Consider the following 57,671-nt stretch of genomic DNA (forward strand, 5'->3'; position numbering starts at 1 on the left):
GCGGCGACGCTCGTCAAGGCTTTCTACCAATTGGTGGTCAAAACCGTCGTTCCGGTTTCCAGCACGGCGACCGCCGAGGCAGTCAAGCTGACGGAAAACATCTTCCGCTCAGTCAACATAGCCCTCGTCAACGAATTAAAGGTCGTGCTCGGCGCCATGGGTATCGACATCTGGGAGGTGGTCGAGGCGGCCAAGAGCAAGCCCTTCGGCTACATGCCTTTTTATCCTGGCCCCGGATTGGGCGGGCACTGCGTTCCAATCGATCCCTTCTACCTGACGTGGAAGGCGCGCGAATACGAACTGCCGACCCGCTTCATCGAGCTAGCGGCAGAGATCAACACTGCCATGCCGCGTCACGTGGTCGATGAACTTGCCAAAGCGCTGGACCGGCGCCGCGGCAAGGCGCTCAGCCGCTCGCGCATTCTCATCATCGGGCTCGCCTACAAGAAGAATGTGCCCGACATCCGCGAAAGCCCCTCATTGCGACTCATTGAACTCATCGAGGAACGCGGCGGCAAGGCGGAATTTCACGATCCGCACGTTCCCGAGATCCCTACCACACGGGAGCATATGGCCATCAGGGGGCGCCGCTCGCTCGAGTTGACCGAGGCGGCGTTGAAGGATTTCGATGCTGTCGTCGTTGCAACCGACCATGACGCGATCGACTATCAGGCAATCGCTGATCACGCCATTCTGATCGTCGACACACGCAATGTTTTTGGCCGTCTCGGGCTGCTCCGAGAGACGGTGGTGAAGGCCTGACGGCGCCCCAGCCGGCCACTTTCGCCCGATGTCAGGATCGTGATTTCACTCCGGCCGCAGCTTCGCCACATAACGCAGGGCATGAATGCAGTTAAGCCTGTTCCTTGGTTGCAAGGACAGTCATTCGGAAGTTTCCTTTCGCCGTCGCGGCCGCACCCAACCGTTGACTTCGGGGTATCTTTGGGTCGCTGGCGGACTGTGTTATGGCGGATCGAAGGATAATGGTTCCGTCTTCGACGGGTTTCGAGGTGGCATGAGCACGACGCGAGCAGAAATTTCCACAATTCTCATGGATAAGGTTGCCGACTGGCTTACTCAGTCGGCGTTGGCGGGCGACGAGCTGGAAACATTGGTAAAGGGGTTTTGCGAGCGGCTGGCTGCTGCCGGCCTGCCGCTGAAGCGGGTGCATTTGAGCTTTTCGATGCTTCATCCGCTTTATGACGCGCTTGGCTTCACCTGGCTCCGCGGCCAAGGCATGGAAGTGGAAGGCTTCCGCAAAAAGGACGGCGTTCATTCCGACAGGTTCCTGACCAGCCCCTACTACCATCTGCTCAGCAACAAGCTCGACCATCTGCGGCGTCGGCTCGACCCGTCGGTCCCCTCGGAGTTTCCTGTTTTCGATGAACTCAGGCTGATGGGCGTGACCGATTACATGGCTTTCGTCCACCCCTTCAACGGCAATACCAGTCAGGGAATGATCGGCTCCTGGTCCACCGACAGTGCTTCAGGTTTCAGCGACAGCATGATTTCGGCGCTGCTGCGTATCCAAAACCATCTCGCCATCGCAACCAAGATGGCGGTGCTCACGAAGCTGGCCGACAACATGATGACCACTTATCTCGGCGGCGACGCCGGCAGACGCGTGCTGGACGGCCAGATCAAGCGCGGCGAGGGCGACACAATCCGGGCCGCACTGGTCATGGCCGATATGCGCGGGTCGACACGGCTTGCCGAAACCTCCGGCCGCGAAATCTACATCGATACGCTGAACCAGTTTTTCGACGCCATTGCTGCACCTTTCAATCGCAAGGGCGGGCAGATCATGAGTTTCATAGGTGATGGCTTCATTGCCGTCTACCCTTGCGAAAGGCATCGCTCGCAGTCCGAGATCGCCTGCCAGTCTGCTCTGGCGGCAGCGCACAAGGCCACTGCGCGCATGATCGATCTCAATCTGCGGAGAAAGGAAAAGGGGTTGCCCGATATAAAATTTGGCATCGGCCTGCATGTCGGCAACGTGATGTTCGGCAATGTCGGGCTTACCGATCGGCTCACCTTCTCTGTGTTTGGCTCGGCTGTAAACGAGGTCCAGCGTCTCCAGACCCTGACCAAGAAATATCCGCACCGCGTTCTCGCCAGCAAGGAGTTCGCCAGCTATTGCGGCGCCAACAGCTGGCTGACGCTCGGCACCGAGGAATTGGCGGGGCTCAAGCAGAAGCTGACGGTGCTTTCACCCGATCTGTCGGGCGCTCTCGCACTCGATGAAGATGGTGCGCTGGAGCCGATTTACGACCGGAGATCGGAGGCCGAGCAGGTCATGCTGCTTCATCGCGATGCAGCACGGCTGTCGCCGGGCGACCCCAGGAAGCTCCAGTAGCCCGCCTCAATCTGATCCGAATGCCTTTGGTATGCTGTCCTGTCGCCGGATAGCGCCACTGGCGCCCGTTTCGAATCCAAGTTGCTCTAGGCTGGCAATGCGCTAGTCTCGCTTTCTGGGTCTGCCGCCCGGCAGGGTCGGCAGCAGTAGGGCTGGGGTGAAAATGAATTCGGGCGTTGATCTACTGCGGATCGAGGATGTTGGCATCTCTTTTGCCATCATCGGGGGACCGTTGCATGCCGTCAGGCGCGCAAATCTTCGCGTCCTGCCCGGCAAGGTGACCGCGCTTGTGGGCGAGTCCGGTTCCGGGAAATCGGTTCTCAGCCAGGCAGTGATGGGCATTTTGCCGAAGACAGCCCATGTTCGCGGCCGTATCCTGTTTTCGGATCCTGAAAAGCCCGGCACGACGCAGGATATCCTGCAGATGCCGCGCGATGGACCCGAGATCCGGGCGCTGAGAGGCAGCCGCATCGGCAAGATCTTTCAGGAGCCGATGACATCGCTGTCGCCGCTGCACACGATCGGCAACCAGGTCAGCGAATCCCTGCAGATTCATACGCCCATGGCTCGGGCAGAGCGCAAAGCGCGGACCGAGGAAATGCTCAGCCTCGTCGGCTTTCCTAATCCCAAGCGCGCCTATGACATGTATCCTTTTGAACTTTCAGGAGGATTGCGTCAGCGCGCCATGATCGCCATGGCGCTTATCTGCCGGCCCGCCCTGTTGATCGCCGACGAACCGACGACTGCGTTGGACGTCACCATCCAGGCGCAAATCTTGCAATTGCTGCGCGAGCTGCAGAGCAAGCTGAATATGGCGATGCTGCTGATCACCCACGATCTCGGCGTGGTCGCCAATGTCGCCGACGAGGTGGTCGTCATCTACCATGGCGAGATCATGGAAGCGGGACCTGTCGAGGCGATATTCCGCCGGCCAGGTCACCCTTACCTGAAGGGCCTGATGGCAGCTGTTCCGCATTTCGACCTGAAACCTGGCGAACGGCTAAAGGCGCTTCGCGAGGTGCCGGTGAATGTCGAGAACCTGCTCGGCAAGCAGACGGCGCCGGGATCGAAAGGGGCGGACGACATCCTGCTCTCGGTCAGGGATCTGGAAAAGGTCTACACCACCCGCAAGTCCGGATGGTTCGGCGGGAATCAGCAAACCTCTATTCGCGCCGTGGACGGCGTGAGCTTCGATATCAGGCGGGGCGAGTGCCTGGGTCTGGTCGGCGAAAGCGGCTGCGGCAAAACCACTGTCAGCAAGATCCTCATGCGGGCTGTCACCCCCAGCGGTGGCTCTGTGATCTTCAATGGCCGCGATGGGCCGATCGACGTCTTGGAAGGCGAGAGAGAGGCCCTGCGCCTGCTGCGCGCGAAGATCCAGATGGTTTTTCAGGATCCGGTTTCGTCGCTTTCGCCTCGCATGACGGTGGAAAACATCCTGAGCGAACCGCTGGAAATCCATCAACGTGGCAATGCCGCGTCCCGGCTCGCCACGGTCAAGAGCCTGATGCAGGCAATCGGGCTCGATCCGCGCTTCATCAAGCGGTATCCGCACAGTTTCTCCGGCGGGCAACGTCAGCGTATCGGCATCGCGCGCGCGCTGGCCCTGGGACCCGAACTCCTGATCTGCGACGAGCCGGTTTCGGCGCTCGACGTCTCTGTCCAGGCGCAGATCCTGAACCTCCTCAAGGACCTGCAGAAGGAACTGGGCCTGACCTACCTGTTCATATCCCACAACCTGGCTGTGGTGGACTATATGGCGGATCGCATCGCGGTGATGTGCGGCGGGCGTATCGTCGAGCTTGCGCCGCGCGAAATTCTGCTCAGGAAACCGATCCACCCCTACACGCGCTCGCTGGTCGCCGCAGTACCTTTCCCCGATCTCGACAGGCCGATGGATTTCAAGACGCTGAAGCTCAGCGGCGCTTCCGACAGCAGCGCATGGGGACCGCAATTCCGTGACGAGGGCAACGAGGATGTGCTGTCGCCGCTCGATCTTGGCGGCGGCCACCTCGTGCTGGCCCGACGTTCGGCCAATGTCAGCGAGTTACGCCCTTGATCAGCCGGCGCACCGTCCTTGGGCTCATAGCTTCGGCATTTCTGCCGGGCACGGTGCGCGCAGGCGATCTGGAGCCGGAATTTCTTCAGCCGCTGTTGAAGGCCAGGGCACTGCCGGTCCTCGCCGAACGCTTGCCCAAGAACCCGCGCGCGATAAATCTCGCTGCGATGGGCCGGCAGCCCGGCCAATATGGCGGCACGCTGCGCACCATCATCGGCAGCCAGAAAGATATTCGGCTGATGACGATCTATGGGTATTCTCGCCTGGTCGGGTATGATGAAAAGCTCAATTTGCAACCCGACATTCTCGAGCGCTTCGACGTTGCGGATGATCGGGTCTTCACGTTCAAGATACGGGAAGGGCATAAATGGTCCGACGGTAGCCTGCTGACGTCGGAGGATTTTCGCTATTGCTGGGAAGATGTCTGGCTGAACGATGAGCTTTCGCAAGGCGGGCTCGCCCCCGCCCTGATGGCGGACGGCAAGCCGCCACGTTTCGAGATCGTCGATCCGTTGACGGTCCGCTATAGTTGGGATGCGCCCAATCCCGACTTCCTGCCTAAGCTCGCTGCCGCTTCGCCGCTATCGCTTGTCCTGCCGGCCGCCTATCTCAAGCAGTTCCACAAGAAGTACCAGGATCCATTCCGGCTCGCCGGCCTGATGAAGGAGAACCGGGCCCAGAAATGGACGCTCCTGCATATCCGCATGTCGCGGCAATACCGCCCGGAGAATCCGGAGTTGCCGACGCTCGATCCCTGGCAGAACCGCACCAAGCCGCCGGCCGAGCAGTTCGTCTTCGAGCGGAACCCTTTCTTTCATCGAACAGACGAAAATGGCAGGCAACTGCCCTATGTCGACCGGATCGTTATGAATGTCAGCTCCTCGGCGATCATTTCCGCCAAGACCGGTGCGGGCGAGAGCGACTTGCAATGCATGGGAATTGACTTCAGCGATTACTCCTTCCTGAAGGATGCCGAAAAGCGTTACCCGGTGAAGATGCACCTTTGGAAACGCACACAGGGTTCGCGGCTGGCGCTGTTGCCCAATCTGAATTGCTCCGACAAGGTGTGGCGCGGCCTTTTTCGTGACGTGCGCGTGCGCCGCGCACTTTCGCTCGCTGTGGACAGGCGCGAGATCAATTTGGCCGTGTTCTACGGGTTGGCGCAGGAAAGTGCCGATACGGTGCTGCCGGAGAGCCCTCTCTATCGGCCGGAATTCGCGAAAGCCTGGATCGCCCATGATCCCGACCAGGCCAATGCCCTGCTCGACGAGGTCGGGCTTAAGACGCGTGACGATGACGGGCTGCGGATACTTCCCGACGGACGCTCGGCGCAAATCATCGTGGAAACGGCCGGCGAAAGCACACTGGAAACCGACGCGCTCGAACTCATCACCGATCACTGGCGCAAGATCGGCATTGCTTTGTTCATCCGAACTTCACAGCGCGACATCTTCCGCAGCCGCGCACTTGGCGGACAGATAATGATGTCGATGTGGTCGGGCATCGACAATGGCGTGCCGACCGCCGACATGAACCCGAACCAGTTGGCCCCCACCATCGACGACCAGCTCCAATGGCCGCTCTGGGGTGCTCACTATTTGTCTCATGGCACGATGGGAGAGGCGCCCGATCTTCCTGAAGTGGTCGAGTTGATGGCTTTGCTCAAGCGGTGGAACGCATCGACCGGAGCCACCGAGCGCGCCGAAATCTGGAATTCGATGCTGTCGATTTACACCGATCAGGTGTTTTCGATCGGCACTGTGAACGGAACGCATCAGCCGGTACTTGTATCCTCGCGGCTGCGCAATCTGCCTGACAAGGCACTCTACGGCTATGACCCGACCGCCTATTTCGGTGTCTATATGCTGGATACATTCTGGCTTGGAGAGTCCTGAGCGTGCTTCGATATATTGTCTGGCGCATCGCCGTGATGGTTCCAACCCTGCTGATCATATCGGCGCTGGTGTTCACTATCATCGAACTTCCCCCAGGCGACTATTTCGATAGCTACGTTTCCGAGCTTCGGGCTCAGGGCGAGGCGGTGGATTCCGATCGCATCGAGATGATGCGGAAGGAATATGGTTTCGACAAGCCGCCGGTCATTCGCTACTTCTACTGGGTCGGAGGAATGCTGCATGGCGATTTCGGCTATTCCTTCGAGTATGAGCTGCCGGTTCGCGACGTCATCGGCGACCGAATGTGGCTGACCGTGCTGGTTTCCTTCGTCACGATCATCTTCACCTGGCTCATCGCCTTTCCGATCGGCATGTATTCCGCCACACATCAATACAGCTGGGGCGACTACGGCCTGACTCTCTTCGGCCTTCTCGGCCTTGCCATTCCGAATTTCATGCTGGCGCTGATCCTGATGTATTTCGCCAATATCTGGTTCGGCACGTCCGTCGGCCATCTCATGGACCCGCAATATCTCAGCGAGCCGATGAGCTGGGCCAAGGCCAAGTCGATCCTCGCCCATCTCTGGATCCCGGTCTTGATCATCGGCACCGGGGGCACGGCAAGCATGATCCGGCGGCTGCGCGCCAATCTGCTCGATGAACTGCACAAGCAATATGTCGTGACCGCGCGCGCCAAAGGCCTTCATCCCTTCAAGGCGCTGGTCAAATATCCGCTGCGCATGGCGCTCAATTTCTTCGTTTCCGACATCGGCTCTATCCTGCCGGCCATCATCTCCGGCGCCGAAATCACCGCGATCGTGCTGTCTTTGGAAACGACCGGGCCAATGCTGATCAGAGCACTGCAAAGCCAGGATATGTATCTGGCAGGGTCGTTCCTGATGTTCCTCGCCTTCCTCACGGTCATCGGCGTCCTGATTTCCGACCTGGCGCTGGCGCTACTTGATCCGCGAATTCGTCTACAGGGCGGCAGCACCAAATGAACACGCAATCGCCGCTGCCCGCTCCGGGTGCTCCACTGCAACACTACGTTTCCATCGCCCCCTTTGACCTGCAGTCGGTCGAAGCGATGACGTCGGAGCAGTCGAAGGTGTTTCAGGCGTCGCAGTTGCGGCTGATGTGGTGGAAATTCCGGATGCACCGGCTTGCCCTTGTGTCCGGAATATTCCTTGTGGCACTCTATTTCGGGATACTGATCTGCGAGTTCCTGGCGCCCTACAATCTGCACACGCGCAACATGGACTACATCTATTCGCCGCCGCAGCGGGTGCACCTGTTCCACGACGGCCAGTTCGTTGGGCCGTTCGTCTATGGCCGCCAGATGACGCTGGATATGGACACACTCAAGCGGAACTACAGCGAGAAGCGCGATGACGTTCAGCGTATTCGTTTCTTCTGCAAGGGCGACAGTTACCGGTTCTGGGGCCTGGTCGAAGGCGACACGCATTTCGTCTGCCCTGCCGAAAACGGCCAGCTCTTTCTGGCCGGCACCGACAGGCTGGGGCGCGATGTGCTCTCGCGCATCATCTATGGCGCACGCATTTCACTGACAATCGGCCTCATCGGCATCAGTTTCAGCTTCCTGCTCGGCATCGTCATCGGCGGACTGGCCGGCTATCATGGCGGCATCTTCGACCTGATTGTTCAACGGATAATCGAAGTTCTGCAATCGATTCCCAGCATTCCGCTATGGATGGCTCTGGCCGCGATCATGCCGATAACCTGGAGTCCAATCCTGATCTATTTCGGCATCACCGTCATCCTCGGGCTGATCCACTGGACCGGACTGGCGCGGGCCGTGCGTTCAAAGCTTCTGGCCTTGCGCGAGGAGGATTATGTTCTGGCCGCGCAATTGATGGGCGCCACGAGCAGCCGCATCATCGGGCGGCACCTCATTCCCGGCTTCATGTCGCATCTGATCGCGACGGCGACGATCTCCATACCGGGCATGATCCTGGGCGAGACGGCACTGAGCTTCCTGGGGCTGGGCCTGAGGCCACCGACAACCAGCTGGGGTATCCTGCTGACCGAGGCGCGCAGCGTCAGCGTGATCGCGTTCTATCCATGGCTGCTTTTGCCGATGTTGCCCGTTGTTCTCGTCATCTTGGCATTCAACTTCCTCGGCGACGGCTTGCGGGACGCCGCAGACCCATACAAATGACATCGCCTATTCCGACGCGCGCCGGGCCGCCAAGTCCACCCGGTACGACCCTCGTTGGCAGCCTGTTTGGTGGTTGCAGTGTCCATCGTCGGCCTCTATATGCGGCGAGGCGTGATCGGAGTTTAATCGCGGGCATTACCGATCTCTTGACCTGGTTCAGGACACACAAAAGCATATGAGTCGTCTCGAGAATTTCATCAGCAGGATGACCGCACAGCGTGACATTCTCGATTACGTCTGCCCCGAGGTGGCGAAGATGGAAGGGCTGGTGCTCGAGCTCGGCCTCGGCAATGGCCGGACGTTCCACCATTTGCGCGAACGCCTGCCCGGGCGCCGGATCGTGGTGTTCGACCGCGAAGTCGGCGCACACGCCAGCTCAATTCCCGAAGCTGAAAACCTCGTGCTCGGCGAAATACGCGAAACGGGCCGCAAGTTCATTGGCATCGACGCCGCCCTTGTTCATGCCGACATCGGCACCGGCTATGATGACCGCGATGCAGTGACCGCCACATGGCTTCCCGATTTGATCGCCAGCCTGCTTCGCGTTGGCGGCTTCGCTGTCAGTGGCACGCCGCTCGACCACCCGCTGCTGCAACGCCTTGCAGCGCCGACGTCGGAGCCCGCCGATCGTTATTTCCTCTGCAAGCGCTTGTGAGCGGCCGTAAGCGCGCTTCACGGAAATGCTGCTCCAGCTCTTTGTTTTTAACGCAATTGCCAAGCGGAGGCGTTACGCGCTTTTCCCGGGAAACCGTTCATGCTTGTCCTGAAATTGCTCTGAAATTCGTCAGGGGATTGTATACACCGCGATCTCCCGCTCAATGCCGCGCAGCGAGACTTCGTGAGGCACGGGCGTCAGCGCGTTCCTGCGCAACAGATCGGCGGTGAGATTGTCGTCGACCACCGCACGGGTGGCGAAGATCGCCTGTGCGTTGGCCAGGTTCTGGACCCGTGAAGCAATGTTGACCGTCTGGCCAAAATAGTCCTGCCGCTCGTTCATGGACACGGCGATGCAAGGGCCGGCATGGACTCCGATCTTGAGCAGCAGGTCCTCGCGCCCGCTTTTTCCATTGAGCCCACGCATGGCATCGCGCATCCTGAGCGCCGCGGCAACCGCACGATCAGGCGTCGCGAAGGTCGCCATCACCGCATCACCGATCGTCTTGACTACCGCGCCCGCCTCCGCCGAGACGATCTCGTGCAGCACTTGGAAATGCTCGCGCACCAGATCGAAGGCTGAAAGGTCGCCTACCCGCTCGTAAAGCTCGGTCGATCCGCGCAGGTCGGTGAAGAGGAAGGTCAGGCTGGTGATCTTCAGGCGCTGGTTGATGTCGAGCGTGTCCGTGCGATAGAGATCACGAAACGTCTGGTTGGTGAGCAGGCGCTTGGCGGTCAGGAAGGGCCGGCGCTTGCCCAGGAAATCATGCAATGCGTGGCCGGCGATGAAGACCGTCGGCAGCACGCGGGTGTCGGTCCTGTTTTCCAGGGAAATGCGCAAAGGGCCTGGTTGCATCTCCAATGTCTGGTTTTGGACATGGTCGCGGTCGAAAACCAAGGAGAGGCTTCGGCGCTCCCTTGTTGGTTCGCCCTTAACGTCGATGAACTGCGCTGAATGCGTGACCGGCTCGAACACGATGACGAATTCAGACGGAAGCTGTATGGGCAGCACCGCCTTTTCACCGGGCGCAAGCTCGATATCCTCCAGCGAGAACGCTTCCATCTTCTCCGCCAAATCCTCTTCCGGCAGATCGGCGCCGGACGCCAAGTAGATCTGGCGGAGATATTCCACCAACGGCAGTTCATGTGGAGTGTGGGCGGCAATCTTGCGTATGCGTGGACTGACGGTGAATGTTACCTCGACCATCTCGTCGAGGGTTGGCGAATAGCCCTCGGAGCACAGCGCGCAAGTATATTCGTCCTTCTGCATGGTTTTCAGCGTGGCGTTGGTGTCGAGCACGCCGCCGCAGCCGGGGCACAGAACATTCCAGGAGATGTCGAAGATGCCCACCCGCGCTGCATGCAGAAAGGCGCTGATGGCGCGTTCCTCGTCGAGGCCATTCTTGCTGGCGAAGGCCAGCGCATTGATGCGGCAAAGCTCGCGGTCCTTGCCCTCGGCGATGGTTTGCCGGATCGCGTCGATTGCCTGCGGATCGACATCGGTCGATTGCCGCAGAAGTGAGAACAGATCCTGAGCTTCGGTCATCGTGCAGGCTCCGGAAAATGCGCCTCGAGGCGTGTTGGCCGGACCGGTCTTCGGTCCGCGCACTCCATCTTACGTCGAAAGGGATCGAACGGCCATTCGAATGGATAGATCTGATGACAGCTCAATTTGTATTCGGCGGATTTTCACCGACCGCAAGCGGCACTATGATGGTGCATGGCGAATTCATCTATGGGGCTTTCTCCCGTGCCGACATCCGACAACCCGCCATTTCCCGCGGCGCTACGGCTTTTCTCGGCAGGGGTCATAATCGTTCTGATCGTCGGCGCCGGCCTGTTTTTCGCGCCTGCGCTGGTCAAGCCGCGCTGGCCCTGGCCCGTCACGCCGTTCAGTGCCCGCTTTCTCGGCGGCTTCTACACCGCCGAAATGGCAGTGATGGCGGCGCTCTTTTTCTGGAATCGCTGGTCGCCGGGCAGGCTCGTGCTGGTCATGGCCTTCATCTTCACCCTCATAGTGTCGGGGGTTTCGTTGATCAATCTCGGCTATTTCAACCTCGAGCGAAAAGCGACCTGGCTGTGGTTTCTGGTCTACCTTGGGTCGGTCGCAGTATCCGGGTTGTTCCTGTGGCGGGCCAGGGGCCGTCCGTCAGCAAATGGCGTGACCACAAGCCCGGCATGGCGCAGCTACATGTTGGCGGAAACGGCGATCCTTGGGCTCTATGGTTTGGGCATGTTGCTGTTTCCCCTGATGGTCAGCAGCACCTGGCCATGGACCGTCGATCCTTTCCACGCGCAGGTCTACAGCGCCATCTTCCTCGCCGGCGCTGGCGGCACCTATCTCATCTGGAAAAGCGCGCCGCGCGAAGAATTGCTGGTGCTAGGCCTAGCGCAGTTTCTGGTCGGCCTGCTTTCCATCCTTGGCCTCGTTATCACCGACGGCGCGGTGCACCGGATCCAGTGGACGGCGGCTGCTACCTTGGGCTGGCTCGCCCTTTTCGGCTGGATCGGCATCAGCGGCGCCTTCAAACTCTACACCGCCTCCTGGTATTTTGGTTCGCAAACGGCAGCATAGGGCTGCAGAGACGGCTGGATTTTCAGGTGACGTTCGGTGCATCGTGCCGGGCCGATTGCCTTCGCCGGGAACGCCATGACCAGCACGACCTCGCCATCCGAGAAGATCCAGCCGCAGCTCCGGGCCGTCCGGCCAAGCGATGCGGAGGCGCTTTGCGCTATCTTCAACATGCCTGGCTTCCGCTGGGGCACGTTCAGGATGCCCTTCGAGACGGTGGATCAGGTTGAGCGGCGCATCGCCAAGTCCGGCCAGGAAACCACCTGGATCGTCGCCGAATTGGACGGCAAGGTTGTCGGCCATGGCAGCCTGGTCGTGCAAAGCTCGCCGCGCCGTTCGCATATCGGCGAGATCAATATCGGCCTAGACGATGACTTTGTCGGCAAGGGTTTCGGCTCTGCCATCCTTGGCGCACTGCTTGACGTGGCCGACAACTGGCGCGCCTTGAAGCGGGTCGAATTGAGCGTTTATGTCGACAACGAACCGGCCATCCATCTCTACACCAGCCACGATTTCAAGGTCGAAGGCCGGCATGTGAAGGCCGGTTTTACCGACGGGCAGTACCGCGACCTCCTGAGCATGGCCCGGCTGCGGTTCTAAGATCCGCTGTTTTGCCTTAGGTGTTCAGCCGACTCACGCGCCGGCCTTGGTCTCGCCATCGTACATCCAGCGAGTGGATCGTCTTCATCATGCGAGCGCAGCAGGGTCTGCACGGCTGGAACCCAGCTTGCGGAAAAAACATCATTTCCAGACCGAGCGCGCGAGCAATATTCATGAGCGTTGTCGCACGTGCCGCAGCGGCTCCGGTTTCGATGTCGCGATAGCGAAGGCGCGAGATCCCTGCCAGATCAGCGATCTGTTCCTGTGTCATGGCAGCAGAGAGCCTCTGCCCGCCTGAGAAGCCCTCCAATGTCACGCAGAGCCTCAGATTCAGAAATCACATTATGTAAACAGGTCAAGAAGCGGCTGCTGTAGTTGAAGGCAACCCCATGATCAGATCGCAATTTTTAACCCCTCAAGGCCCAATGAAAAGTCATTCCATCTCAGATTCAGGCGACCCTCCCCCGAAGCGGGTTTCGTGCGCGAGACTGAGGTCCGGCGGCGGCTTTCTTGGCCTAACGGCGTACCTTCGACCAACGCTGCTGGCGACACGAGGGCGGTCGACAGCAGGTATCCTCGGAGTGCCGGGACAGCGACAACACGCAATCCGAGGCTCAATGCCTCATCTCGCGACCAGTCCATGGGGTTGACGTAGACAATGCGTGCCGGATCCACTCTCACTTGGCGTTTGCCCCGCAAGCGGGTAGACGGAAATGATGACAGGCGTTCTTGATCAAACCCCGGCACCTCCGGTGGAAATTCTGGCCGTGCTGTCGCTGCTCTGCCCGGAAGTCGTGCGCGACATCGAGCAAAACTGGAATGCTCCGGTTTCCGACTACGCCCGCCATCTGTGGCGGCCGGTGGCAAGGCCTGCATCGGGCCCGGCGATCGCTGCCCGTTCGATCCTGCGCGAAGTCCTGCATCAGCGCCTCGGTGTAACTATGGAGCCCGAAGAGATCGGCAAGGCCCTCGACGAGTTCGAGAACAGACCGGTGATTCAGTCCGGTCTGCACTGCCTGCTTCTGATGGACCGGATCACCTTCGATGCCCTCCTGTTTGCCTGGCTCGGCGCGTTCGAAAACGGGCTGTCAGCCTTCGTCGGCTTCATGGGAACGACTATGACCATGGAGACAATTGGCCGGGAGGGGCCTGGATGGCTCGATGTCGGGGACGACAAGATCAACCTGTTTGGCATGGGGCGCCACAAGCTGTGCCGCAAAAGCGCATGCGCGGCCGGTCCCGTCTCCCTTAACAAGCGCGCGCTCGGAGCGGTGGGCGATGAAACGGATGCCAACCGCTGGCTAGGTACACTGCTTGCCAGCCAGGATACGGTCTTTGGAACCGCCGCCGATGCCATGACAGCGCTTAACGAGGATCTGGTCGCCACTTGGGATCGTTCCGGCATGGCCCTGCCGGTTTTCACCGATGATCGGCTCGCCGCGGCTGCCATGGCGCGGCATCTACAATATGACGGCGGTCTTCTTTCCAGGCTGCTCATCGAACCCGCAAGACGCCTGCGTCTCGAACATGCCTTGCAAGAGGCCGCATCGGGCCCATTCGGCAGATTCCTGCCCAATGCCACGGACTATTTCTGGGGCATCCGCGAGCAGCGCGTACGCAAGCTCGTTCTAGAGAACGGGCAGCTGATCGAGCCTGACAAGCCGCATGGTCTTTCCATCCCGTTCGAGCGGCCACATCTCAGGCAGGCGCTGCTGGACGGCGTTTTGCTGCCGGACTTGTTCCTGACGTTCCTCGTTCTTGCCATATTGCCCCGGGTGCGGGTTGTCGGTGGCCTGAGACAGATTGGCTATGTAGCGCTTTTCCACTCGATCCTCCTGGCTGCGTTGGACGAAACCGCACCGGAAGAGCGTGATCTGGCTGCGGAGCTGCAGGTAAGGGAAAATGCCTGGGGCACCCGGGTCATCGATGAAAAGGTCTCGGTCCGCGAGCAGCTTGCCGACCACCCCGAAGGGGCGCTCTTCGCGGACCTGCTCCGGCAATACCGTTCGCGGACGCTCGCCGAGGCCACCGACAACCTGAGACTGGTTCGTGAAAATGCGCGATGGCGCAAGATCGGCCAAGCCTACAGCCTCTGATCCGGCCGAATGGCCTCACCTGTCATTGCACTATACCGGCCTTGCGGAGCCCCTCCTCCACGAGTTCGAAATCCGCAGGGTTCTTGTAGGGCAGGACTTTGCGACGGTATTCCAGCGAATAGTCGGGATTGACGCGAAGCACCTCCTGCCATGCGGCCCGGGCCTCGGCGAAACGGCCCAGATGGCCGTAGCTGGCGGCCAGAAGCGCCCGCGAGACGTCGGTAACAGCGTTGCGAGCCAGCCGTTGCATCAAGAGGTCAGCGGCCTCTTCGTACCTTCCTAGTTGAAACAAGGCCAAAGCCTGAAAGTGCAGAAGCACATCCGGAAAATATGGATTCAAGATCTTCGCCCGGGCAAAACTCTCGAGGGCGTCTTCGGATCTGCCCGAATAGTACAGCGCCTCGCCGAGGACGACGTGCGCTTCGGCGAAGTTCGGATTGAGGACTAGCGCGCGCTCGGCCTCGTCGATGGCCCCATCGTGTCGTCGTGTGTACAGCCTGGCAATAGCCAGCGCCCAGTGCGCCCAGGGATCGTTGCCATCTAGCGTTACCGCAAGCGTCGCGGCTTCTTCGGCTTGCGCCATCGATTCCGGAGGCGACGCACTCCACCGGTTCAGGTAATCGAGGCCGTGCGTAAGGGCCAGGAATGCGTGGGCAGAGGCAAACTTCGGGTCCAGTTCGATGGCGCGTTGCAAGAGGTCGCGCGCCGCGACGTTCGTCTCCCTCCTAAGCCGGTGCCACAGCTCCCTGCCCCGCAGGAAATAGTCATACGCCTCCGTGTTGCGCGGGTACTCGGGCGCTAGCCGCTGCCGATCACCCGCATCCAGACTAAGCGCCAGCGCGCCGACAATCTGTTGCGTCACGTCATCCTGCACGGCGAATATGTCGGTCAGGTCGCGATCGAACCGCTCCGCCCAAAGATGGCCGCCCGAGGTCGCGTCGATGAGCTGCGCGGTGATGCGCACCCGGTTGCCCGACTTGCGTACGCTACCCTCAAGGACATACCGCACGCCGAGTTTCGTGCCCACCTCCTGCACACGGACGTTCTGGCCCTTGAAGGTGAACGACGAATTGCGAGCGATGACGAAGAGCTGCGACAGCTTGGACAGGGCCGTGATGATGTCTTCGGAGATGCCGTCGGCGAAGTAGTCCTGTTCGGCGTCACCGCTCATGTTCGCGAACGGCAGCACGGCGATCGACAGCTTCGGCGGCACTGGCGTAACCGGCCGGCTCGTCTCGGCTTCCGGGCCCGCGGCCGCCTTGGTCCCGGCGCTGCCAACTTGTAGCGAATAGACTCGGATAGGCTCGGCAATGTTCTTGAGTTGTGTGCTGCCGAGATCGCTGACCGAGAGGTCGAGCCTCGCCTTGACCTGGCGATAGGCATCCTCGGACAGGCAGATGGCGCCGGGCGTCGCGAGCCCCTCCAAACGCGAGGCGATGTTGACGCCGTCGCCCATCAGGTCGCCGTCGCTTTCTTCGACCACATCTCCCAGATGAATGCCGATCCTGAACTCGATACGGCGGTCCTGCGGCACGCCGGCATTGCGCTCAACCATACCATCCTGAACCTCTATGGCGCAGCGAACGGCATCCACCACACTGCGGAACTCAACCAGCGCCCCATCGCCAGTGCGCTTGATCACCCGGCCGTGGTGCACTGCGATGATGGGATCGATCAGGTCGCTGCGCAGTGCCCGCAACCTCGCCAATGTACGATCTTCATCCGCGCTCGCGAGCCGGCTATATCCGACCACATCCGCAGCTAGAATTGCGGCTAGCTTACGATTCTCGCTCAAGGGTCCGTCTCCTCATCTTCACGATAGCAGGAAGACCGAACCAAGAGGGAACTTTCGCAACCGACAGCCACGCAGAACCGATTTGGCCGCCCGCTGCCACAGGCCCCAGCCGATCGCTCGATGCGCAGTTGCACTGCCGCTTGCCCGCCGACGGCTATGGGTTCATGCTTGTGAATACCTTGGCCGTGAAGTTGCGTAGGGAGATCACGCCGTCACAGCCCCTAGTGAGGTCTGGCCCGATGGACTGCTCAGGCTGCGGTTTCGAGGTTGAGGGCGGTTACGCTTTCTGTCCAAGGTGCGGCAAGCGCCAGCCCGTGCCATGCGCCAGTTGCGGTTATAGATGCGCACCTGATTTCGAGTTCTGTCCGAAGTGTGGGGCAAGCGTCGGCGCACCCGCAAAAGCCGTCGAACGGCTTGCTCCGACACCAAGCCGAACCATTGTGTCGCCTTCCCAAACTCCGTCACTGCTTACCAACATCGATAGCGACGAAGGGCTGCAGCCCATCTCTGACGCCGATCGCCGGACGGTAACCGTCCTCTTTGCCGACCTTTGCGGCTTCACGACACTGAGCGAGCAGCTCGACCCCGAGGTCATGCAATCGCTGCAGAACGAACTGTTCAAGGAATTGACGGCGGCGGTGCGAAACTTTGGTGGTTTCGTCGACAAATTCATCGGCGATGCACTGCTCGCTTTGTTCGGTGCGCCGGTCGCGCATGAGGACGATCCGGAACGTGCGCTTCGCGCCGCTCTCGACATGATCGCCCGGACGGCGCGGCTGGGTGAAAGCACCTCCCACTCCGGCTCGCCTCTATTACTTCATGTCGGCATAAACACTGGCCCCGTCGTTACTGGACGATTAGGCATCGGCACCGCCAAATCCTATTCGGTGACGGGGGATACGGTGAATACAGCGCAACGCCTGCAATCGCTCGCCGCACCGGGTGAAGTGCTGGTAGGTGAACTCACCCACAGGCTGACCCGGCATGCCTTCTCTTACGAGTCGATGGGTGATGTCGTGCTTCGCGGCAAGGCTGGCAGTGTGCTCGTCCATCGTTTGGATGCACCGCTTGCCGCGCCGCGTGCAGCGCGTGGGCTCGAGGCGCTCGGCCTCAGCGCGCCGATGATAGGTCGTGCTGCGGAGCTCAATAGAATGCTGGCGAGCCTTGACCAGGCGTGCGGCGGCTCGGCCCAACTCGTCCGCCTCGTCGGAGAAGCCGGTATCGGGAAATCGCGGCTGGTGAAGGAGTTCGCCGCCCGTGTCGGCGACGAGGATCGATTTCGCACCGTCGCGGTGCGACAAGCCACGTGCTCACCGCTGGGCGAACAATCATTTGGCGCCTTGGGTGCAGTGGTGCGCAGTGCTGCCGGGATGATGCAAAACGACAATGGGGACCATATGCGGGGGAAGCTCGCAGGCTTGCTTGCCGATCTTGGCCTGCAGGGCGAGGAGGCGAAGCGGCTGATGCCTTTGCTCTACCATGTCCTTGGCCTTGGCGACCCCGATGCCACCTTGCAGCATGTAGAACCCGAGCAGTTACGGCGCCAAATTCTCTACGCGGTCCGCACCATCATCGAACGGCGGCTTGCGTTGTCGCCGCTGTTGATTGTCGTCGAAGACCTTCACTGGGCCGACGCCGTTTCGCTCGAGGCACTACGTTTCGTGATGGACAGGTTGGAACGCTCGCGGTTGATGGTGCTGGTCACGCATCGCTCGGCGCCGGAGAGCGGCCAGCTCGACTCAAGTCGGGTCAGTCACACGGCGCTCAGGCTTTCGCCGCTCAACAGCGATGAAGGACACAGCCTGCTGGCGGCTCTTTTCGGTGAGAGCTGGGTAAACTCCGCAGCAGGGCTCGTCGATCAGATCCTCGACCGAGCGGGCGGTAACCCTCTTTTTGTAGAGGAGATCGTTCGCGGCCTTATCGATCGCGGTGTACTGATGCGCGAGGGCCAGCGATGGCGGACTGTGGCAGGCGAATTCGCAACCGACATTCCCGCCACCGTCCAGGCAATGTTGCTTGCTCGCTTCGACCGGCTGCCACAAGAGGTGCGCCGGTTGGCCCAGGAAGCCGCGGTAATCGGCCCGCGCTTCGATGCCACCCTTCTGAGGACCGTGACAGCCGACCCCGCCCGGCTAGAGGCCGGCTGCGAACTGCTTTGCGATGCGGAAATCATCGAGGAAGTTGCCGGATCAGGCTCTGTCTCGTCGCAAAGCTACCGCTTTACGCAAACCTTGCTGCAGGACGTGATCTACCAGAATCTGCTCCGGCAACGGCGGACCGAAATCCACGGGCGCATAGGTGCTGCCTTGGAGCGACTGTGCGGCGATAATCCGGAACGGCTCGAGGATTTAACCGTGCTTGGTCACCACTTCGCACAGAGCGCGGAGCGGGAGAAGGGCGCGCATTACCTGCAAGCGGCCGGCGATCGAGCTCGCACGATATACGCCAACGACGACGCCCTTCGTTTCTACGAGCGAGCACTGACTGCGCTGGAGGCGACCGGGCAAACACCGCTCAAACTGACAATTGCCGAGACCATTGCCGATTTGAGCGGCTCGGCGGGCCGCCGCGAGATCGCGCACCACCATTACGAGGCGGCGTTGCAGGCATACAGCGAGTCGGCCGATCGTGTAGCGTCGGCGCGAGTTTTGCGTAAGATCGGTCGGCTGCTCTGGGACGTCGGCAAGCGGGACAAAGCAGAATCCCGCTACGCTGAGGCCGCGGCGCTCCTCGATGGAGCGGATGCTCCGGTCGAGCAGGCGCATCTCTGGCAAGAACGTGGCCGACAGGCGTTCCGTAGCGGAGATCACGCTCTCGCGGCAAAATGGGCAGACGCTGCGTTGGATTGCGTACGCACTCTGACAACAGAGCATGTCTCCGAGGTGGGGCGCGGTGCCACTCTCGTAACCGCCGAGGCACTCAATACGAAGGCTGTCGCGCTGGCTCGCCTTGGGCGAAACCGTGAAGCCGTGCGTCAAGTCGAGCATAGCATTGAACTGGCCGAAGCCGCCGGTCTGCTGGGCGCCGCCTGTCGCGGCTACACCAATCTCGGTGTGCTTTACACGACCATCGATCCGGCACAGGCGATGGAAGTCTGTCGACGCGGTCTTGAAGTCGCTCGCCATATTGGTGATTTGGGCTTCCAGGCGCGCCTTCTCGCCAATCTGGCGGTTGCATGTTGTACTTTCACGGATCGTTGTCCAACAGAGGGCGTGCCTGCTGCCGAGAAAGCCATCGAGATCGACCGGGCACTCGACCAGCGAGAGCACCTGCCGGTGCCGTTGATTGTGCTTGGGCAGATCCACCAGTGCAACGGCCGTCCGGAACTGGCCGTTGGCTTGTTCCACGAAGCACTGGAGGTGGCCCGCGAAACGGGCGAGCCCCAGCTGCTGTTTCCGTGCTATGATGGTCTGGCAACGCTTAATCTCGACTTCGACAATCTTGCCGAGGCCGAACGCTACTTTTCCTTGGCGCAGGGTATATGCGCCCAGCACGGGCTCGATCCGGAAGCGCTTGTGGTGCTGCCCTTTCTCGATTAGCCGGGTTGGAGGTTGGAAATGTCCGCGCGTAGTGACTTGATACCGCTTCAACCGGGCGACCGTGCGCCGAACTTGGTGCTCGACGCCATTACCCAGGATGGCAAGATCGCGCTAGACGACTTTCGCGGACAAAAACCGGTGCTGGTCGGTCTGTTTCGAGGTCTGCATTGTGCGTTTTGCCGGCGCCATATCGCCGCTCAGGCGCGGCTTGATCCGGAGCTGCGCGAAAAGGGCGTGGAGAGCCTGACGGTGGTCAACACGCCGATCGAACGGGCGCGTCTCTATTTCCGCTACCACCCGATGCCGAATCTGCTTGCGGCATCAGATCCTGAACGCGCTTCACATCGTGCTTTTGGACTGCCCAATCTCGAATTCACCCAAAACGAGACGAACTGGCCGTACAAGGTCTCGATCGCAGCGGCAAAGGATATGCTGGTCGACATGCCAAGCGAGTTGCCTCGCCCCATGGATCCTTTTGCCGCCACCGAAATCCTCAACAAGAGGGACAATTATGAAGTGACCGAAGCCGACGAGCAGATGATGGCGACGGGACACGGACAACTCATTGGTCAGTTCCTACTGGACCGGCAAGGGATCGTCCGCTGGAGCTTCACGGAGGTCCCAGAGGGTGGGCGATACATGTTTGGGGCGCCAAACCCGCAGGAGCTGATGTCAGCCGTGTCCCAAGTCGCCCAATAGAGTCCGCAGACTGCATTGCTGGCATTTGCAATGTGGACAATGAAGGCCAGGGGCAAAGCTTCGCGTGGCAACTGAGATGCGTTGGCTCCAGGATCGGCACTGTTGCGCGGCAAATCAGGCCGGGAGCCGCCACATTCGCACACGACCTGTACCACGCAATTCCGTTTCCTCGAGTGGGTCGCAAGAAAAATTTGGTCCAAGCATTTGGCGAGTTGCATCCGAAATACGGATTTCATCGGGCTCCGCGGACGTTTGAATACGCGAGGCGAGATTAACCGTCTCGCCCCACAAGTCATAGGCGAACCGTCTCTTGCCTATTACGCCCGCGACGATTGGGCCTGAGTGAATTCCAATTCTCAGTCTCAGCGGTTCTCCTGAAAAGCGTTCGCGCTTAACCGCCTTCCGCAGCTCAAGTGCATAGCGCGCAAGTGCCTTTGCATGATCGGGTCGCGCCGTGGGCAGGCCGGCGACCACCATCACACAATCGCCGATTGTCTTGATCTTCTCGCACCCGTATCGTTCCGAGAGCCGATCCGCCGCCTTGAAGAAGTAATTTAAAATTGCCAGCGTCGTTACGGCTCCGACGCTCCGCGCTCGTTCTGTAAAACCGACTATGTCGGCAAAAAGCACGCTCACTTCTGCGTGGTTGTCAGCAATTTTTTTGTGCGCCTTTAACCGCTCCGCGATTGACGCCGGAAGAATGTTGAGGAGCAGGGTTTCGGCGCGATGGTATTCACGCGCCAATCCCTCCTGGCTCTTCCTCAACGCCTCGTTCGTCGCTTGTAATTTCTCGTTGAGTTGACGCTCCCTCTCTTGCAGGAGGGTCATTTCATAAGCCTTTTGTTGAAGCCGCTGCCTATTGTCGCGTTCGGCGGTGGCGTCAAGAAAGAGCAGCCACACGCAGGCATTATCGGCAAAAAAATGAAGGTCGGCGACACGCCCTCCGGGCAGTTCGACCATGGCAATGTGAAATGGAAGCTCCGGGCAAGGCAGCAAACCTTCCATGAATTCAAGCTGCTCGGCAACAGGCTCGCCAATGCGAAGCGATGAGAGCCCGTAATGCTCAACATTACCGCCCTTCGCAGCCACGCAAAGCTGAGTGTCGATTTTTAGATACGCGACGGAGTTCCCATTGTAGAAGAAGTTGAAAATCCAACTGCTAACTTCTTTCGGCAATCCATGCATGGTCTACTTGGTTACCATCAAAGCAAGTTGACGAAACGCATCATCGACATTCTCGCCCGAGAGCGCACTCGTTAGATAGATTTGCCATCCACGCTGCCTAAGTTCGTTGATATCTCTATCCGATATTGCCCACCGATCGGCCAGATCGGATTTGTTGATCAGCACTATGAACGGCATGGCGCCGAATTCGGCCTCGGCCCGTTCGCGCAGCGTGAGCGCCACGGCAAGCGTCGCAGCGCGGGTTCCATCGACGACTAGCACAAGCCCGGTTGCACCTCGAACATAGCTGACGCGGAATGAGCCGATGTCGTCTTCCCCGGCCAAGTCCCACAAAATCAGATCCACGGTTTTATCCGGGAGTGCGACATTCTTCTTGTCAATTTTCACCCCCACCGTGGTCAGGTAGGTTTCTGAAAAAATGCTTTGCACAAACCTGCGAACCAGACTCGTCTTTCCGACAGCGAACCCGCCCAGCATGCAGATCTTTTTTTGCAACATCTTGGGCTCCACTAGTCCAGGTTTACCGAAATCGAAACCCGGCGATTGCTGGAGCTCCCGGCTTGACTGTTTTCAGGCACCAGCGGCTCAAAAGTGCCCGCGCCCCGAACCAGCAGCAGTTCCGGCGCGACACCGCGTTTGTTGAGAAGCGCACGAACTGTCTCGGAGCGGGCTGCACTGATCGACGCGTTGGCCGTTTCACGGCCCGTGGCGTCCGAATGCCCGGTCAACATGAACCGCGCCGTGACGCCTGACTTGCGGGCATTTTCGGCGAATTCCTTGATCTGATCCGCCAGCCTGTCGAGAACCGGCAGTTGCTCTGGCCCGGGCACAACTTTGCCGGAAGAGAAGAAGATGTCGGTCGTCTGGATGGCCTCTCTCAAATAGTTGAGTTCTTCAAGGTTCATTTCGCGCAGCTGCGAGACATCCAGAACCACTCCGTCCGCCGAAAGCTGTTCGGCGGCGGCCTGCGCCCGGTTGATCCAGGCCGCAGGAGCCTCCCCCACGACTAGGATGCGACCTTGGATGATCGAAAGCTGAACCGATTTCGGCGGGGAGAGCGACGCCGTGAGCCGCTTCACCACGAACTTTGGATCGAGGCTCTGAAAGAATTGCCACTGTGAATGAACGCGCGCAGGATCAACCTGCGTTCCAGACAGCAGAGCTTGCGGGTCGGCGGCAAGCGGGTCTCTCAGGCCGGAAATGTAGAATTGGCCGCCCCTGATCGTTTGTTGGGCGACGATGATTCCCGATTGGGCCTCAAGTCGCGCCACATAATACTGCCAGTGCTCCGCCTCGCGTGCTTCGGGTGTTACATCACGAACCTTGGAGATGTCGAATTCCGGTCCGCCTACCGAAAGCTGTCGGGCCGCGGCGCGCGCGCGATCTATCCAGGTGTCGGGAGCCTCACCCTCGGCAACGATGCGATTATCGACGATCGAAAGCCGAACCGATTTCAGCGGATACAGCGTCGCCGTCAGCCGCTTCAACACGAACTCCGGTTCAAGGCTTTGATATAATTGCCACTGCGAACGAACACGGGCAGGGTCAACCTGCGTTCCAGACAGCAGGGCTTGCGGGTCGGCGGCAAGCGGGTCTCTCAGGCCGGAAATGTAGAATTGGCCGCCCCTAGTCGTTTGTTGAGCGACGATGATACCCGGCTGGCTCTCCAGTCGCGACACGTAAGCTTGCCAGTGCTCCGCCGCGCGTGCTTCGGGGCTTACATCACGAATCTTGGAGATGTCGAATTCCGGTCCGCCCGCCGAAAGCTGTCGGGCCGCGGCGCGCGCCCGATCTATCCAGGTGTCGGGAGCCTCGCCCTCGGCAACGATGCGATTATCGACGATGGCAAGTCGCACTGACCCCGGCGGAGCCAGCGACGCCGTCAGTCGCTTCAGCACGAACTCCGGTTCGAGGCTCTCATAGAATTGCCACTGTGAATGGACCCGGGCAGGATCAACCTGCGTTCCAGACAGCAGAGCTTGCGGGGCGGCGGCAAGCGGGTCTCGCAGCCCAGCAATATAGAATTGGCCATCGCGTATCTTTTGTTCGGACACGATGATGCCCGGCTCGCTCTCCAGTCGCGACACGTAAGCTTGCCAGTGCTCTGCCGCGCGTGCTTCGGGGCTTACATCGCGGACGCTTGCGATATCGAATTCCGGTCCGCCTGCCGAAAGCTCTCGAGCCGCGGCGCGCGCCCGGTCGATCCAGGTGTCGGGAGCCTCACCCTCGGCAACGATGCGACTATCGACGATGGCAAGTCGTACTGACTCCGGCGGAGCCAGCGTCGCCGTCAGTCGCTTCAGCACGAACTCCGGTTCAAGGCTTTGATAGAATTGCCACTGGGAGTGGACCCGGGCAGGATCAACCTGCGTCCCCGACAACAGGGCTTGCGGGTCGGCGGCAAGCGGGTCTCGCAGGCCGGCAATATAGTATTGGCCATCGCGTATCTTTTGTTCGGCAACGATGATGCCCGGCTGGCTCTCCAGTCGCGACACATAAGCCTGCCAGCGCTGCCCGGATTGCCATGAAATAAAGAACCAACCGCCTGCCAGAACCATCAGCAGCAGGCCCAGGGCCACCACCAGCCACGGAAATCTCTGGTTTGATTCCTCCTGCTTTAGCTCGACGCAGGTCTGCAACTGCGCCTCTATGCCGGCCAACTGCGAACCGTCGCCGTCAAACTCCATTAAAGCCTGCGAGTATTCCTCATGAACACGAAGCAATACATCGCGAACTATTTCATGCAATCCTTCTGGGGGGTTTCCTCGGATCACCGAGACTAGGGTCGCAAACGGTCCTACCTCTGACCAGAGTCGAAGGTCGCCAAAACGAATAGTGTCAAGGCCGCTTTGTTCTTTCTCGTTGAATGAGTCCTTCACAAAGTCTTGAATTGCACTCAGCATAGAAGAAATAAGTTGAGGATCTTCGCTCGTCGCATTGTCGGCAGCTACATGCGCTATCAAAAGTCCAGAAGTTCTGTTAATCAGAAAGACGTGCTCAACACGATAGACAAGCGAATGCTTAAGCACAACTTCCGAGAAGCTGGCTCCGGTTCTCCAAGATTCAAGTCTCCACTTGAGCCCATGCCAGGTAAATATATGCCTTAAGGTTTCATTCAGCGACTGAAAGGTCTGATCGATCTTTTCCCCGATCGACTTGCGAATTGCCGGCAGAAACACAGGGTATAATATATCCGTCAGCGTGCGCGGGCTCTTCTGAATCGACCGTTGCACAGCCCTTTCGACAGCCGGCGCAAGCGCCTCGCCGAGCTGCGCATGAGGCGCTCGTGCGGCCGCACTGGGAAGCACGTCGCCCACTGCTGCCGCAAGCTGCTCGGGCTCGTCAAGCAGATGCGTAACTCGTGAAAGCTCTGAAATTTCGCGGCTGACCAGCAACTGGCGCAGAGTTTCCATGCGAGGATCGGCGGTTGGAACTCCGTCGAGACGCGCACGGTAGTCCGGATCAACGTTCCGGGCGATTTCGATCAAAAGACGGGCCAGAGCCTCGCGATCAATCTCTGTATCGTTCGAGGCTGTTCTTTGTGGAAGGCTGATTGGGTCGACGGTGGACGTCAAATCCGATCAACTCACTTTCCAGCTACGGTCCGAGTTGTTCTTGCTGCCGACTGGATCCTGATTCAGACATTTTGCAACCTCGACGAACAGGCCAGCCAAAAGATTTCGGTCGGTCTTGACGTTGCCGAGATCGGAAAACATTTTTTCCATCAGCATCTGAATGCCTTCATTCTTTTGCTTGATTTCCTCACGCAGCAAATGATCGTTTCGATTTATCCGGTCGGCAATTTCGCGCTCAAGCTCGTTCAATTGATCAGACAATGCGCGCACCTGCTTTTCAAGCGCCTGATTTTGTTCGCGAAGATTTCGGTCAATCTCCTTGTCGGCGTCGGCTCGCGCGTCTTTTTCGTTCCGCAACTGCGCCGCAAGCGAGTCGATCTGCTTTTTCGCATTTGACTCGTACATTTCAAGATTGCGCTTGGCCTCGGATTCGACATCCTTGAAGCGCTGCAAGACCCGTTCTTCAAGCTTGGAAAAGCGGCGGTCATAGTCTTGCATCTGGTTGCCGAACAGCAGATCCCGAATCTTGTCGACACCTACAGCGTCGCCGGGGGTCCCGCTCTCGCGCGCCTGACCCGCCATGAATGCGAGCCCGTTTGCGTCCGCATTACTTGTCAGATTTCCGTCCGCTTTATTTGCCGGAGAAGCGGTACTCGAAGATTCCTTGGCCATCCCTATACCCTTCATTTAAACAGCGTGCTAATTTAGCGACTAGTAAAGATGTCAGCAAAATACCCGGCTCGCAAGCCGGAATTCGCCTAAGCCGGTCACGCGTAAATTTGACATGCGGCTCGAGCTCGACAATCTGCCCCGTGAACAGACCCTTTTGCGCCATCATGCGCGTAGATTGGCGGCGCCATGATCAGCAACCGCGGCGCGCTCGCACGGCCGCGGTTCCGATTAGTTCGATCAGGATCAGCTTGCCCTCGCGTCTTCGCCCGCGATCATCTTTTTTGGTGAGGCCGCAGATCTAAGGTGTCGGGCATGTGCGCTTTGCCATTCAAGCCTGTCTCGAAGTCTTTTTTCTTGCCCTAATCGGCCCCGATCTTGACAGGGCAGTGCAGCCATCCGATGCCGTTATCCGGTTTTGACATTCGGTGACTCTCCGAAGAAGACGAAAGCTCGATGATCCAGAATAATGCTACCGCAAGGCGGTGTGGTATCGATGTTCAATGTCGAGCAAAACATTCGGCACAATGCATGCCGGCATCCGCCGGCAGACCTACCGGATATTGGATATAGTTATGGTCGACGATGGGCTCGAATGGATCGGGGTTGATCGCGACGGCTTGCGCCGACAAAGATCAACGCATTTGTTCTACCTGAACGAACCAGGCGCGGGTGAGACACGTGGCGCATAATCCATTGGTTTCGATCGTAGTTCCTGCGCACAACGCGGAGGTAACGCTGACGCGCGCACTCGATTGCCTTGTCGATCAGGAAACCGCGGATTGGGAGGCGATCATCGTCGACGACGCCTCCACGGACCGCACCCCCGCGATCATCGCGGCTTATGTGGAACAAGATGCCCGATTTCGGACCTTGAATTCTTGCGCGAATAGCCCCGCCGGCGCACGTAACAACGGGATTTCGGCGGCGCGCGGCCACTGGCTGATGTTCCTGGATGCCGATGACTGGCTGGATGCCAGCTTCCTTACAAAAATGCTGGCTGCACTGAAAGCCGCTCCCGATGCAGTGGCTTGCTATTGCGGCGCGCGGCGCGTGATGCCCGATGGCGCGCTGACCCCGGCGAGCATTGCCCCCGAGATCGCAACCCAGCCCTTCGAAACATTCGCCCGCCGGTGTGCCATCGCCACTCACGCGCTGCTGGTCGATCGCGCGACAGTCGTCGAGTTGGGCAGTTTTGATGCGTCGCTTTGCACCTGCGAGGGCTGGGATCTGTGGCAGCGCGTCGCACGTCTCGGCAAAAACTGGGTGATGGTCGACGAGCCGCTCGCCTTTTATCGGACCAGCCCCAACGCGCTTACCCGCAATTCGAAGCAGATGCTGGCAGACGCGGAAATCGTTATCGCCCGCGGCTTTTCCACCGACCCCAGGGTCAAGCACCCAGCGCCGGCGCATGCCAATGGGGCGATCTCGGCGGACGACCGCACCGCTTCCGAAGCACTGGCGTGGTTCGCTTTGTGGAACGCTGCGTCGGATTGCGGCAGCGGCGGCAGCTGGATCAACCCGCAATCCCTGCTCGCGCTCCCGGCAGGGCGTAAGTGGGCGCGCGAGATCGCCAAGGTGGCCTTCGATGGCCTGATGGTAGGAAGCCTATCGGTGCCAGCGCATTTGGCTGCCCGGTGGGACAGGTTTGGCGGCGCCCTCACCGAGTTGATCGTCGAACTCGGCAAGATCTGGGGCGATCCGGTCGCGGGTCGTCGCGTCCAGTATCATCTCGAGCAAATGCTGCTCGATGCCGACGATCTTGCCGCTCCTCGCAGGCTGGCGCGGACACTCGGAATTCGTGTCGACGCTCAAAATCCGACCTGGACCGAGCTTCCGGAAGGAGTCGATCAAATCTATGCACACCTGATAATGGACGACCAGATCGAGGCTGTCGTGCAGTTCGGCGTACTCGGGAAAGTAACAAGGCGCCATTGGATTGAACTGATCCCGAATTTCAAACCACAAAGGGACGGTGCTGATACGTCAAACACGCTTGCAGCCGAGGCACTGTCGCCCACAGCGGAACGCCAGCCTGATCCGGACAGCCACTTCGGCAGACTCGCGCAATTGGTCTCGGAAGCGCGGGAAATGGTTCGGTCGAGCGCCCAAGCCACGCAGCCGCTTCCAGCGCCGCGCCGTGCACCGGCCTCGGATGGCCACGACAAGGATCGTACGTCGTTCTGGAACCGCTATTTCGCGACAGAGGATCCCTGGAACTACAGCTCGCCCTACGAGCAGGAAAAATATGAGCGGCAGCTCGAAATTCTGCCCGCCGGTCCCATAGGACGGGCGCTTGAACTGGCCTGTGCGGAAGGCCATTTCACGCGACAACTGGCGCCCCGAGTGGGCCATTTGACCGCCACCGACATTTCCGCCGTAGCCATCGAACGGGCGCGCGCGCGCTGCTCGGACCAGCCGAATGTCGAGTTCGGCGTACTGGATTTTTTTGCGGACACGCTGCCCAGCGAGATGGATCTGATCGTCTGTTCGGAAGTGCTCTACTACCTAGATGATCTCGCCGGCTTGCGGCGCATCGCCAAAAAATTCGTTGAGGCACTGGCGCCTGGCGGCAGTTTCATCAACGCACACGCATTCGTGCTACGCGACAATATTGAAAGGACGGGCTTCGACTGGAACACATTCGGCGCACAAACGATCTCGCAAACCTTCGCAGAGACCGAAGGTCTCGTCCTTGCGCAATCGATCCAGACCGAACTCTATCGCATAGACCGCTTCCGCCGCCTGTCGCCGGACCACGTGGCGACGGAGCCGGTGATTGATCACGTGCCGGTCCGCGCACCCATCGGCATCGGGGTCGCGCGAAACATTGTCTGGGGCGGGGCACGGGTCTTGCGCCGCGCCGTCGCTCGTAGCGAGCGGCGGCAACGTATCCCTGTCCTCATGTATCACAGCGTCGCCGATGAAGGTCCGGCCGCGCTCGCCCGTTTCCGGCTCACGCCCGCCGCTTTCGCGAGCCAGATGGCATCGTTGCGCGCAAATGGCTTTCACGCGGTCATGTCCGAGCAACTGGAATGGTCCATCGCGAACCGTGAGCCTTTCGCCGGCCGCCCGGTGCTCATCACCTTCGATGACGGCTTCCAGAACTTTGCCGACCATGCCTGGCCGATCTTGCGTGCGCACGACTTGACCGCCGAAGTGTTCCTGGTGACGGACTTGGTGGGTGAAAGTGCAAAATGGGACGCCGTCAGCGGTCCGCCGACGCGGCTTATGGACGCCGGAACGGTGCGACGTCTCGCCGCCGAAGGTGCGTTCTTCGGAAGCCATCTGGCGACGCACCGCGCCATCGATGGTCTGTCGAGCTCTGATTTGGCCGCCGAGCTCCTGCGCTCTCGTATGTTCGTCGAACGGTGGACCGGCCGGCCAACCACGGCCTTCGCGGCACCCTTCTCTGTCACCGACCGACGGCTCGGCAGGCTGGCCAAGGAGTGCGGCTACCGGATCGGCTTCGGCGGCAGACACGGACCGGCGGACCTTAATAGCGACCCCATCGACCTTCCGCGCATCGAGATTCGCGGGGATCGCTCGCTCGACCACTTTGTTGCTACCATCGAGGCCCTGCTGGTTTGAACGATAAACAATGTCAGCATCTCCCAAGCGCTCTATTCCGCGCCAGGCGTGAGCGACCCCTTGCCGGGCCACGCATTGTCGCTTTCGATGCGCCTCTTCGAGGTGTAGAGGTCGATGCGGCTGTCTATCGCGTTATGCGGGGATAGACGCACACGGTGATGCTTTTGGCTGCCCTGATGTGTATAGCCTGTGTGAGGGTCCCAGATTTCCATCACATAGTCTCGGCCGGCGGTGCGCAACGCGGCATACGCGCGTTCTGCTCTACTGGAAGCCCCGTAACGCCCAGCGTCTTTGAATTGCGGATCACATGACTGATTTGCGTGACCACACCCTACGCAATTGTCTAGCTTGAACGGTGGACTCTTGTACCACAACATCGGCTCCTTCAACCTAGGAGCAATGGCGGGCATGGATGTCGTTGCTTGCCGATTTGACCGGAAGGTTAACAGCACGATGCGTCTCATCATTGGACGATTGGGAACCAGGAACCTGGCGCGCCCGACACAACCTCTCCGACACCTTGGCGCGATGTTCGTCCTGGTTGCCAGGCAGCTCATCTTTGGAATCGCCCTCTTGTTGGCTGGTCCAGCGCAGGCGCAGGCGCCGGCGACCGTCCCGCCTGAAAGGGTCAAACAGCTACTCGAACTGCTCGACGATGCGTCAGTGAAGGCCTGGATGGCTCAACAGCGAAATCAGGACGCCGGGTCAACGAGAGCGCCTGCCGGGGCAGGAGCTTCTCCGGCCGACGCATCGTCCGGCGCCGCCGCCGCATCAGGCCAGATGAATACGATGGCATCCTCGACGCTCGATATGATCAGGGATCATATCGGAAGAATCGTGCGAACTTTGCCCCTGCTGCCGGGTCAGTTCGCGCGCGTTCGGGTAGAGACCATGGAGGATATGTCCAGCAAGGGATCTGCCGGGGTACTCTTGCTGATTGCGATGTTCATCGCTGCCGGCCTGGCGCTTACTTGGGCAACGTACAAGTTGAGCCGCCCATTTCGTCTCTGGATTATCGCGCAACCGAAGGATACGCCCGTTGGGCGGGCCAAGAAGATTGGTGGCCGCACGCTTTACTCCAGCATGCTGATCGTCTCGTTCGCACTGGGCAGCGCCGGCGCGTTCATGCTGTTCGACTGGCCAATGCTTATCCGCGAGATTGTACTGACATTTTTGATGGCGGCAGTCGTTACATGGGGGGTGCGCATGTACGTCATGGCCATGCTCGTCCCTTCCTTCATGAACGTCGAGAACGCCGTCGAGGTTCGTGCTTTGCCGATCACCAATGAAGCGGCTGACCATTGGTCTTATTGGGTACCCCGGATCGTTGGCGTCTTCGCCTTCTTCGGCGCCGCGTTCATCCTCTTGCCAGGTCTCGGCATCGATCAGGACGGCATGATGGTCCTGTCGCTGGGCGCTGATTTCGTGCTGCTGTTGCTCTTGCTGGTGGCCATTTGGCGTCGGCCAAGAACGCGGCGAGACGGTGCGCGCGACAGCGGTCACACGGAAGCGACATGGCTATTGACGGCTTATTTCCTCGTCCTGTTCCTGCAGCGCATCGCGGGCCTTTATGTATACTTCTGGTTTACCTTCGCCGCACTCTTCCTGCCTTTGGCAATCGTGACGACGCAGCGCGGGGTTAACTTCGTCCTGCGACCAGGTTCGGTAGATCTTGGCCGGCCTACGATCCCGGCGGTGGCGATCGCTGTCATCGATCGCGGAATCCGAATGATTTTCATCCTGGCTGCGGCTTACTTTCTCGCGCGTGTCTGGGGTCTGGACATGCAATCCATGCGCGGCAGCGATACGACGACGACCTTCATATTGCGCGGCCTGATCAATGTCGTCGTCATTGCCCTCGCAGCCGATTTCGGCTGGTCGATCATCAAAGCCTTGATCGAACGAAAGCTGGGCATCGAAACGCCACACCCTGTGATCAGCGACGAAGAGGTCCCGATGCTAGATCCGCAGCAGGCGCGGCTGCACACGCTGTTGCCGATCCTCCAGAACATCCTGCTCGCATCGATCATCGTTATGGCAGCGCTTATGATGCTAGCCTCGCTGGGTATCCAAATCGGCCCACTGATCGCTGGCGCTGGCGTTGTCGGCGTCGCGGTGGGCTTTGGCGCACAAACCATCGTCAAAGACATCATTTCGGGCGTGTTTTTTCTGCTCGACGACGCGTTTCGTGTCGGCGAATATATTTCCTCGGGCAATTACAAGGGTACCGTGGAAAGCTTTTCCCTGCGCTCGGTGAAGCTGCGCCACCATCGGGGTCCGCTGTTCACCATACCTTTCGGTGAACTCGGGGCCGTCCAGAACCAGAGCCGTGACTGGGTTATCGACAAATTCAACATCACCGTCGGCTATGACACCGATATCGAATTCGCTCGCAAGCTGATCAAGCGGATCGGCCTCGAATTGGCGGAAGATCCCGAGTTCAAGCACTGGGTGCTCGACCCGATCAAGATGCAGGGCGTACAGGAGTTTGGCGAATACGGCATCGTATTGAGGGTCAAGGCCACAACCAGGCCGGGAGGCGCCTTTGGTATGAAACGCAAATTCTACGTACGCCTCCGCCAAGTCTTCAAGGAGCAGGGCATCGAACTCCCATTCCCGACCGTCCAGGTCCAGGGGCTACAGACTCCACATGGGGCAGGGAATGCGCCGTTGGACATCACACCCGCGTTGAAAATGGCCGTCGCGCAATCGCACACCATTCGTCGCAGAAAAAAAGCCAGCACGACGGAATAAGGAAAGAGCGGCGTCACCGGACCAACGTCGGGGATCGCCACTAAGCGACAGGGTTCGTGCGCGCCTCGTGCAACCGGCAATCCTGTCTCCACAGTGCCGCCGGCGCCGACGCCTGGCGTCCACGAGTTCGGTGGAAGGAGCGCCGTGACCTGGCCGAGACATCGCGGCGAGGTTTGCAGGTGGTTGCTTATATCGCATCCCATGAATGGATTGAGACGCGCCAAAACTTGTGATCACCGGATCGTCTTGGCAGTGCGGAGGGAGCTACGTTACTACCTCATAGCGCGGCACGGAAATCCGATAAGGGTCGATCCGGAAGAATGGGCAAATCGATGGGGCGACGCCAGCGCTCTGCGCAAAACGGCTATTGAGGCTGGATTCTCCAAGCCCCTTTTGCTAGCGAAACAGGATGAGCAACCGATTGCCGCCCGCATGGGCAAAGCACCTGCGGACCCCACCCTCGCCGAAGGCGGCATCACCGAAGGCTGCGTTATCCAACGCGCAGTCCAAGGCAGGCCCCCACCGCAGCCACGCCGACGACTTGCTTTTACGGCAGGCGCTCGAGTTGCAGCAGGCCGGATGTCTGTCCGAGGCTGAGGAACTGTGCCATAGGGTCCTGGCTCGCACGCCCAACCATCCGCTGGCCCTGTATATCCTGGGAACGCTCGGGCTCGATTTCGATAACGAAAAGTCACTGCGGTACTTTGCTCGGGCGGTGGCAGAGGATCCGCAGAATCCCTACTACCATCTTAGCCTCGGCGAGACCTATTTGAAGGTCAGCGAATTTACGCCGGCGATCAAGCACTTTCAGTACGCCCTGGACTTGAAGCCGGATCTGGTGGAAGCGCTTTGCGCCTTGGGCGATGCCTACAATGCGTTTGACAAGGGGGAGATGGCGCTGCCGCTCTTCGAAAAGGCGCTCAGGATCGACCGAGATCATCCCGTAGCCCGGATGGGGTTGCCCCGCGCGCTCGCAAGCCTCGGCCGTATGGACGAAGCCGCGGTTCATCTGAAAGAGGCAATAGAACGGCGCATCGCGGTACCGGCTGCCCACAACGCGCTTGTACGCACGCGCAAATTCGCTGAAGAGCCGCCAGAACTCGGGGCAATCCTGACGGAGCTTCAAGACCCGGGCCATGGGCCGGAGGGAGCGGCAGCGCTCCATCACGCCGCAGGAAAGGTTCTCAACGACCTCCGTCGCTATAAGGAGGCGATGGATCACTTTAAGAAGGGGAATGAAGCCGGGGGCCATACATTCGATCTGCGATCTTACCGCCGCTGGGTCGACGGCATGATCGCAACCTTCACGCCGGAACTGGTGGCTTCAAGAGCCGCGTACGGCAATCCCTCGGAGGCGCCTGTATTCGTCGTGGGCATGCCTCGTTCGGGCACGACATTAACAGAGCAGATCTGTGCCAGTCACCCCAATGTTCATGGCGCCGGCGAGCTCAGCAAACTTAGGCGAACAGCCAATGGACTCGGTGTCGCAGACCGCTCCAGCGTGAACTTCGGCCAATCCATCGCGACGATTACTCCCGATCTGACCAGGACTTTGGCCGAAGAGCACCTTGCTTATCTGCGCGAGCGGGCTCCCGACTCGCTGCGAATTGTCGACAAGATGCCTCACAATTTCGAGCTGATTGGCCTGGTTGGCCTTCTTTTCCCCAAAGCGCGTATCATTCATTGTCGTCGCGACGCTATCGATAATTGCATCTCCTGTTTCGTCCTGCAGTTCAATAAAGCCCACAGCTACAGTGCCGATCTTGAGACGCTGGGGCATTACTACAGGGAGTATGATCGCTTGATGCGGCATTGGGACAAGGTTTTCCCGGGTCGTATTTTCGAAAATCGCTACGAGACGTTGATCGAAAATCAGGAGGAGCAGTCGCGCCGGCTCATGGATTATCTCGGATTGCCGTGGGACGATGCCTGCCTGCGCTTTTTTGACAAAGGCGGCTCCGTAAACACCTACAGCAATTGGCAGGTCCGCCAGCCGATCTATACGTCGTCCGTCAAGCGTTGGAAGAATTACGAAAGCGAGATTCAGCCGTTGATCGAAGCCTTGGGCGATCTTGCTGAGATTTGACCGGTAGTGCCTGATGCTGCGCGCATTTTGGTTGCACCCAATCCCGCCGGCGACGCTTTCCGCCGATAGACCAGTCTGACAGGCTTTCCTCAGGCTGAACGCCGCGTTCCTTCCCCTTTCCCGCCGGCGTATCCTGGCCACAAAGCCTCCCGCCGTTTCGCGCGTCACTTGCCAACAGTTTGGCTTCCTCCTTTCCTTTCGCTGCGAGGGTTGTTCTTCCACGTCTGCAAGCGTGGTAGCAGGCGGGCGGCCATGCCATCGGCTGTCCAATGTTCCATACAGACGACATGAAAAAACCCGGCGGTTGCCCGCCGGGTTTTCGATTTTAATAAGGCAGCGCCTGTTAGAACGAGCGCTGGAAGCGAAGCATGCCGCCGATTGCGTCGTCATCGCCAGGAGTAATACCCGTCCAGTTCGACACGGAGTCGTCGCCGAGATGCGAGTAGTCGACTTCGGCCGTGATCGTGAAGCCGGGAACGATGTCATAGGCAACGTTCGCGGCGATGCCGATGTTCTTGCCTTCGTCATACGACGCCTGGAGGTTGAACGAGGTCTTTTCGTTGAACTTGTAGGTGCCGCCGCCCCAGACTGCCCAATTGCCGCTCCACGGCTTGTAGAAGCCGCGACCGCCAGCCGGGAACGCCCAGGTGCCGTCCGTCAGGTTGTCGTCGGAGCCGTAGCCGCCCATGATGAAGAGCGAAATCTGGTCGGTGGCGTTCACGTCCAAGCGAACCTTGCCGGAGACTTCTTCATAGTTGCTGTCGTAAGCGATGACGCCAGTGACCGCGCCCCAGCCCTGCGTCCACTTCACACCACCGACGACATGCGGAACGTAGCTGTCGATCGTGTCCGAGCCCGAGCCTTCTTCGAGAGAGACGACGGCCGAGAAGCCGTTGCCGGCGTCGAAGTAGTACTGCACCACGTTGGTGTCGAAACCGCCATAGGGAACCAACGTATCCTGGATGACGTTGCCGGCGTAGCCGATGAACGTATCGAAGGCCGATTCGTCCTTACCGACGCGGAGACCACCGAGCTGGATCCAGGCGAAGTTCAGCGAGACGGTGTCGCCGTTGGCAGCAGTATTGAGCGTTCCGAGCCTGCCCGAGTCACGGTTGTTGTTCTGGAAGTTGAAGCGGGTCTCGGTATAGGTCTTCAAGGTGCCGAGTTCGGTTTCCTGGCCGGTCCAGGTCTTCAGCGAGAAACGGGCATGCTTGTAGAAGGTGTCGTTGCTGCCGCCGTCCTCGTGATCGGCGCTTGTCGCACCGTCGAACGAACCGACGTCGCCGACGCCGATGTCGTAACGGATATAGCCGCCGATGCGCAGGCAGGTTTCGGTGCCGGGGATGTAGAAGTAGCCAGCGCCGTAGACGTCGCAAATCTTGACGTATTCAGCGGGCTCCGGCTCGGCGACGACGACGGCGTCGGCGGCGCGCGCACCGGAAACTGCGATCAGGGCCGCAGCGGAGCCGAGAAGAAGGCTCTTGATGTTCATTTTCTGACCTCCAGTCAAAAGTTAAAAAACGGGTCTGGGTATTCTTTGCTGAAGGACAGCGTTCCCTGCCCCATCCCCACTACCGAAAAAGATGCGCACCGCGCCGCTCCTTCAAATTCGACATTACCCATGAGCCGGCGGCGTTCAACAACGATCGTACCGGCGAAAGGACAGTTCGGCTGCTATCCCCGACCTGTGTTGCAGAAACGTCACGATTTGGCCTCACTTGGAAAGCTCTCGTTAACCATTGCGCCAGCCGCGACCGCCGGTCTCCGGCCTAATCCGGCGATCGGCCGACGGAATCATGGCAAGGACTGGCTCATCTGCCAAGGAATTGCCGCGGATCCGCCGACAGGCAGTTGGGCAGCCTTGCCATCGCGTCCTCCTCCTGACGAACACCGTGGTAGGTCAAGCCGTCGGTGCCGCGCCGTGCCGCTCGCGCGCGGTCTTGCGGATAATTTCCGCGATTTCCGGGCTGCTGCTGCATAGCATCTGGAAATCCGCCGCGTGCAGCGACAGGAGCGAGACCGCCGTCACTGCGCTGACGGTCGCCGTACGCGGTTCGCCGCTCATCAGCGCCATCTCGCCGAAGAAGGCGCCAGGGCCAAGCTCCACGGGGTTCGACATCACGACGCTCACCCGCCCCTCCACAACAAAGAACATCCGGTCCCCGGTCTCGCCCCTGCGGCAGATCACGGCGCCGGCCGGCAAACTGCGAGGCCTCAACGCGCGCACGATCTCGACCAGCGCGGCCGGCCCGAGCTTCTGAAACAACGGCACGGCGGCGACCAATTGCCAATTGCGGACGAAGTCCTCGCGACGGATTTCTTGATAGAAGCCGGAGGCAAGAATGCCGGCCCAGAGCGCGAAGACGCCGATGCCGCACATCATGACCGCCCCAGCAAGGACGCGACCGGCGAAACTTTGCGGAATGGCGTCGCCATAACCGGTGGTGGACAGCGTGACCACCGCCCACCACATTGCCTGGGGGATGCTGCCGAACTTTTCAGGTTGGATGTCGCGCTCGATGACATACGCCGCGAGCGCGACACCGAACAGAACGACGCCGAAAAGCGTGGTGACGCCGATCAGGTTGCGCGCTTCGTTGGCCAGCACCCTGCCCAGTACCGGGAAGAAAGTCGAGTCGCGCAGCGGTTTGAGCAGCCAGACGGCACAGTAGAGGCTCCGGTCGGGCGTGCCTTCGAGCAGAAATGCAGCGAGTGGAACCAAAACCGCGAGCATATCAATGGCGATTGCCGGCGTCCTGTCGCGAAGGTCTCCCGCCCAGCGCTTGAGCAGCGTCTCGGCCATCTGCAGGAGATAAGCGCCCCAAATGACCGCAAGCACGGCAGTCAGTGCCAGCCTGCTTCTACCGGACATGTCCGGCATGGTGAGCGCGGCCACAGCCAGCAGCCCAGGCGCAGCCAGCACCGCGTTCAGCGGAGCGTAAATTCTCAAGAAAGGCAGTACCGACATTCCATGCCCACGAGCGGATGCTATTCCTCCAGGATAGGATGCCTTCAAGGCAAGCGCAAAGGTGCTTACCTTTCGCTGCGCCATAGAGAGCCCCGGCCTCGTACATGACGGCGGCAATGGTGAGGCTGCCGGCGACACCTAAGAAGAAACGCTCAATCCGCCTGGTTTCACGAGCGTGCGGTTCTCCTCGGCCCGTTCCCCACCACCAAAACGTGTGCGGCACGCCAGGCTGCAGGAAGATCGAGCGGCCCGGCCGGCTGGTTATTATACCGTCGAGCCAAAACTCATGCTGGCCTTCCGGCACTTGCAGGGTCGCCTCGTACTCATTCTGATAAACGTGGACAGGGTGCCATCGGCTGCTTCCACGCGGCCCTCCAACATTTCCAACTGGTCGGCTGTATCGGCGCTGGTGAGCGCGATCCGGAATTTGGCACCCACCCAGGAGACTCTCGCCTAAGGGCGCAAACTGACGATTGCCATGTCCATGGCTGGTGCCTTTGGTTCGGCTTGGCATAAGTTCTTGCAGACCAAAGTACGGTGCGGGCCGGCGACTGGATTGGCCTCTGCCACAGCCCGGCGGTCAGGTCCGCAATTGCCGGCTGGGCCATATTACTCGAGAGGCGCTGTTCGTAGGCGGCGGCAATGGCATGGTTCCGACGTTGCGTGCGCCCAAGTCGCAGGAGCCGGTGATGTCACCGCTGGCGCAACTCGAGGACGCCCTGTCGAGGTCTTGCGGCTTGGATCCCAGCCGCTCTGAACCGACTTGACGTGTCCAAAGCGATGCGATCCATAGATCCGATTCTCTTGCAGTCGTCCCGCCCAGTCCAGAATGAGCCGGCCTACCTTGACTTTGTGGTCCAATGACTGAGTACCCGCGCCTTAAATACAGCATACAAGCCGTTCGCAACGCAGGCGACCGGCTGGCAAAACCTATGCAGTTCGGACAAGACACCACTGCCGGCCAGTACGTGGACACGCTGCGAATCTTCTCGATCACCAATAGCTGGCGCGACTCGCACTTTCTGCCGATGCGGAGCGTTCGGTTCTCTGTCGGTCACCACATCAAAGCCCTGCGATTGAAGGGCGATATGGCATCGCGTCCGAAGCGTATGGCATCCATCTGTCGGAAGCTTCGAGAGTCCACCACCAATTTGGACACCATGAACGACATCGGCGGCTGCCGAGCGATCATGCCCGACATCCAAAGTGTTCGCTTGCTTCTCGCATCGATGCGAGACAAGTTCCCCCATGAAATCCGCTCTCGGGAATTCAACTATATCGATGAGCCGAAGCCGGACGGCTATCGAAGTCACCACATTGTTTTCAAGTACCGACCCAGAGATGCCGACACTGAGGCTTTCGAAGGACGACGCATCGAATTGCAAGTTCGGACCACACTTCAACACTCATGGGCAACTGCAGTTGAGGCCGTCGGGCTTTTCCGGCGCCAGGATTTAAAGCACGGAAACGGCGAGCAGGATTGGCTACGCCTTTTCCAACTCATGTCGGCGGAATTCGCACAGGTTGAGCAGTGTCCCATTCATGTCGGTGTTCCGGAACACGATGACCGAGTGCGGGAATTGCGGGATATCAACAGTCGTATAGGTGCGACAAGTGTACTGGAAGACATACCGAATCTTACTCTCCACTCAAAGAACGTCGCACAGTCAGCGCGGAATTTTCGGCACCTTTTGGTGGAATATAGCGCGGATCGGAACGTTGCCATCCAGCCATTCCGAACTCTTATGTTGGGTGCGCGGAAGTTGGAAGACATAGAGAAAAAAATCGCGCTACGGGGGGTTGATTCGACGGCTGTCTTGGTTGAGGTGGACAAGGTCGAAAGGCTTGTCGAGATATACCCAAATTACTTCGGCGATGTTTCATTGTTCGCTCGTATTCTGAAATCCATCTGCTCGGGAAAGGCGGCCGTCGAATACAAAGCATCCCGCACCGGATGGTAGCTCCAAAAAAGGCGCCCAGCGCCAGCGAGACGCCGAACAGTTTTGCCGCGCCGAAGGCGACGCCGAGCGCTATTGCCAGCACCGAGAGGCGGAACAGTTCGCGCGACCCGGTATGGGCGACATAGTGCAGGANGACGCCGAGCGCTATTGCCAGCACCGAGAGGCGGAACAGTTCGCGCGACCCGGTATGGGCGACATAGTGCAGGAAAGTCCTTGGAAACGCCCGACAATGGTTTGGCTAGGCGTCGTTTCCGTTTGAAGTAGCCGGACCATTGGCCTTCCTCGACAGAATTCGCCGTATAACCCATTTGAAATCCTTACCGCTTTCATCAGCCTCTCGCTCACGGAAGGCCTCCTCAACCGCTTGGATTGTTCTTTCTGACTAAGCTCTCCGGCCTTTCGCGCTTTGGCTTTGGGGCAGAATTTGGCGCGCGAGGTGAACCAACCGGCTTTTTCCGGGTCACACCAAGGGGCCGGTGAAGCTCCTAGAGTTGACTCGGCGATTGTGTCCTCGGGAGCATTCACCGGATCGCAGGCCCCGTGTTCCGGGATGCCGACGGCGAGGTGCTGCTTGCACTCGGGGCGGCCCCCTCTCATCGAGAACCCAGCACACCCGGCACTGGCCGTGAGTTACCCGCTAGGGGAACTGGTTGGCCTGTTCAGGCGGCCGATATGCTGTCTGGAATACGGAACGATGGTCTTCAGTTCTTTCCAGCTTATGCACCTCATCGCGGTAGGTCCTGTTATTGAGCATCGCGATGCCCAATGGAATACAATCCAATTGACGCTGACAAAGTATCATTTCATCGGAAGCTTGGCGAGCGTTGGTCGGAACCGAGACGCACGGCAGCATGCGCCCGCTTCACGTCTGTCGAAGAGTGCTGAGGTTGGTTTCGTACTTGGCCATGGCGTCGCGCATTTCGGGGAGGTATTTATAGATGTTGGGCAATGTCCGATTGCGACTGCTTGGACACTGATTCATGAACTTTCCTACGATGAGCTGCGGACTTTGAGCGCGGCCATGTGAGTGCCTAGCGACCGCCACAAGTCATGAAGAGTGTACGGTCGAACTCGCTCGAGTTCTTCGTCAAAACAAAAGTTTGGCCTTCCATCCATTGAACGTCGTCGTTGGCTTTCCCCTCACGTGGTCGCGTGATGCAAGAAAAGGATTGTGCATTGCCGACGATCGGGATGCTTTCCAAGACAGGGTTGAACGCCTTGCACATGAGATCAAAGCGTGGAAGTCCGTTACCATCTCGACCGATGGTTGACGGCGCTGGTATGGCAAAGGAACCGAAAACGCTTGCTAACCCGCAAGTAACGGAGCGACGCCGCTCCAGAACCGAGCCAATCAACAGAAAAATTTTTGTTGGTATTTTTGTAGGTTAGCCCTGCTGTCGCCTGGGCGCCAACCATTTGGAAACAAAGGCAGATCTCCATCACTTGGATTCCACCTCTGGCACCATTATTTCAAAAATCCAAGCGCTTATGGACCACCTGATCGCTATCAATCGCATGCGCCTGTTGCAGGGCCTTCGGTGTCGTCGCTTCGGCTTTCTTGTCACCATTGGGATTTGGTGCCGGTGCCTCTCGCACGTCTCGCGGTGGCGGATCGACATGCTCAGGCTCTGACGGTGCTTCCTTGTCCGGCCGGCGGACGGGTGGCTGCGGGCCGGACTTCGGTGGTGGTTCTTGGATCTTGGCTGGCATATCCAGTTAACCGCAACCACAGGCTCCTGTTCCCTTGTATCTTAAAGAACCGGGAGGCTGAAGCCTTCTGTCAGCTTGGTGCGGGTGCCCGCCCTGTCACAAAGATCGATGGAAGGGAACGACTTTGCCTTCGCCGGGCTTGTGGAGGATTCAATTTGCTTGGTGATCCCACAACCCTAGGGCAAACTCCCTGCCGGGGCTGCAGGAGGTGAAATGAGAGCACGCGCAGCAACGCTTGGGGATCTCGAGGATGTCTTCCATGGCCTGTCGAAGCGGATGTCGGACGAGTACGCGGCGGCCGGCAAGAACAGCAAGATCGCCTACGACAATCTGATGATGAATTTGAAGGAAGGCCGCGCGCATGCGCTTGTCGAGGGCGAGAAGGCGGTGGCGATCATCGCCTGGCATGAAAACAGCGACGCCGCCGATACGCTGTTCGCCGCGCAAGAGGATTTCTTCCGCGGCCCGACCGTCCGTTTTTGCAAGCGGCATATCAGGCATATCCAGGCGCTTGCCGGCAACCTTCCCATCCACTCGCGCAGTTGGCTCCAGGGGCCCGATGTCGCCAGGTGGTTCGGCGTTATCGGCTATGTCGAGCGCGGCCAGGAAACCGGCGCAAAGCTGTTCGAACTGCCGCCTGCGCGCTGAACAGAAATTCTACCGCACCGGCGAACGCCGCCTGCACCGCCCGCTTGACGGTCACCGGCAGGATCGGACATGTGGTTTTCGCCTGCATGGCGTTCGAAGCTTGCCCGCGGGCCCGGAAGCGCGTCGAGGCGGTCCGCCATCGCCCTGGCGAATTCGTGGGTGCGGATGAGCTTTTTCTAGTCAAGGTTTTAAGATGAGACCGACGGCGACAAACCCAAGAAGGCAGGTGACGCGATCTGGCAACAGCTCCCAAAATCCGTCAGCAAACCATCCCGAAAAGGGGCTGAAGGCGGTGTCGGGCGCATCCGCCACGGCGTGATCGGGTTGCGCTCGGCAGGCGTTGATGGTTTGTTGCCGGTCAGCGGAGATCAAGTGATGCGAGAATCCATGGGTCAAGACGAATACGGGTCGGCGAACCCGTTCGATCCAGACGACCTGCCGAATTTGAACGCGATCGGACCAGGGATCGGCAATAACGACTTCGAGAAATACGCGGTCGCCGTGATCATCGTGTTCGGCGCCCTGATCATCGGCGGGCTAATGGCCGCGTCGATGACTTTCGGCCACCGCAACGGCTTCCTGTTCGCGCTGGGCGGCGCCACGTCGGCCTGGATATCGGGAAACGCGCTGCTGCTCGACCGACCACGCATCTATGCGCTGTTCGTTGGCATCGCTGCCTTGATGCTGATCGCCTCGACCATCACGCTGGTGACCTGACGGCTCCGAGCCATGAGGCAGAGGCCGGTTCCGAAAGGCGGAATCCGGCCTCATCCGGAAAGCAACGGTCTTGCGGCCTATCAATATCCGAGCGCTTCGCCCGATGCCGCGCGGCTGTCGATGGCGCCATTGTAGCGCGCGCCGCCGCCCTTCTCGATTTCCGCCAGGCTCTTGCCGCCGACGAGAATGCCCGCCGCCTGGCCCCAGCTCTGGTCGCTGAGATCGAGGTGATAGCCCATCCCGGCCAGCAGTCTTTCTGTATCCGGCGAAAGGCCGAACGGCTCGACATAGACGGTATCGGGCAGCCATTGGTGATGAATGCGCGGCGCGTCGATCGCCTCCTGGATGTTCATGCCGTGGTCGATCACGTTGACGATGGCTTCCAGCGTGATGGTGATGATGCGCGAGCCGCCCGGGCTGCCGATGACCATGAACGGCTTGCCATCCTTGGCCACCACGGTCGGGCTCATCGAGGACAGCGGCGTCTTCTTCGGCTGGATGGCATTGGCTTCGCCCTGGACGAGGCCATAAAGGTTGGGCACGCCCGGTTTCTGGGTGAAGTCGTCCATCTCATTGTTGAGCAGGATGCCGGTGCCGTCGGCGACGACGCCGGCACCGAACGAACCGTTCAGCGTGTAGGTGACCGCGACCGCGTTGCCGTCCTTGTCGATGATCGAATAATGCGTCGTCTCCTTCGACTCGCCAAAACCCTTCGGCATCAGATCCTGCGACACGCCGGCGCGGAACGGATCGATCTTGTCGCGGATGTCCTTGGCATAGGCTTTGTCCAGCAGCCTGGAAACGGGGTTGTCGACGAAATCGGGATCGCCGAGCGCGGAGTTGCGGTCGACATAGGCGTGGCGCATCGCCTCGACCATGACGTGGACGGTCTCGGCCGAGCCGGCGCCGAGATAGGACAGTGGATAGCCTTCCAGCACGTTGAGGATTTCGCAGATGATGACGCCGCCTGAGCTCGGCGGCGGCGAAGAGATGATCTCGTAGCCGCGATAGGAGCAGGTGACGGGCTTCAACTCGCGCACCGCGTATTGTTCGAAATCACCCTTGGCCAGGATACCGCCCTTGGCGCCGCTCGCCTTGACGATGGCGTCGGCGATGGCGCCCTTGTAAAAAGCATCGAGACCTCTCTCGGAAATGGCTGAGAGCGACGCGGCAAGGTCGGGCTGAACCAGCTTCTCGCCGATGCCGTAGGGCTTGCCATCGGTTTTGAGGAAGGCCGCCGCCGCCGCTGGGTCCTTCGCCAACCTTTCGGCGCTGCCGGCGAACGAAGCCGCATCGCCTTGGTTGAGAACGAACCCATCTCTGGCATAGGCGATCGCCGGCGCCATCAGGTCCTGCCTGGAGAAGGTGCCGTATTTCTGGCGCGCCATCTCGAAACCGGCCACCGAGCCTGGTACGCCGACCGCGAGATAGCCGTCCAGGCTAGCGCGCTTCACCGGGTTGCCATCCTTGTCCAGATACATGGTCTTGGTCGCGGCAAGCGGCGCCCGCTCGCGGAAATCGAGGAAGGTCGATTTGCCGTCCTTGAAGCGGATGGTCATGAAGCCACCGCCGCCGATATTGCCGGCATTGGGATAGACGACGGCCAAGGCATATCCGACGGCGACAGCCGCATCGACGGCATTGCCGCCCTTTTTCAACACCTCGACGCCGACTTCGGAAGCCAGATGCTGGGCCGTGACGACCATGCCGTTCTCGCCCTTGGCCGGTGCTGGCGACGCGGCGAAAGCCGATGACGAAAAGGCGAAGGCGATGGAAAGGCCGAGGGCGATCAATGTCCGACGGGTGAGATGCATGGCGGGTTCTCCAAGTGGTGCTTGCCTAGAAAAGCTACTTGGAGCGATCGAGTCCATCTTCAATGAAGACATTCACGGGTTGGTGACTGCTCGCTTGGGGTGGGAGACGCAGGGCAGAGGAGGCGTGAAGGATCGCCAACTTTCGGACGTTTGTTCAGGTTTGACTATGAGGTAACTGGAATCAGCTGAGACGTCGACGCGACAGCGTCCCCTCTGCCGGACATCTTCCCGCAAGGGGGAGGTCGGCTCTACCTCAAACGATCCCGCCGGAACCACCCGCGACGGCTGGCCGCTCCGCCGCGACCTTGGCGCGGTAGCCCGCCGCCCGGTATGCGGCGACAGGATCGATGGCGCCACCTGTCTTCAGCCGTGCCATGGCAAGGATCGGCTCGACATCGGTTCGATAAGCCGCCTTCAGCGTCTGCGTCGCCATCAGCGCGTCATTGCCGTCCTGGAACCCTTCAAGCGCCTTTCGGTCGACCAGCAGCGCCTGCGCATAGGCGCGCTGCACCTCCACAGCGGACAGCATCAAGCTTTCGATCGGATCGGTGACATTGTGGCTCTGGTCGAGCATATGGGCGGGGTCGAAACCCTTGGCGCCTGACAGCTCGGCATCGACCAGCTCGTTGAAAACCAGGAACAGCCGATAGGGGTCGATCGACCCGGCATCGAGATCGTCGTCGCCATATTTCGAATCGTTGAAGTGGAAGCCGCCGAGTTTTTTGAACTGGATCAGCCGCGAGACGATCATCTCGATGTTGACGTTGGGCGCATGATGGCCGAGGTCGACAAGGCAGAAGGCCTTGTCGCCGAGCTCCCTTGATATGATGTAGTTGGTGCCCCAGTCCTGCACGACGGTGGAGTAAAAGGCAGGTTCGTACATCTTGTGTTCGGTGAACAGCTTCCAGTCATCCGGCAGCCCGGCATAGATATCCTTCATGGCGTCGAGATAGCGCTCGAACGCCTTGGCGAAATTGACCTGGCCGGGGAAGTTGGAGCCGTCGCCGATCCACACCGTCAGCGCCTTTGAACCCAGCGTCTTGCCGATCTCGATGCATTCGAGATTGTGCTCGACCGCCTGACGACGCGTGCCGGCATCGGCATGCGACAGCGAACCGAATTTGTAGGAAAGCGTCTGGTCCTTCGTGTCGGAAAAGGTGTTGGAGTTCATGGCATCGAAGCCAAGCCCGAAGCGTGCGGCCGCCTGCTTCAGCCGGTTCGGATCGGCCTTGTCCCAAGGAATGTGCAGCGACACGGTCGGCGTCGCCTGCGTCAATTGCTGGATGACAGCGCAATCCTCGATCTTGTCGAAGATGTCGCGCGGCTCACCGGCGCCGGGAAAGCGGGCGAAGCGGGTGCCGCCGGTGCCGACGCCCCAGGACGGGATCGCCACGGCGAATTTCTCGACTTTGGCGCGGATGGAGTCGATGGCGATGCCGCGGCGGTCGAGGCGCTCGCCGAGCGAGGCATAGTCACGCTCGAGGTCAACCTTGCGCGCGGCGTTACTGCTGGCGACGATGTCGCCGGAGATGATGGATTCGGACACTGCTGTTCCTCCCAAAATTGCGTTCGGCTGACACCGCCCCTCATCCGCCCATCGGGCACCTTCTCCCGTGGACGGGGAGAAGGAAGGCTAGCGCGTGAAGCTCTGCGCATTGCCGGCGTCGACGTTGATGATGTTGCCTGTCGACTTGGCCGACATGTCGGAGGCGAGGAAATAGATCGCCTCGGCGATGTCTTCCGGGAAGACGGAGCGCTTCAGCAGCGAACGCGAGCGGTAGTGCTCTTCCAGATCGTCGGTCGACATCTTGTAGGCGGCGGCACGCTGTTCCTTCCACTCGCCGGTCCAGATCTTCGAGCCGCGCAGCACCGCATCCGGGTTGACGACATTGACCCTGATCTGGGCTTCCGCGCCCTCCAGCGCGAGGCAGCGGGCGAGATGAATCTCGGCCGCCTTGGCGGTGCAATAGGCGGCGGCGTTGGGCGATGCCGCCAGACCGTTCTTGGAGGCGACAAAGACGACGTTGCCGCCGATCTTCTGTACCCGGAACAGCCGAAATGCTTCCCTGGAGACCAGGAAATAGCCGGTGGAGAGGATGTCCATGTTCTTGTTCCACAGCGCCAGGGTCGTCTCCTCGATCGGCGCCGACGATGCCAAGCCGGCATTCGAGACCAGAATGTCGATGCCGCCGAACTCGACGGCCGTCTCGGCGAAGCCGGCGACGACCTGGTCCTCCGAGGTGACGTTGATGAGAACCGGGCGGACGAAATCCCTGCCATAGGCATTTGCCAGTTCCTCGTTGGCGCCGGCGAGTGCCGCCTCGTCGATATCGGCCAGCACGACGCAGGCGCCCTCGCGCAGCAGGCGGTTGGCCGTGGCGCGGCCGATGCCCCCGGCGCCGCCGGTGACCAGCGCGATCTGGCCGGCGAGAGACTTCGGCTTCGGCATGCGCTGCAGCTTCAAATCCTCGAGCAGCCAATACTCGATGTCAAAAGCCTCCTGCGCTGGCAGGCCAACATAGGACGAGACAGTGGAGGCGCCGCGCATGACGTTGATGGCGTTGACGTAGAACTCGCCCGAGATGCGCGCTGTCGCCTTGTCGCCGGCGAAGGTGAACATGCCGACGCCGGGCATCAGATAGACCACCGCGTTGGGGTCGCGGATGGCAGGCGAATCCGCATGCTTGCAGCTATCGTAATAGGCCTGGTAGCCGACACGATATTCGGCAATGTCGTCGGCGAGGCGCGCGATGACGGCGTCGACATCCGGTTTTGCGGGATCGAATTCGATCACCAGCGGGCGGATCTTGGTGCGCAGGAAGTGGTCCGGGCACGAGGTGCCGAGGGCGGCCAGCGAGCGCAAATTCCTGGAGTTGACGAATTCGAGCACGGCGGGCGAGTCATCGAAGTGGCCAAGCTTGTGGCTCTTTTCCGAGATCAGGCCGCGAATCCTGGGCATCAGCTTGGCGGCAATGGCGCGGCGATCGGCGGCGTCCATCGACTTCACCACCTCGCCACCGAAGATCGCCACGCCTTCGGAGCGGCGCTCGAACCACTCAATGGCCTGGTTGATCACCGAAATCGTCGTTTCATAGCATTCCTTCGGCGTATCGCCCCAGGTGAAAAGGCCGTGGCTTTCGAGGATGACGCCCTTGGCGGTGGGGTGTTCGAGGCAGAATTTCTCCAGCCACAGGCCGAGTTCGAAGCCCGGCCGCTTCCATGGCAACGAGCCGATGACATCGCCGAATATCTCCTTGGTCAGAGCCCTGGAATCCTTCGCGGCGGCGATGGCGATGATGGCATCGGGATGCATGTGGTCGACAAAAGGCTTCGGCACATAGGCGTGCAGCGGCGTGTCGATCGAGGCCGCGCGCGGATTGAGGTTGAAGGTGCAGTGGGGAAGACAGCCCACCATCTCGTCCTCGTGCTCGGCGCCGCGATAAAGCCCCTTCAGCGCCCGCAGCTTGTCCATGTAGAGCGTTGCGAAGCCGTCAAGCTTGATCGAGGCGCTGTCGCCGCCCGAGCCCTTCACCCACAGCACTTCGACATCTTGGCCGGTGAGCGGATCCTTCTGCCATATCTTCGAGGAGGTATTGCCGCCGCCATAATTGGTGACGCGCTTGTCGGAGCCGAGCGTGTTCGAGCGATAGACCAGCAGCTCGGGCTCACTCATCCCCTTGGCTTTCGCATCGTCCCACAGATTGGCGAGGCGCGAGCCGGAGCGCTTGTCGAGCATAGGTAATCCTCCCTTGGAGCGCGCACCATGCGCTCCTTTTTCGCTCGGGAATGTCTACGCAAGAGGCGAGCTTGTCAATCACAAACGATCAATATCAATCATATTGCACTGCACAATGAAATTATATGATCGGAAATGATTGACACTGCTCGGTTTGGGTGCCTAGATGCTTAGGCAGGGAGGAACCATGCACGAAAAAGAGCGCCACAGGATCATTTTGTCCGCCGTCCAGGAAAAACCTGTGGTGACGGTGCAGGAAATGGTCGACCTGACGGAATCGTCCGAGGCGACGATCCGGCGCGACATCGCGGCTCTCCATGTCCAAAAGCGCCTGCGCCGGGTGCGCGGCGGCGCTGAAGCAATATCGCCGCCGCAGTTCATCGGGCTGGCCGGCCGGCCCTTTTCCGTCAACGAAACGCTCAACGCGGCGCAGAAGCGGGCGATCGCTCGTGAAGCAGTCGAGTTGTGCAAGGATGGCGAGCCGATCATCATCAATGGCGGCACCACCACCTTCCAGATGGTGCATTTCCTGGCCGGCCTCCGCATGCCGATCTTCACCAATTCGTTCCCTATCGCCGAGCACCTGCTCAAGCACTCCAAGAATACGGTCATGCTGTCGGGCGGCACCATCTATCGCGAGCAGAACATCATCCTGTCGCCCTTCGACAATGACGTGACGCGCAATTTCTACGCACGCCGCATGTTCATGGGCGCTCAAGGACTGGGGCCTCTCGGCCTGATGGAAGGCGATCCACTTCTGATTCAGGCGGAGCAGAAGCTGATCGACCAGGCCGACGAGTTGGTGGTGCTGGTCGATTCCTCGAAATTCCGCAAACGCTCCAGCCTGATCCTGTGCGGTCTTTCACGCATCGCCATCGTCATCACGGACGATGGCATCGAGGACCGCGAAGCCAAGATGCTGGAAACCGCGGGGGTGACGCTGATCGTCGCCCGCAAGTCGACAAAGGAAGAATCTTCACTGCAGGCCTGAGACACCCTCACGCCGCAGCGGCGATGGAATGCAACACTCAAGGGAGGAAATTCGATGAGCTTCTTGAAGAAATTGATGGTGACCGCGGCTTTCTCGGCCGCCATGTTCGTGAATGCCGCCTATGCGGAAAACGTCAAGATCGCGCTCGTGGTGAAGTCGCTCGGCAACGGCTTCTTCGATGCCGCCAACAAGGGCGCGCAAGAGGCGGCCAAGGAACTCGGCGACGTCGATATCATCTACACCGGCCCGACCAAGGCGACCGCCGAGGCGCAGATCGAAGTGGTTAATTCGCTGATCGCGCAGAAGGTCAACGCCATCGCGATTTCCGCCAATGACGCCGACGCGTTGGTGCCGGTGCTGAAGAAGGCCATGGAGCGCGGCATCACCGTCATCTCCTGGGATTCGGGCGTCGCCAAGGAAGGCCGCCAGCTTCACCTCAACCCGTCCGACACCGGCCTGATCGGCGAGACCATTATCAAGCTTGCCGCCGACTATCTGCCGGAAGGCGGCGATGTCGCTATCCTGTCGGCTTCCTCGACCGCGACCAACCAGAATTCCTGGATCGAAGCGGCCAAGAAGGTGCTGCCGGCGAAGTTCCCCAAGATCAAGCTGGTCGCCACCGTCTATGGCGATGACGACTCGGCCAAGAGCACCGACGAGGCCAAGGGCCTGCTGAAATCCTATCCGAACCTCAAGGCGATCATCGCGCCGACCACCGTCGGCGTCGTCGCCGCCGCCCAGGTCGTCACCGACGAGAACCTGATCGGCAAGGTCAACGTCACCGGTCTGGCGCTGCCATCGGAGTTCAAGAAGTTCATCGACAACGGCGCCAGCCAGGCGGTTGCGCTGTGGAACCCGATCGACCTCGGCTACTCCGCCGTCTACCTCGCCCATGACCTGGCGGTGAAAAAGGAAGAGGCCAAGCCGGGTGCGACGCTGTCGATCGGCCGCGTCGGCAAGGTCACGCTCGACGACACCAACTCGGCCGCGATGGCTCCGCCCTTCCAGTTCGACAAGAGCAACATCGAGAAGTTCTCCAAGATCTATTGATCTCTGGCTTTCAAGCTGGCGCGGCGGGACTCACATCCCGCCGCGACTTCAAACGGACCTAGTTTCAGGGCTTGACACGGATATGGACACGACGGCCCGACATAGCGAGACCGACGAGCGGCTTCCGGCCTCCGCTCCGCGCCTGGCGCTGTCCGGCATCTCCAAGAGCTTTCCCGGTGTCCGTGCCCTGCACAATGTCAGCCTGTCGCTCTATCCCGGCCAGGTGACGGCGCTGATCGGCGAGAACGGCGCCGGCAAGTCGACGCTGGTCAAGATCATGACCGGCATCTACCAGCCCGATGCGGGCACGATCAGCATCGACGGCCAAGCCGTCGCGCTGCCCAGCGCGCACGCCGCCTTTGGCCACGGCGTGACCGCCATCCATCAGGAAACCGTGCTGTTCGACGATCTCAGCGTCGCCGAAAACATCTTTCTCGGCCATGCGCCGCGAACGCGCCTCGGCACCATCGACTGGCGCACGATGCGCAAGAATGCGCGCGAAGTGCTCGACACCATGCATGCCGGCCATATCGATGCCGATGCGAGGCTCAGGGATCTCGGCATCGCCAACAAGCATCTCGTCGCCGTCGCGCGCGCCATGTCGATCGACTCCCAGATAGTCATCATGGACGAGCCGACCGCAGCCCTTTCGATGAAAGAGATCGAGGAGCTTTTCCTTTTGATCGAATTCCTCAAGGAGCAGGGCAAGGCGATCCTGTTCATCAGCCACAAGTTCGACGAGATCTATCGCATTGCCGACCGCTACACGGTGTTCCGCGACGGCGAGATGGTCGGCGAAGGCCTGATCAGGGATGCCGGCCAGAGCCAGATCGTGCGCATGATGGTCGGCCGTTCGGTCGACCACATCTTTCCGCGGCGCAAGGCCGAGATCGGCGCGCCGATGCTTTCCGTTTCCGGCCTGTCACATCCGACCGAGTTCAGGGATATCGGCTTCGAACTGCACAAGGGCGAGATTCTCGGCTTCTATGGCCTGGTGGGCGCGGGGCGCAGCGAGGTGATGCAGGCGATTTCTGGCATTACCCGCATAAGCGGCGGCACGATCATGCTGGATGGCAAGACGATCGCCCCGAAATCGGCCGCGGATTCGATCGAGGCCGGCATCGTCTACGTCCCGGAAGAACGCGGCAAGCAGGGTGTGGTTATCGGCCTGCCGATCTTCCAGAATGTTTCGCTGCCATCGCTCGCCCGCACCTCGAAATCAGGCATGCTGCGGCTGGCGGAGGAATTTTCGCTGGCCCGCTCCTACACGGAACGGCTCGACCTCAGGGCCTCCTCGCTCAGCCAGGATGTCGGCACGCTATCTGGCGGCAACCAGCAGAAGGTGGTCATCGCCAAATGGCTGGCGACGACGCCCAAGGTGATCATCCTTGATGAACCGACCAAGGGCATCGACATCGGCTCCAAGGCCGCCGTGCACGGCTTTATGGCCGAACTGGTGGCGCAGGGCCTGTCGGTGATCATGGTGTCGTCCGAACTGCCTGAAATTCTCGGCATGTCCGATCGCGTCGTCGTCATGCGCGAGGGCCTTGTCGCGGCGGTCTACGCCAACGAGGGACTGGATGCCGAGACGCTGGTCAGGACAGCAGCAGGGATCGCGGCATGAAAGCTTTCCTGAAATACCGCGAAATCTGGCTGCTCGCGGCCATCGTCGTCTTGATCGGGCTGATCTCGACGCGCTACCCCGCCTTTGCCGACCTCGGCAATCTGCGCCAGGTGTTCAACGACACCTCGATCCTGATGATCCTGGCGCTCGGCCAGATGGTCGTCATCCTGACGCGCTCGATCGACCTGTCGATGGCGTCGAACCTCTGTTTCACCGGAATGGTGGTGGCGATGCTGAACGCCGCCCATCCGGCGATCCCGATCCCGCTGCTGATCGTCATCGCGCTTGCAGTGGGGCTGATGCTCGGCGCTATCAACGGCCTGCTGGTGTGGCGTCTGAACATACCCTCGATCGTGGTGACGCTGGGCACGCTCACCATCTATCGCGGCGCCACTTTCGTCCTGTCCGGTGGCGCCTGGGTCAATGCCGATAAGATGAGTGCGGATTTCATCGGCTTCCAGCGCGCAGCTTTCCTCGGCATTCCGGTTCTGTCCTGGATCGCCATCCTGGTGATCGCGCTGTTCTTCGTGCTGATGACGCGCACCGCGCTCGGCCGCTCGATCCATGCCATCGGCGTCAATCCGACGGCGTCCGTCTACACCGGCATCGATGTCGGGCGGACCAAATTCATCGTCTTCTGCATCTCCGGGATGATCGGTGGCCTCTGCGGTTATCTCTGGATCTCGCGCTATGTGATCGCCTCGGTCGAGGTCGCCAACGGCTATGAGTTGAACATCATCGCCGCCTGCGTCATCGGCGGCATCTCGATCGCCGGCGGCATCGGCTCGGTCGGCGGCGCCGTGCTCGGCGCGCTGTTCCTCGGCATCATCTCCAACGCTTTGCCGGTCATCAACATCTCGCCCTTCTGGCAGATGGCGATTTCGGGCAGCGCCATCATCCTGGCGGTCGTGCTCAACGCGCGCGGCGAACGCCAGCAGGGCCGCATCATCCTCAAGAAAGTTGAAGCGGCATGACCGACGTCCCTGCCCCTCGCCACATTCCCGACCGGCTCGACAAACCGCTCTCTTCGGCGATCTTTTCCTGGGAAGCGCTGCTGGTCGTGGTGGCCATCGCCATCTTTGCCATCAACAGTTTCGCCTCACCCTATTTCCTCGACCCGTATTCGCTGTCGGATCTCACCTTCAATTTCACCGAGAAGGGCCTGATCGCGTTCGCCATGGCGCTGCTGATTATTTCAGGCGAGATCGACCTGTCGGTGGCCGCCATCATCGCGCTCGCCTCGACCATGATGGGCATGGCGGTGCAGGCCGGCGCCGGCACGCCGGGGCTTGTCCTGATCGGCGTCGTCGTCGGGCTCGGCTGCGGCGCCTTCAACGGACTGCTGGTCACGCGGCTCGGCCTGCCGTCCATCGTCGTCACCATCGGCACGATGAGCCTGTTTCGCGGCATCGCCTTCATCATTCTCGGTGACCAGGCCTACAAGGGCTATCCCGAAAGCTTCGCGTTCTTCGGCCAGGGTTATGTCTGGTGGGTGGTGTCGTTCGAACTGGTGCTCTTCCTCATCGCCGCGGTTGTCTACTGGTTCCTGCTGCACCGCACGAATTTCGGCCGCCGGGTCTTCGCGATCGGCAACAATCCGGTCGCGGCGCAGTTTTCCGGCGTGCGCGTCGGCCGCATAAAATTCATCCTGTTTTGCCTGACCGGCCTGATGTCGGGCATCGCCTCGGTGCTGATCACGTCGCGGCTCGGCTCGACGCGTCCGTCGATCGCACAGGGCTATGAGCTGGAGGTCATCACCATGGTGGTGCTCGGCGGCGTCAGCATCCTCGGCGGCGCCGGCAGCATCCTCGGCGTGGTGCTTGCCGCCCTGATCATGGGGCTGGTGACCTTCGGGCTCGGCCTGCTCAACGTGCCCGGCATCGTCATGTCGATCTTCATCGGCCTGCTGCTGATCATCGTCATCGCGCTGCCGATCGTCTGGCGGCGGCTGCGCGGGGGACGCCTGGCCTGATGCCCGAGAAATACGCATTCAAGATGATGCTCAAACCCGGCATGAAGGCCGAGTACAAAAAGCGCCACGATGAAATCTGGCCGTCGCTGGTCGCGTTGCTGAAGCAGGCCGGCGTCTCCGACTACTCCATCCATCTGGACGAGGAGACGAACATCCTGTTCGCCGTGCTGTGGCGGCGCGATGGCCACGGCATGGACGATCTGCCGAAGCATCCGGTGATGCAGCGCTGGTGGGCTGAAATGGCCGACATCATGGAGACGAAACCGGATAACGAGCCGGTGGCGGTGCCGCTGGAAATAATGTTCCATATGGAATGAGCGCGGTCCGCCACATCGCCGTCATCGACATCGGCAAGACCAACGCCAAGGTGGCGCTGGTCGATCTCGCCACATTGAGCGAGGTGACGCTGCGCCGGGTGGCGAACTCGCCGGCGCGACAAGCGCCCTACCCGCATCACGATGTCGACGCGCTTTGGGCGTTTATCCTCGACAGCCTTGCCGACCTCAATCGCGAACAGCGCATCGACGCTATCTCGATCACCACGCATGGCGCAACCGGCGTGGTGGTCGATGCCAGGAGCGAGCTGGTGCTGCCTGTCCTCGACTATGAATACGGTGGGCCCGATGAGCTCGCGGCCGGCTATGACGCGATCCGCCCGCCCTTCTCCGAGACCGGCTCGCCGCGCCTGCCGCTCGGCCTCAATCTTGGCGCGCAATTCTTCTGGCAGCAGCAAAGTTTCCCGACGGAGTTCGCCCGGGCCGCCGCGATGCTGATGTACCCGCAATACTGGGCGCTGCGCCTGACCGGCGTCGCCGCCAACGAGGTCACCTCGCTCGGCTGCCACACCGATATGTGGAACCCCTGGACGGGGGATTTTTCGGCGCTGGTCGATCGCCTGGGCTGGCGCGAGCTGATGGCTCCCGTGCGGCCGGCCAGCGATCGTCTTGGCTCGATCCTGCCCGCGCTTGCGCAGCGGACCGGGCTCGATCCACAAACCCCGGTCTTTTGCGGCCTGCACGATTCCAACGCCTCGCTGCTGCCGCATCTCCTGTCAGACGCGCCGCCCTTCTGCGTGGTCTCGACCGGCACCTGGGTGGTGTCAATGGCGGTCGGCGGCAAGACGGTGGCGCTCGATCCGGCAAGGGATACGCTGGTCAATGTCAATGCGCTCGGCGACCCCGTGCCCTCCGCGCGGTTCATGGGCGGCCGCGAATTCTCGCTGCTGACCGAAGGCTCGGCGCAGAGCTGGAGCGACAGCGATGTCACCGCGGTGCTGGCGCGCAAGACTTTGCTTTTGCCTTCGATCCAGCAAGGCTCGGGGCCGTTTCCGCATCACACCACCGCCTGGCGCAAGGGCGAGGCGATCCCTCCCGGCCAACGCTTTGCCGCCATCTCCTTCTATCTGGCGCTGATGACGGCGACCTGCCTCGACCTCGTCGGCGGCGATGGCCCGACGACCGTCGAGGGGCCTTTCGCGCGCAATCAATTGTTCACGCGGATGCTTGCCGCGGGCACTGGCCGCGCGGTCATCGCATCGGAGGCCGCTACCGGCACCAGCATCGGGGCTGCCCTGCTGGCATCCAACCAGCGCGCGGCGCATGGCAAAGGTCAAACACAGGAGCGGCCGGCCGATCCGGCCTGGGCGGAGTATATCATCTCGTGGCGGGCGGCCGTCGAGGCTATTGGCTGATCAGAGAATCCGCTTGCCAAAGGCGGACATGACGAAGTTGACCGCGTCGCTACCGATCCTGGGCTCCAGATCGGTACTCAGGCCGGAGACATCCATCGACAGCAGCCCGCCGGAAAGTGCGATCGCCTCCATCGCCTGATGCGTCTCGCGCACGGTGAGGCCGCCGGAGCCAGCCGCCCAGCCGGCGAATTCGGTCGCCGTGGGCGAATAGCTGACATGAAACCCTTGCGTGCCCGAGGTGGCGATGCGGATTGCCTCGTGCATCAGGTCGCGCATGCCCATGGCGTCGATATCGGTCATCGTGAAGGCCGAGACGCGCGAATCCTTCAGAACCCGCACTTCCGCCGGGTCGGCATGGCGCAGCCCGATGATTACGACGTTTTCCGGCGACAGCTGCGGCTGCAGCGCGCCGGCCTTGTGGTCGAGGCCAAGCGAGCGCGCCAGTACCGACGCCTCCGGCAGGTCGATGCCATCTTCGTCCTCCGGCATCAGCGCGGCGATGGAATCGATCCAGATCAGGCCGAAGGAGTGGGTCGCGCGGGCCGTTGCGGTCAGCGCCTTGTGCGCGATGCGACGATCGGCGCCGGCGGAGAACCGGATCAGGCCCGAGGGCGGCCGATCGATATCGGCCAGTTCGACGACGTCGAAATTCATCGCCTCCAACCGGGCGCCAGTTGCTTCGCGCGCGAGGATGCGAGCGGCTTCCGCTTCGGCCGAGATCGACACCATCTTGCGGCCGGAGAAATCCGCGACATCGTGCATAGGCGCCTTTTCGACATATTCCGAGGTCATCGCCAGCAGCATGGCGCCATAGCTCATGCGGAAGGCGACGCGGTCACCAACGGCGAGCGGCGGGTCCGCATCCTGCACATCGAGCAGCAGATGGTCACTGGAGGCTCCGAGCACCCTTATCCCCATGGCGATCGGGATCAGCCCTTCGACCAGCACATCCTCGCGGCCGATATTGGCGATGGCGCGCAGCCTGTCGCCTTGGTCGAGAAAGATCGGCTGGTTGCCGAAGGCGTCGTAACCGGAGGTGCCGATCGGCCGCGACGGCTTAAGCTTGACCTCGATGACGTCGCTGGTCAGCCGGCAGGCATCGGGTTCGAGTTCCGCCCATGGCACATCGCGGAAGGTTTCGACACCGCCCTGCAGGATCGCTTCGCCGACGCGCAAATTGTTGATGCCGGCCGGCAATTTGCCTTCAAGCAGCAGCGGCAGGGACGACGACGCGCCGCCGGAGATGAACTCCAGGCTTTTGCCGGACAGACGCTCGGTCTTGTAGGCATGGGCGACGAGCTGGCCGAGATTTTCCTCTGTCGGCATGATGGCGCCGAAGCAACCGAGATTGGTGCCGATGCCGGCGATGCGCACGCCCTTCATGTCGAGAATCCGCTCGACCGTGGGGATGAGGTCGTTCGGCCAGATGCCTTCGCGGAGGTCGCCGAGATCGATCATCAGCATGATGTCGTGGACGCGGCCCATACGCTCGGCGATACGCGAGATCTCGCGGATGATCGTCAGTTCCGACTGCAGGCTGACGTCGACGGTGCGCACCACCTCCTCGACGCGCGCCATAGGCGGGCTGCGCAACAGCATGATCGGCGCGCTGATACCGCTGTCGCGCAGCCGGCGGATGTTTTCGAAACGCGACTCGGCGATCCCGGAGACGCCGCCGCGCAGCATGGCGCGCGCCACTTGCGGCATGCCGCAAGTACCCTTGGTGACGCCGAAAACCTTGATGCCCGAAAGCGCACAGCGGTCCACAATGGTGCGGGCATTGCGCTCGATGCGGCCAAGGTCGATGGCGACTTGCGGTCCCGACATCTTATCCCCTGTAGACAAGCCCGTGCGGGTCGATCTCCGGCCTGCGGCCAGCGACGATGTCGGCTAGAAATTTTCCCGAGCCGCACGCCATGGTCCAGCCGACATGGCCATGGCCGGTGTCGAGGTAAAGGTTACTGTGTTTCGCCTGGCCGATGACCGGCACCGAATTCGGCATCATCGGCCGCAAACCCGCCCATAGCTCGGCCTTCCTCTCGTCGAAAGCACCGGGGAACAGGTCCTTGCCGGTCCTGAACATGGTGGCGAAGTCGCTGGGCTTGTGGGTGCGGTCGAAGCCGGTGAATTCGGCGGTCGAAGCCAACCGCAATCGATTGCCGAGGCGCGAATAGGCCATCAGCTGATCCTCGTCGGCGCCGCCCATGGTCGGGCCTTTGCTCTCATCCTCCAGCGGAATCGTCGCGGTATAGCCCTTCACCGGATAGACCGGCAGGTCGATACCGTAGCGCCGGCCGAGCAGGCCGCTCTCCGGCCCCATCGATATGACCACCGCATCGCCGGCGATCGGTCCGGCCGAAGTCATCACGGCACGCACCCGGTCGCCTTCGATGTCGAGGCCCTCGACCGTCGTCCCATAAAGGAATCTCACGCCGAGCTTCTCGGCGGCATAGGCAGCGAGGTTTTCCACGAACTGTCGGGAATCA

Annotated in this window: 41 protein-coding genes and 1 pseudogene (2 of these 42 cut by a window edge); 26 read left to right on the forward strand and 16 right to left on the reverse strand. The window is 60.6% G+C overall.

Annotated features, from left to right (window positions below; genetic code table 11):
* The 7 genes from X739_RS144460 to X739_RS144430 form a co-directional block, all read left to right on the forward strand.
* Positions 1-762, forward strand: the 3' portion of a protein-coding gene (locus X739_RS144460) for a nucleotide sugar dehydrogenase (protein WP_023795352.1). The gene continues 582 nt to the left of window position 1, outside the view; 762 of the gene's 1,344 nt are visible here — the last part of the coding sequence; the start codon falls outside the window, past its left edge; it ends in the stop codon at positions 760-762.
* Between the two features lie 253 nt (positions 763-1,015).
* Positions 1,016-2,356, forward strand: a complete 1,341-nt coding sequence (locus X739_RS144455) for an adenylate/guanylate cyclase domain-containing protein (RefSeq protein ID WP_023770947.1) — start codon at positions 1,016-1,018, stop codon at positions 2,354-2,356.
* 163 nt (positions 2,357-2,519) lie between these two features.
* Positions 2,520-4,415 carry an ABC transporter ATP-binding protein gene (locus X739_RS144450; RefSeq protein WP_023770948.1) on the forward strand — a complete coding sequence of 632 codons (1,896 nt, stop codon included), beginning with the start codon at positions 2,520-2,522 and terminating at the stop codon, positions 4,413-4,415.
* Entirely contained in the window at positions 4,412-6,310 is a 1,899-nt protein-coding gene (locus X739_RS144445) for an ABC transporter substrate-binding protein (protein WP_023795353.1), read from the forward strand. The genes X739_RS144450 and X739_RS144445 overlap by 4 nt, the downstream gene beginning before the upstream one ends.
* 2 nt (positions 6,311-6,312) lie before the next feature.
* Positions 6,313-7,311, forward strand: a complete 999-nt coding sequence (locus tag X739_RS144440; protein ID WP_023770950.1) for an ABC transporter permease — start codon at positions 6,313-6,315, stop codon at positions 7,309-7,311.
* Positions 7,308-8,489, forward strand: coding sequence for an ABC transporter permease (locus X739_RS144435; protein ID WP_031252190.1), 1,182 nt, complete (start codon positions 7,308-7,310; stop codon positions 8,487-8,489). Before X739_RS144440 ends, X739_RS144435 begins: the two co-directional genes overlap by 4 nt.
* A 175-nt stretch (positions 8,490-8,664) precedes the next feature.
* Entirely contained in the window at positions 8,665-9,144 is a 480-nt protein-coding gene (locus tag X739_RS144430) for a class I SAM-dependent methyltransferase (protein ID WP_023770952.1), read from the forward strand.
* 129 nt (positions 9,145-9,273) lie between these two features.
* Here X739_RS144430 and X739_RS144425 read toward each other — a convergent pair whose 3' ends face one another.
* Positions 9,274-10,689 carry an adenylate/guanylate cyclase domain-containing protein gene (locus X739_RS144425; protein WP_023770953.1) on the reverse strand — a complete coding sequence of 472 codons (1,416 nt, stop codon included), beginning with the start codon at positions 10,687-10,689 and terminating at the stop codon, positions 9,274-9,276.
* 174 nt (positions 10,690-10,863) lie between these two features.
* On the opposite strand from X739_RS144425, the gene X739_RS144420 reads away from it, so the two are divergent.
* Both X739_RS144420 and X739_RS144415 read left to right on the forward strand, forming a co-directional pair.
* Positions 10,864-11,718, forward strand: a complete 855-nt coding sequence (locus X739_RS144420; protein ID WP_023795355.1) for a hypothetical protein — start codon at positions 10,864-10,866, stop codon at positions 11,716-11,718.
* A 75-nt stretch (positions 11,719-11,793) separates the two neighbouring features.
* Entirely contained in the window at positions 11,794-12,315 is a 522-nt protein-coding gene (locus X739_RS144415) for a GNAT family N-acetyltransferase (RefSeq protein ID WP_023782156.1), read from the forward strand.
* Here X739_RS144415 and X739_RS01000000166395 read toward each other — a convergent pair.
* Positions 12,312-12,656, reverse strand: a pseudogene (locus X739_RS01000000166395) (helix-turn-helix domain-containing protein). The gene X739_RS144415 and the pseudogene X739_RS01000000166395 sit on opposite strands and share 4 nt — an antisense overlap.
* A gap of 426 nt (positions 12,657-13,082) precedes the next feature.
* Between X739_RS01000000166395 and X739_RS144410 the strand changes: the two are divergent.
* Positions 13,083-14,411 (forward strand): hypothetical protein, encoded by a 1,329-nt coding sequence (locus tag X739_RS144410; protein ID WP_245273915.1) that lies wholly within the window; start codon positions 13,083-13,085, stop codon positions 14,409-14,411.
* Positions 14,412-14,433: 22 nt separating this feature from the next.
* Here the strand turns inward: X739_RS144410 and X739_RS144405 are convergent, their stop codons facing one another.
* The gene (locus X739_RS144405) at positions 14,434-16,206 is read right to left on the reverse strand and encodes an adenylate/guanylate cyclase domain-containing protein (RefSeq protein WP_023770955.1); all 1,773 of its coding nucleotides are present in this window, start codon (positions 16,204-16,206) and stop codon (positions 14,434-14,436) included.
* A gap of 239 nt (positions 16,207-16,445) precedes the next feature.
* On the opposite strand from X739_RS144405, the gene X739_RS144400 reads away from it, so the two are divergent.
* Both X739_RS144400 and X739_RS144395 read left to right on the forward strand, forming a co-directional pair.
* Positions 16,446-19,745, forward strand: coding sequence for an adenylate/guanylate cyclase domain-containing protein (locus tag X739_RS144400; RefSeq protein WP_023770956.1), 3,300 nt, complete (start codon positions 16,446-16,448; stop codon positions 19,743-19,745).
* A gap of 18 nt (positions 19,746-19,763) precedes the next feature.
* Positions 19,764-20,444: a redoxin domain-containing protein gene (locus tag X739_RS144395; protein ID WP_023770957.1), complete on the forward strand. Its 681-nt coding sequence runs from the start codon at positions 19,764-19,766 to the stop codon at positions 20,442-20,444.
* Between the two features lie 114 nt (positions 20,445-20,558).
* Here X739_RS144395 and X739_RS144390 read toward each other — a convergent pair whose 3' ends face one another.
* The 4 genes from X739_RS144390 to X739_RS144375 are packed head-to-tail and all read right to left on the reverse strand — an operon-like array spanning position 20,559 to position 25,876.
* Positions 20,559-21,629, reverse strand: coding sequence for an adenylate/guanylate cyclase domain-containing protein (locus X739_RS144390; protein ID WP_023770958.1), 1,071 nt, complete (start codon positions 21,627-21,629; stop codon positions 20,559-20,561).
* Positions 21,630-21,632: 3 nt separating this feature from the next.
* A complete protein-coding gene (locus X739_RS144385) occupies positions 21,633-22,127 on the reverse strand; it encodes a Rab family GTPase (RefSeq protein ID WP_023795357.1) in 495 nt (164 codons plus the stop codon).
* A gap of 11 nt (positions 22,128-22,138) precedes the next feature.
* Positions 22,139-25,204, reverse strand: a complete 3,066-nt coding sequence (locus tag X739_RS144380; RefSeq protein ID WP_023770960.1) for an OmpA family protein — start codon at positions 25,202-25,204, stop codon at positions 22,139-22,141.
* Between the two features lie 6 nt (positions 25,205-25,210).
* On the reverse strand, positions 25,211-25,876 hold the full coding sequence (locus X739_RS144375) for a hypothetical protein (RefSeq protein WP_031240461.1): 666 nt from the start codon (positions 25,874-25,876) through the stop codon (positions 25,211-25,213).
* A 678-nt stretch (positions 25,877-26,554) separates the two neighbouring features.
* Here X739_RS144375 and X739_RS144365 point away from each other — a divergent pair.
* The 3 genes from X739_RS144365 to X739_RS144355 all read left to right on the forward strand — a co-directional run bounded on the left by X739_RS144365 (position 26,555) and on the right by X739_RS144355 (position 34,304).
* Positions 26,555-29,464, forward strand: coding sequence for a glycosyltransferase (locus tag X739_RS144365; protein WP_031252192.1), 2,910 nt, complete (start codon positions 26,555-26,557; stop codon positions 29,462-29,464).
* A 363-nt stretch (positions 29,465-29,827) separates the two neighbouring features.
* A complete protein-coding gene (locus X739_RS144360) occupies positions 29,828-32,218 on the forward strand; it encodes a mechanosensitive ion channel family protein (RefSeq protein ID WP_245273916.1) in 2,391 nt (796 codons plus the stop codon).
* 409 nt (positions 32,219-32,627) lie between these two features.
* Positions 32,628-34,304 (forward strand): sulfotransferase, encoded by a 1,677-nt coding sequence (locus X739_RS144355; protein WP_023770966.1) that lies wholly within the window; start codon positions 32,628-32,630, stop codon positions 34,302-34,304.
* Positions 34,305-34,647: 343 nt separating this feature from the next.
* Here the strand turns inward: X739_RS144355 and X739_RS144350 are convergent, their stop codons facing one another.
* Both X739_RS144350 and X739_RS144345 read right to left on the reverse strand, forming a co-directional pair.
* Positions 34,648-35,796, reverse strand: coding sequence for a porin (locus X739_RS144350; RefSeq protein ID WP_023770967.1), 1,149 nt, complete (start codon positions 35,794-35,796; stop codon positions 34,648-34,650).
* A gap of 408 nt (positions 35,797-36,204) precedes the next feature.
* On the reverse strand, positions 36,205-37,272 hold the full coding sequence (locus X739_RS144345; protein ID WP_023770968.1) for a cyclic nucleotide-gated potassium channel: 1,068 nt from the start codon (positions 37,270-37,272) through the stop codon (positions 36,205-36,207).
* Positions 37,273-38,132: 860 nt separating this feature from the next.
* On the opposite strand from X739_RS144345, the gene X739_RS07950 reads away from it, so the two are divergent.
* Positions 38,133-39,233, forward strand: coding sequence for a RelA/SpoT domain-containing protein (locus X739_RS07950; RefSeq protein WP_156939913.1), 1,101 nt, complete (start codon positions 38,133-38,135; stop codon positions 39,231-39,233).
* 694 nt (positions 39,234-39,927) lie between these two features.
* Positions 39,928-40,260, forward strand: coding sequence for a hypothetical protein (locus X739_RS0134950; protein ID WP_023795362.1), 333 nt, complete (start codon positions 39,928-39,930; stop codon positions 40,258-40,260).
* Positions 40,261-40,703: 443 nt separating this feature from the next.
* Here the strand turns inward: X739_RS0134950 and X739_RS1000000169445 are convergent, their stop codons facing one another.
* Positions 40,704-40,943 (reverse strand): hypothetical protein, encoded by a 240-nt coding sequence (locus tag X739_RS1000000169445; RefSeq protein ID WP_156939354.1) that lies wholly within the window; start codon positions 40,941-40,943, stop codon positions 40,704-40,706.
* A 213-nt stretch (positions 40,944-41,156) separates the two neighbouring features.
* On the opposite strand from X739_RS1000000169445, the gene X739_RS144340 reads away from it, so the two are divergent.
* Complete coding sequence (locus tag X739_RS144340) at positions 41,157-41,591, forward strand: hypothetical protein (RefSeq protein ID WP_023770973.1); 435 nt, start codon at positions 41,157-41,159, stop codon at positions 41,589-41,591.
* A gap of 180 nt (positions 41,592-41,771) precedes the next feature.
* Here X739_RS144340 and X739_RS1000000168360 read toward each other — a convergent pair whose 3' ends face one another.
* Positions 41,772-41,963 carry a hypothetical protein gene (locus X739_RS1000000168360; RefSeq protein WP_084056415.1) on the reverse strand — a complete coding sequence of 64 codons (192 nt, stop codon included), beginning with the start codon at positions 41,961-41,963 and terminating at the stop codon, positions 41,772-41,774.
* A 3-nt stretch (positions 41,964-41,966) separates the two neighbouring features.
* Here X739_RS1000000168360 and X739_RS07940 point away from each other — a divergent pair, with 3 nt between their 5' ends.
* Positions 41,967-42,308 (forward strand): hypothetical protein, encoded by a 342-nt coding sequence (locus tag X739_RS07940; protein WP_015319229.1) that lies wholly within the window; start codon positions 41,967-41,969, stop codon positions 42,306-42,308.
* A gap of 80 nt (positions 42,309-42,388) precedes the next feature.
* Here X739_RS07940 and ggt read toward each other — a convergent pair whose 3' ends face one another.
* From ggt to X739_RS144325, 3 genes are all read right to left on the reverse strand, one after another.
* Positions 42,389-44,122, reverse strand: coding sequence for a gamma-glutamyltransferase (gene ggt, locus X739_RS144335; protein WP_023770974.1), 1,734 nt, complete (start codon positions 44,120-44,122; stop codon positions 42,389-42,391).
* A gap of 253 nt (positions 44,123-44,375) precedes the next feature.
* Positions 44,376-45,668, reverse strand: a complete 1,293-nt coding sequence (gene rhaI / locus X739_RS144330; protein WP_023770975.1) for an L-rhamnose catabolism isomerase — start codon at positions 45,666-45,668, stop codon at positions 44,376-44,378.
* Positions 45,669-45,755: 87 nt separating this feature from the next.
* A complete protein-coding gene (locus X739_RS144325; RefSeq protein ID WP_023795363.1) occupies positions 45,756-47,858 on the reverse strand; it encodes a bifunctional rhamnulose-1-phosphate aldolase/short-chain dehydrogenase in 2,103 nt (700 codons plus the stop codon).
* 187 nt (positions 47,859-48,045) lie between these two features.
* Here X739_RS144325 and X739_RS144320 point away from each other — a divergent pair, with 187 nt between their 5' ends.
* The 7 genes from X739_RS144320 to X739_RS144290 all read left to right on the forward strand — a co-directional run bounded on the left by X739_RS144320 (position 48,046) and on the right by X739_RS144290 (position 55,185).
* Positions 48,046-48,849 (forward strand): DeoR/GlpR family DNA-binding transcription regulator, encoded by an 804-nt coding sequence (locus tag X739_RS144320; RefSeq protein WP_023795364.1) that lies wholly within the window; start codon positions 48,046-48,048, stop codon positions 48,847-48,849.
* 54 nt (positions 48,850-48,903) lie between these two features.
* Positions 48,904-49,899 (forward strand): rhamnose ABC transporter substrate-binding protein, encoded by a 996-nt coding sequence (rhaS, locus tag X739_RS144315; RefSeq protein WP_023782173.1) that lies wholly within the window; start codon positions 48,904-48,906, stop codon positions 49,897-49,899.
* Positions 49,900-49,981: 82 nt separating this feature from the next.
* A complete protein-coding gene (locus X739_RS144310; protein ID WP_023795365.1) occupies positions 49,982-51,523 on the forward strand; it encodes a sugar ABC transporter ATP-binding protein in 1,542 nt (513 codons plus the stop codon).
* Positions 51,520-52,497 (forward strand): ABC transporter permease, encoded by a 978-nt coding sequence (locus X739_RS144305; protein ID WP_023770978.1) that lies wholly within the window; start codon positions 51,520-51,522, stop codon positions 52,495-52,497. Before X739_RS144310 ends, X739_RS144305 begins: the two co-directional genes overlap by 4 nt.
* Positions 52,494-53,495 carry an ABC transporter permease gene (locus tag X739_RS144300; protein WP_023795366.1) on the forward strand — a complete coding sequence of 334 codons (1,002 nt, stop codon included), beginning with the start codon at positions 52,494-52,496 and terminating at the stop codon, positions 53,493-53,495. The genes X739_RS144305 and X739_RS144300 overlap by 4 nt, the downstream gene beginning before the upstream one ends.
* Positions 53,495-53,812 carry an L-rhamnose mutarotase gene (gene rhaM, locus X739_RS144295; RefSeq protein ID WP_023795367.1) on the forward strand — a complete coding sequence of 106 codons (318 nt, stop codon included), beginning with the start codon at positions 53,495-53,497 and terminating at the stop codon, positions 53,810-53,812. Before X739_RS144300 ends, rhaM begins: the two co-directional genes overlap by 1 nt.
* Positions 53,809-55,185 (forward strand): FGGY-family carbohydrate kinase, encoded by a 1,377-nt coding sequence (locus X739_RS144290; RefSeq protein ID WP_023795368.1) that lies wholly within the window; start codon positions 53,809-53,811, stop codon positions 55,183-55,185. The genes rhaM and X739_RS144290 overlap by 4 nt, the downstream gene beginning before the upstream one ends.
* On the opposite strand, the gene X739_RS144285 is transcribed toward X739_RS144290, so the two are convergent.
* Together X739_RS144285 and X739_RS144280 are read right to left on the reverse strand one after the other, a co-directional pair.
* Positions 55,186-57,012, reverse strand: coding sequence for an alanine racemase (locus X739_RS144285; protein WP_023795369.1), 1,827 nt, complete (start codon positions 57,010-57,012; stop codon positions 55,186-55,188). It abuts the gene before it with no gap.
* Position 57,013: 1 nt separating this feature from the next.
* Positions 57,014-57,671, reverse strand: partial view of a D-amino acid dehydrogenase gene (locus tag X739_RS144280; RefSeq protein WP_023795370.1) — the 3' portion only. The gene runs 593 nt beyond the window's last position; only the last 658 of its 1,251 coding nucleotides appear in the window; its start codon lies off the right edge, out of view; the stop codon is at positions 57,014-57,016.

The sequence above is a fragment of the Mesorhizobium sp. LNHC209A00 genome, from assembly GCF_000502915.1.
In the GTDB taxonomy this organism is placed as follows: domain Bacteria; phylum Pseudomonadota; class Alphaproteobacteria; order Rhizobiales; family Rhizobiaceae; genus Mesorhizobium.

Coding starts and splice junctions, on each gene's coding strand:
- X739_RS07950 (WP_156939913.1), top strand. CDS start 38,133: ATGACTGAGTACCCGCGCCTTAAATACAGCATACAAGCCGTTCGCAAC.
- X739_RS0134950 (WP_023795362.1), top strand. CDS start 39,928: ATGGTCTTCAGTTCTTTCCAGCTTATGCACCTCATCGCGGTAGGTCCT.
- X739_RS144430 (WP_023770952.1), top strand. CDS start 8,665: ATGAGTCGTCTCGAGAATTTCATCAGCAGGATGACCGCACAGCGTGAC.
- X739_RS07940 (WP_015319229.1), top strand. CDS start 41,967: ATGCGAGAATCCATGGGTCAAGACGAATACGGGTCGGCGAACCCGTTC.
- X739_RS144355 (WP_023770966.1), top strand. CDS start 32,628: ATGAGCAACCGATTGCCGCCCGCATGGGCAAAGCACCTGCGGACCCCA.
- X739_RS144300 (WP_023795366.1), top strand. CDS start 52,494: ATGACCGACGTCCCTGCCCCTCGCCACATTCCCGACCGGCTCGACAAA.
- X739_RS144285 (WP_023795369.1), bottom strand. CDS start 57,012: ATGTCGGGACCGCAAGTCGCCATCGACCTTGGCCGCATCGAGCGCAAT.
- X739_RS144320 (WP_023795364.1), top strand. CDS start 48,046: ATGCACGAAAAAGAGCGCCACAGGATCATTTTGTCCGCCGTCCAGGAA.
- X739_RS144400 (WP_023770956.1), top strand. CDS start 16,446: ATGGACTGCTCAGGCTGCGGTTTCGAGGTTGAGGGCGGTTACGCTTTC.
- X739_RS1000000169445 (WP_156939354.1), bottom strand. CDS start 40,943: ATGCCAGCCAAGATCCAAGAACCACCACCGAAGTCCGGCCCGCAGCCA.
- X739_RS144345 (WP_023770968.1), bottom strand. CDS start 37,272: ATGTCGGTACTGCCTTTCTTGAGAATTTACGCTCCGCTGAACGCGGTG.
- X739_RS144435 (WP_031252190.1), top strand. CDS start 7,308: ATGAACACGCAATCGCCGCTGCCCGCTCCGGGTGCTCCACTGCAACAC.
- X739_RS144310 (WP_023795365.1), top strand. CDS start 49,982: ATGGACACGACGGCCCGACATAGCGAGACCGACGAGCGGCTTCCGGCC.
- X739_RS144420 (WP_023795355.1), top strand. CDS start 10,864: ATGGCGAATTCATCTATGGGGCTTTCTCCCGTGCCGACATCCGACAAC.
- X739_RS144385 (WP_023795357.1), bottom strand. CDS start 22,127: ATGTTGCAAAAAAAGATCTGCATGCTGGGCGGGTTCGCTGTCGGAAAG.
- rhaM (WP_023795367.1), top strand. CDS start 53,495: ATGCCCGAGAAATACGCATTCAAGATGATGCTCAAACCCGGCATGAAG.
- X739_RS144390 (WP_023770958.1), bottom strand. CDS start 21,629: ATGCATGGATTGCCGAAAGAAGTTAGCAGTTGGATTTTCAACTTCTTC.
- X739_RS144395 (WP_023770957.1), top strand. CDS start 19,764: ATGTCCGCGCGTAGTGACTTGATACCGCTTCAACCGGGCGACCGTGCG.
- X739_RS144325 (WP_023795363.1), bottom strand. CDS start 47,858: ATGCTCGACAAGCGCTCCGGCTCGCGCCTCGCCAATCTGTGGGACGAT.
- rhaS (WP_023782173.1), top strand. CDS start 48,904: ATGAGCTTCTTGAAGAAATTGATGGTGACCGCGGCTTTCTCGGCCGCC.
- X739_RS144350 (WP_023770967.1), bottom strand. CDS start 35,796: ATGAACATCAAGAGCCTTCTTCTCGGCTCCGCTGCGGCCCTGATCGCA.
- X739_RS144305 (WP_023770978.1), top strand. CDS start 51,520: ATGAAAGCTTTCCTGAAATACCGCGAAATCTGGCTGCTCGCGGCCATC.
- X739_RS144450 (WP_023770948.1), top strand. CDS start 2,520: ATGAATTCGGGCGTTGATCTACTGCGGATCGAGGATGTTGGCATCTCT.
- X739_RS144455 (WP_023770947.1), top strand. CDS start 1,016: ATGAGCACGACGCGAGCAGAAATTTCCACAATTCTCATGGATAAGGTT.
- X739_RS144340 (WP_023770973.1), top strand. CDS start 41,157: ATGAGAGCACGCGCAGCAACGCTTGGGGATCTCGAGGATGTCTTCCAT.
- ggt (WP_023770974.1), bottom strand. CDS start 44,122: ATGCATCTCACCCGTCGGACATTGATCGCCCTCGGCCTTTCCATCGCC.
- X739_RS144425 (WP_023770953.1), bottom strand. CDS start 10,689: ATGACCGAAGCTCAGGATCTGTTCTCACTTCTGCGGCAATCGACCGAT.
- X739_RS144290 (WP_023795368.1), top strand. CDS start 53,809: ATGAGCGCGGTCCGCCACATCGCCGTCATCGACATCGGCAAGACCAAC.
- X739_RS144375 (WP_031240461.1), bottom strand. CDS start 25,876: ATGGCCAAGGAATCTTCGAGTACCGCTTCTCCGGCAAATAAAGCGGAC.
- X739_RS144415 (WP_023782156.1), top strand. CDS start 11,794: ATGACCAGCACGACCTCGCCATCCGAGAAGATCCAGCCGCAGCTCCGG.